The sequence below is a fragment of the Microseira sp. BLCC-F43 genome (assembly GCF_041929235.1).
Taxonomy (GTDB): Bacteria; Cyanobacteriota; Cyanobacteriia; order Cyanobacteriales; family Aerosakkonemataceae; genus Microseira.
Genome location: NZ_JBHFNP010000041.1, coordinates 57445 through 115115, shown reverse-complemented (window position 1 = coordinate 115115; position 57671 = coordinate 57445). Strand labels below are relative to the sequence as shown.

The following is a 57671-nucleotide window of genomic DNA, read 5'->3' as shown; positions in this document are numbered from 1 at the left end:
GTGCTATTTTAGATACAGAATGAAATTCCGTGGTCGCGCTGGGGTAGCCGACGACAGGAAGGGCGAAGACAGTAAGTTTCGCCCTTATGTTTCGCCCCTACTCCAGTTTTTTCAACTCCATATAAGTTTTTGAGTACAGGGCGGAACACTCAAAAAAAGCCGTCTGGGCAGCCTCAAATCCAGTCCCAGAGAGGCTTTGACCTTGAGTACAAAAATTCCAGCACCCTAGACCAGAAATACCCGTACCCTAGCTAAGAAATACTCGTACCCCTACCCCAAAAAAATTTTTTCAGGTTGATATGACAAGGGTTTGAGGGCTTGAGTACAAAACTAATTAATCCAATAAATCTGAATCTGCGCTCAACAGAATTGTTCGCCAAGGAACTGCTGTTATAACTTTCCCATAACGTCACGCACTGAAATCCAGCAGACAACAATTGCTGAAACGAGTGCATGGACGAAGGTTGAAACGCATCTTTTCGGTTTTTCGGTAACGGCTAGTTTTTTAACCACGGAATTTCAATGTCACCAACCACTGAACTACTTACAACAAAGGAAGCAGTAGCGGGAACTCAAGCACCTGCGGCTGCCAAAAAATCAGGTGGCTGCGGCTGTAGTTCCACTTCCTCAACGGAACCATCGCTGGATGAAAAACTCAAACAGCGGATTGAAAAGCACCCCTGCTACAGCGAGGAAGCGCATCACCACTACGCCCGGATGCACGTTGCAGTTGCTCCCGCTTGCAACATCCAGTGCAACTACTGCAACCGCAAATACGACTGTGCTAACGAAAGTCGCCCCGGCGTCGTCAGCGAACTGCTAACCCCAGAAGAAGCCGCGCACAAAGTCCTAGTGGTGGCGAGTAAAATTCCCCAAATGACAGTTTTGGGAATTGCTGGTCCTGGCGACCCGCTAGCCAACCCGGAAAAAACCTTCCGCACGTTTGAACTAATTGCAGACAAAGCCCCGGATATCAAGCTGTGCTTGTCAACCAACGGTTTGATGCTGACGGAACACGTTGACAAGATTAAACAACTCAACGTCGATCACGTCACCATCACTATTAATATGGTTGACCCGGAAGTCGGCACGAAGATTTATCCCTGGGTTCACTACAAGCGCAAGCGCTACAGAGGCATCGAAGGGGTCAAGATCCTCCACGAGAAGCAAATGGAAGGCTTGCAAGCCCTCAGAGAAGCCGATATCCTGTGCAAAGTCAACTCGGTGATGATTCCCGGCATCAACGACGAACACCTGGTTGAAGTCGATAAGGTGATTCGCGACAATGGTGCATTCCTGCACAACATCATGCCGCTAATCTCTGCACCAGAACACGGCACCTACTTTGGTTTAAACGGACAGCGCGGTCCCACACCCAAAGAACTGAAGGCACTGCAAGATAATTGCTCCGGCAACATGAAGATGATGCGCCACTGCCGTCAGTGCCGCGCCGATGCAGTAGGTTTGTTGGGCGAAGATCGTTCTCAAGAATTCACCAAAGAGAGCTTCTTGGAAATGACGCCGGAATACGACATCGAGAAGCGTCAAGAAGTCCACGCTCAAATCGCCAAGGTACGCGAAGAGCAAAAGGCAGCTAAAGATGCCAGAATTGCTGCGAAGAAAGCTGCCAATACGCCCAAGATCCTCGTGGCGGTGGCAACTAAAGGTGGTGGAATGGTTAACCAGCACTTTGGTCATGCCCGCGAATTCCAAATCTTTGAAGTTGACGGGACCCAAGCCAAGTTTGTTGGACACCGGAAAGTAGACCAATACTGCCAAGGTGGTTTTGGCGAGGAAGAATCCCTCGACGGCATGTTGAAGATGCTGGAAGATTGCAAAGCCGTTTTGGTTTCTAAGATCGGTCACTGTCCGCAAGAAAGCTTGCAAAAAGCCGGAATTGAACCAGTAGAAGCCTACGATTTAATCGACAAGGTGGCGCTGGAGTTCTATCAAAAATGGATAAGTGCTAATGGCTAATGGCTAATGGCTAATGGCTAATCGCTAATAAAGGAGGAGGCGATGACTTACACGATTACTAGCAGTTGTATTGGGTGCGATCGCTGTTTATCTCAATGCCCCACGGGCGCAATTTCCAAAGATGGAGATACCCTCTGGATTAATCCTAAACTCTGCAACGGCTGCGCTGGTTTTTACCGAGTACCTCAATGTCAGGCTGTTTGCCCCACAAACAAGGGTATTGCTCGTTTAAGTCCCGTCTCTTCCATTTCTAGCGGTGATTACTGGGACTCTTGGTTCAACACCTACAACCAATTAGTAGAAAAATTGAATAGTAAAAAACCACCCACTTATTGGGAGAAGTGGTTTAATAGTTACTCCCAAGAACTCCAGAAAGTAATCAAGCGCTAATGGGTAGTGGGTAATGGGCAGTAAATCATTACCAATTACCAGTTACCAATTACCAATTACCAATTGCCAACCTAACCATGTCAGTCATTTATCTAGATAACAACGCTACAACAAGGATAGATGAGGCGGTTGTAGAGGCGATGATGCCCTACCTGACTCAGTATTACGGCAATCCCTCCAGTATGCACACCTTTGGCGGACAAGTTAAAAAAGCCGTCCAAACTGCAAGAGAACAAGTTGCCATCTTATTGAACGCGGATCCGGCAGAAATTGTCTTTACCAGTTGCGGAACCGAAGGAAATAATGCAGCAATTCGCGCCGCAATCGCTTCCCAAGCAAATAAGAAGCAAATCGTGACGACGCAAGTCGAACATCCTGCGGTTCTCAATGTCTGCAAAACTTTAGAAAAGCAGGGTTATTCGGTCACATATCTTTCTGTTGATCGGCAGGGACGCCTGGATCTAGATGAAGTTGATGCTGCCATTACAGGTGGTACGGCGCTAGTTTCGATCATGTACGCCAATAACGAAACTGGGACGATTTTCCCAGTCGAACAAATTGGCGCAATCGCTAAAGAAAAAGGCGCGATCTTCCACGTCGATGCTGTACAAGCAGTGGGTAAAGTACCCCTGAACATGAAGAACAGCACCATCGATATGCTCACCCTTTCCGGTCACAAACTGCACGCGCCCAAGGGAATTGGTGCATTATACGTGCGGAAAGGCGTGCGCTTCCGTCCCTTCCTGATTGGCGGACACCAGGAAAGAGGACGCCGAGGCGGAACGGAGAACGTACCGGGTCTAGTAGCTTTGGGTAAGGCGTGCGAGTTGGCGCTACAGCATATCGGCGACGTGAAGAAAGAGAAAGCGTTGCGCGATCGCTTAGAAAAAGGGTTACTCGCCGCCATTCCCGACACCGAAATCAACGGATATCCCAAAGAAAGACTCCCCAATACAACAAATATCGGCTTCAAATATATCGAAGGCGAAGCCATTTTACTTTCCCTCAATCAACACGGGATTTGCGCCTCCTCTGGTTCTGCATGTACCTCCGGTTCGTTAGAACCATCCCACGTATTGCGAGCAATGGGATTGCCATATTCCGTCTTGCACGGTTCAATACGTTTCTCCCTTTCTCGATATACCACCGACGCAGAAGTTGACCAAGTACTAGCAATCATGCCAGAAGTTGTAGAAAGATTGCGTGCCATGTCGCCCTTCAATTCCGACGCCGCATCCTGGCTACAAGAACACGAAAAGAACTTGGCCTCAGCTAATCGCTAATTTCAGATTGCAGATTGCAGATTGCAGATTTTAGATTTGAAATCCCTCAAATCTAAAATCTGAAATCTCAAATCTGAAATCCCTTAAATCTGCAATCTGAAATCTCAAATCTCAAATTTTCTTAACACTTTACCCCTTCACAAAAACAGCCATGTGGGACTATACTGAGAAAGTAATGGAACACTTCTACAATCCCAAAAATCAGGGAGCGTTAGAAGCCACCGAAGAGACAGGAAAAAAAGTAGTCACCGGAGAAGTAGGAAGCATAGCTTGCGGAGACGCCCTGAAACTTCACCTCAAGATTGATGAAACTAGCCAAAAAATTGTTGATGCCCGCTTTCAAACCTTTGGTTGCGCTAGTGCGATCGCATCATCATCTGCCCTCACCGACATGATTATCGGTATGTCAGTAGATGAAGCAGTAAAAGTTACCAACCGAGACATTGCAGAATTCCTGGGAGGACTTCCCGAAGAAAAAATGCACTGTTCGGTAATGGGAGCCGAAGCACTAGAAGCAGCGATTTACAGCTACAAAGGCATTGAATTAGAAACCCATGAAGAAGATGAAAGCACCTTAATTTGTAAGTGCTTTGGTGTCACAGAAAACCGGATTCGGAAGGTGGTTAAACAAAACAAACTCACCACAGCCGAACAGGTAACAAACTACATCAAAGCCGGGGGCGGATGCAGCACTTGTTACGCAGATATCGACGATATAATCGCTTCTGTTTGGTCAGAGATTGAAAATGAACCAGAAACGAGTTATGATGACTATAACGTAGGAGTCGCAACCGATATAGCAGTAGCAAAAGAAGAAGGAAGCGAACCTCCAGTCAGACATCTGACCCCGATGCAAAAAATCAACTTGATCCAACAAGTTATAGAGGCAGAAATCAGACCGTTCTTAAAGGCAGATGGGGGAGATATAGAACTGTACGACGTAGAAGGCGACAAGGTAAAAGTTATCCTGCGAGGCGCTTGCGGAACTTGTCCCAGCAGTTTAGTCACCCTCAAAGTTGCAGTCGAAGCCAAATTACAAGAGCGCGTCCTGCCGACGATCGCAGTCGAAGCAATCTAAACGAAGAGTCATGACCCAAGACTCATGACCAATCAGCTATCACGAATAACCAAACACCGAACATGAACAAGAAGTATAGAGGAGAGCGATCGCCTCCAGCGATCCTCCCTTTCCCCCACCCCATCTCATAACCATTCCCGCGAGATGGGCCTTAACCAACCTAAAGACAGCGGTTGGCAGTTAGTTGAAAAATGCCACTTCCCCAACTAACCACCAACCACGAGACAACGACACAAACCAACCTATTAAGCAGAGAGACACAAAATTATGCGTCAAATAGCATTCTACGGCAAAGGCGGTATCGGTAAGTCTACCACTTCCCAAAATACGATCGCTGCTTTATCCCAAGCCGGGAACCGCATCATGATCGTAGGTTGCGACCCCAAAGCTGACTCTACCCGCTTAATGCTCCACAGTAAAGCACAAACCACAATTCTGCACTTAGCAGCCGAGCGCGGTTCCGTAGAAGACCTAGAAATCGACGAAGTATTGCTCACAGGCTTCAACGGTGTCAAGTGCGTTGAATCTGGCGGTCCAGAACCAGGGGTAGGTTGCGCCGGACGGGGTGTAATCACCGCCATTAACTTCCTGGAAGAAAATGGCGCTTACGAAGACCTGGATTTCGTCTCCTACGACGTATTAGGTGACGTTGTGTGCGGTGGTTTCGCCATGCCAATTCGGGAAGGCAAAGCCCAAGAAATCTACATCGTTACCTCCGGCGAAATGATGGCGATGTACGCAGCTAACAACATCGCTCGCGGGATTCTCAAGTACGCTCACTCCGGCGGTGTACGTCTCGGCGGTCTGATTTGTAACGAACGTCAAGTCGCCCACGAAGTCGAACTGATCGAAGAATTGGCTCGTCGTCTGAACACCCAGATGATCCACTTCGTACCTCGCGACAACCAAGTACAACAAGCAGAACTGCGCCGGATGACGGTAATTGAATACTCGCCCAAGCACAAACAAGCTGAAGAATACCGCCAGTTGGCTGACAAGATTCAAAACAACGACGACCTGCGGATTCCGACCCCCATCACGATGGACGAACTAGAAGCCCTGCTGATGGAATTCGGCATCCTGAAAGAAGAAGACGAAAGCGTCATCGGTGTAACCGAAGATGGAGTCAAAGTCACAGCCTAATCGCGACTAGGGTATGGGGTGACGGGGCAATGGGGGATTGATACCCCACCCCCAACCCCTCTCCCTCTCACCTCTCTTCAATGTGCGCTACAAAAATAATGCCGGAGAAGACACAAAATGAGCGACGTAGTTCAAGAAAATAGAGACCTAATTAAAGAAGTTCTGGCAGTATATCCCGAAAAAACTGCCAAGAAACGCGAAAAACACCTCAACGTATACGAAGAAGGCAAAGCCGATTGCGGCGTTAAATCCAACATCAAATCCAACCCAGGTGTTATGACCACCCGTGGTTGCGCCTACGCCGGATCGAAGGGTGTGGTTTGGGGTCCGATCAAAGACATGATTCACATCAGTCACGGCCCCGTTGGATGCGGTTATTATTCCTGGTCAGGTCGCCGCAACTACTACATCGGCACCACGGGTATTGATACCTTTGGTACGATGCATTTCACCTCCGACTTCCAAGAAAAAGACGTAGTATTCGGCGGTGACAAAAAGCTCGCCAAACTGATAACTGAACTCGAAGAATTATTCCCCCTCAACAATGGGATTACCATTCAATCTGAATGTCCGATTGGTCTAATCGGGGATGACATTGAAGCAGTCGCCCGTAAAGCCACTAAAGAAACTGGAAAAATGGTTGTTCCAGTACGTTGCGAAGGCTTCCGGGGTGTATCTCAATCCCTCGGTCACCACATCGCTAACGACACAGTTCGTGACTGGGTATTCGACAAAACCGACCTGGACAAACTTGAATTCGAGTCTACTCCTTACGACGTAGCAATCATCGGTGACTACAACATCGGTGGTGACGCTTGGTCTTCCCGCATCCTGTTAGAAGAAATGGGACTGCGCGTAGTAGCCCAGTGGTCAGGGGATGGCACTCTCAACGAGATGAAAGTCACTCCCAAAGTGAAATTAAACCTGATTCACTGCTACCGTTCGATGAACTATATTTCTCGTCACATGGAAGAGAAATATGGTATCCCCTGGTTAGAATATAACTTCTTTGGCCCCACCAAGATTGCCGAATCGCTGCGGATGATCGCTGAGCGATTTGACGACAAGATTAAAGAAGGTGCAGAGCGAGTTATTGCCCAATACCAAGCTCAAACCGACGCCATTCTAGAAAAATATCTCCCCCGCTTGCAAGACAAGACCGTCATGATCATGGTGGGTGGATTGCGTCCTCGCCACGTCGTTCCCGCCTTCTACGATTTGGGAATGAAGGTCATCGGTACGGGTTATGAATTCGGTCACAACGACGACTACAAACGCACGACTCACTACGTCGATCACGGCACATTAATCTATGATGACGTAACAGGATTCGAGTTTGAAGAATTCGTCAAGAAACTCAAACCCGATCTCGTAGCTTCTGGCATCAAAGAGAAGTATGTCTTCCAAAAGATGGGTCTGCCCTTCCGTCAGATGCACTCTTGGGATTATTCCGGTCCTTATCACGGTTATGACGGCTTTGCTATCTTCGCGCGGGATATGGACATGGCATTAAATAACCCCACTTGGGATCTAGTCAAGACTCCTTGGAAAAAATAGGCAATCGGTAATAGTTAATGGGTAATCGGTAATAGATAGCACTTGCCAAAAACGAATGACCAATTACCCATTAGCAATTAGCAATTAGCAATTAGCAAATCGCAGACCACGGAATTTTTGGAGAGACTACAATGGCTCAGAATAATATTGACCAGATCAAAGACCACGCCGAACTATTTCACCAACCAGAATATCAAGAACTCTTTGCCAAGAAAAAGGCCGAGTTCGAGGCAATGGCTCCTGATGAGAAAGTAAAAGAAGTTGCAGATTGGACGAAGACTTGGGAATACCGGGAAAAGAACTTTGCTCGCGAAGCTTTAACCGTTAACCCCGCAAAAGCTTGCCAACCTTTAGGTGCTATTTTGGCAGCCGTAGGGTTTGAAAAAACAATGCCCTTCGTTCACGGTTCTCAAGGTTGCGTTGCATATTTCCGCACCCACTTTACCCGCCACTTCAAAGAGCCATTCTCTGCGGTATCTTCTTCCATGACAGAAGACGCAGCAGTATTCGGCGGTTTGAAGAACATGATCGAGGGTTTGGCTAATACCAAAGCCATGTACAATCCCAAGATGATTGCCGTCTGCACCACCTGTATGGCAGAGGTTATTGGGGATGACTTGAACGGGTTTATTGGTAACGCCAAAAATGCTGGTTCTATTCCTCAAGATTACCCAGTTCCTTATGCACATACTCCTAGTTTCGTGGGTTCCCACGTTCTGGGTTATGACAACATGATGAAGGGTATTCTTTCCTGCCTCACAGCTAACCAAAAGAAAGAAACCACCAACGGCAAACTGAACTTTATCCCCGGTTTTGAAACCTACATCGGTAACCTGCGGGAAGTCAAGCGGATTCTCGGTTTGTTTGGCATCGACTACACCATTCTGGGCGATCATACCGATTATTTGGATGCTCCCAACACTGGGGAATATGAAATGTATCCCGGTGGAACCAAACTGGAAGATGCAGCAGATTCCGTGAATGCTGAAACCACCATCTGCTTGCAAAAATACTCGACCATTAAGACGCGGGAATGGATTGCACAAAATTGGCAGCGTCCTACGGAAGTTCTGCGTCCTTATGGAATTAAGGGTACCGATGAATTCTTGCAAAAACTGTCAGAATTAACCGGCAAACCAATTCCGGAAGAATTAACCGCAGAACGGGGACGCGCTGTTGATGCGATGACCGATTCTCATGCTTGGTTGCATGGTAAGAAGTTCGCCATCTATGGCGATCCAGATTTAATCTGGGGTGTGGTTAATTTCTTACTAGAAATGGGTGCAGAACCCATCCACATCGTTTGCAACAATGGTGACGAAGATTTCAAAGCAGAACTCGATGCAGTGTTGCAAGCAACTCCCTACGGTCAAGGCGCGACTGTTTGGATTAAGAAAGACTTGTGGCACCTGCGGAGTCTGTTGTTCACCGAACCAGTAGACTTCTTTGTGGGCAATTCTTACGGTAAGTATCTCTGGCGCGATACTCACACCCCAATCGTTCACATCGGTTATCCCATCTTCGACCGTCACCACTTACACCGCTATTCAACTCTCGGTTATGACGGCGTAATCAACATGTTGAATTGGGTCGTAAACCGCATCCTGGATGAACTAGATCGCAACACGATCGTTCCAGCGAAGACCGATATTTCTTACGACTTGATTCGTTAAGTTTGACCCTCTGGAAGGGAATAAGGAAAAGCAGGATTAGTGTAGTTTCTCCTAGTGTTTGATTCGAGGTAACCCTCAAATGAGTATCCTACTTTTCCTTTTTCCTTTTTCTTTTTTTCGGAACTGACGCAGCGACATTAAATATGGTGGATGGTGCGTTACGCTATCGCTAACACACCCTACTGATAGAAGCTTTACGTAAGTTCTGTTCTTTTTACTTGGAGCGAAGCGAGATGGCAACTCTTACCCCAATTCACGAACACGACCATCACCACCACGAGTTAGTAAGAAACCCAAGACGCCCTGGCTTCGACATCCTCTCTCCCCTGCGTCAATTGGTAGATAGCATCGAAGTTCAAGATAGAAAGATTGCCCATCTGTTTTGCCAACTGATTCCTTGCTGCTGTCCTTTTGAACGCGATGTCAATTTGTTCGGGCGGGTTTTATTCCACATTCCAGCTTTGTGTAAATTAAATCCTCTCTACAACGAGTTTGTATTCTTGCGCTTCCGCGCCCTCTCGTTCCTAGCAGATGTGTGCGGTGAAGATGTAACGAAATATATTTGTTGATTGCTAATTGCTAATAGCTAATTGCTAATTGCTAAGTTGTAAAAATCAACACAATTTTCCAGGGCAATTGGTGATTAGCTATTATGACAAGCCAAAAATAGAGAAGAAAAAGCAAATAGCCATTAGCCATTAGCCATTAGCCATTAGCCATTAAGTCATGAAAATTACTCAATCTAAAATAACCGAACTCCTGAGCGAAAAAGGCTGCGAACACAATCATCAGAAAGAAGGGAAAAAGAAGACAGCTTGTACTAAGCAAGCACAACCGGGAGCCGCTCAAGGTGGATGTGCGTTTGATGGTGCTTCGATTGCTTTAGTTCCGATTACTGATGTTGCACATTTGGTTCACGGACCGATTGCTTGTGCGGGTAATTCTTGGGGTTCTAGAGGTAGTCAATCTTCGGGACCGCAACTTTATAAAATGGGTTTTACGACCGACGTCAGTGAAAATGATGTGATTTTTGGGGGAGAGAAGAAGCTGTACAAGGCGATTAAAGAGGTGAGCGATCGCTACAACCCTGCCGCCGTCTTTGTATACTCGACTTGCGTTACAGCGTTGATTGGGGACGATCTGGATGCCGTTTGTTCTGCTGCTACAAAGAAATTCGGCATTCCCGTCGTTCCGATCAATTCCCCCGGTTTTGTGGGTACGAAAAATTTAGGTAACCGCATCGGTGGCGAAGCATTACTCGATTACGTCATCGGCACGAAAGAGCCAGAATATACCACACCTTACGACATTAATTTAATCGGCGAATACAACATCGCCGGGGAAATGTGGGACGTTTTACCCCTATTTGAAAAGTTAGGAATTCGCGTCCTAGCTAAAATTACCGGCGACGCGCGTTACAACGAAGTTTGCACCGCCCATCGCGCCAAACTCAATGTGATGATCTGCTCGAAAGCGCTGATCAACATGGGGACAAAAATGCAAGAAAGATACGGCATTCCCTACATTGAGGAATCTTTCTACGGCGTCGAAGATATGAATCGGTGCCTGAGAAATATTGCCGACAAATTGGGATGTGAGGACTTAAAAGAAAAAGTCGAAAAACTAATTGCCGAGGAAACAGCAAAATTAGACCTGGCTCTCGAACCTTATCGCCAACGACTAAAAGGTAAGCGAGTCGTTCTTTACACCGGAGGGGTAAAAAGCTGGTCGGTGATCTCCGCCGCCAAAGATTTAGGAATGCAAGTAATGGCGACCAGCACCAAGAAGAGTACTGAAGAAGATAAAGCCAAAATTAAAGAACTCTTGGGCAAAGAAGGCATCATGCTAGAAAAAGGCAACGCCGCCGAACTGCTAGAGGTAATTGCTAAAACCAAAGCAGAGATGTTAATCGCTGGCGGACGCAACCAATATACAGCATTGAAAGCCAAAATCCCATTTTTGGATATTAACCAAGAACGCCATCATCCCTACGCCGGATATGTAGGAATGATCGAAATGGCAAGGGAATTAGACGAAGCGTTACACAGTCCGATTTGGGAACAAGTACGCAAACCAGCACCGTGGGAATAGGGAATGGGTAATGGGTAATGGGTAATTGGTAATGGGAACCAAATACCAACTACCAACTGACAGGAGGCGGGTTTATAGAGGTTGTATGCGATCGCATATATTGCAGGTATTACCCGCCCCTACACAACTACCAAATACCAACTACCAATTACCAATTAGCAATTACCAATTAGCAATTAGCAATTAGCAAATCTTATGGCTACTGTAATTACCCCTACAAAATCCGTTGCTGTTAATCCCCTGAAGCAATCTCAACCCCTGGGTGCAGCGTTAGCTTTCTTAGGTTTAAAAGGAACGATGCCGTTGTTTCACGGTTCCCAAGGTTGCACGGCGTTTGCCAAAGTTATGTTGGTGCGGCACTTTCGGGAAGCGATTCCTTTAAGTACGACGGCGATGACCGAAACAACGACAATTTTAGGCGGAGAAGATAACGTACAAACGGCGCTGTTAACGTTATTAGTGAAAGCGAAACCGGAAATTATTGGACTTTGTACGACTGGGTTAACGGAAACGCGCGGGGATGATATGCAAGGCATCCTCAAAACGATTAAACAGCGCTATCCAGAATTGCAAGATTTGCCGATTGTATTTGTTTCCACTCCGGATTTTAAAGGTGCTTTGCAAGATGGATATGCTGCTGCTGTCCAAAGCATTGTCCAGACAATTCCAGAACCAGGAGATTTGATCGAAGATCAAGTGACAATTTTGCCTTCTTCGGCATTTTCGCCAGGGGATGTAGAGGAAATTAAGGAGATTGTCGAGGCGTTTGGACTCAAACCAATTGTCGTCCCCGATCTTTCCCTTTCCCTTGATGGTCACTTGAACGAAGGGGATTACAGCGCCACGACGACTGGGGGGACGAGTTTAGAGGATTTGCGGCGCGTTGGTGCTTCGGCGTTTACCCTGGCGCTGGGAGAGAGTATGCGGGGTGCGGCGGATGTTCTGATGCAGCGCTTCGGAACGGAATATCAGGTGTTTCCCAGAGTGACGGGATTGAGTGCGGTGGATGAGTTGATGGTGCGACTTTCTTTGGTAAGCGATCGCCCGGTGCCAGAAAAATACCGCCGCCAGCGTACCCAACTCCAAGACGCGATGTTAGACACCCATTTCTACTTTGGTCGCAAACGAGTTGCGATCGCATTAGAACCAGATTTGTTATATGCAACCAGCTGCTTTTTACAAGAAATGGGAGCAGAAATTCAAGCGGCTGTGACTACCACAAAATCGCCCATTTTGCAAGAAGTCCCGACAGAATTTGTCAAGATTGGCGACTTAGAAGATTTAGAACAATTGGCGGTTGGTGCGGATTTACTGATTACCAATTCCCAGGGCACGCGGGTGAGTAAAAAATTGGGAATACCTCTCTATCGGCGAGGATTGCCCATCTACGATCGCCTGGGTAACGGTCACTTCTCCTCAGTTGGGTATAAAGGAACAACCGCCTTGTTGTTTAATATTGGAAATATTTTGTTGGAGGAAGAAGAAGTCAAAAATAAACATTAAAAATTGCCGGTTTTTCAAATTTTCAGGTGAAACTTAAATGAAGTAGCACCAGGAGGATAAGAATGAAAATTGCATTTGCTACGCAAGACCTGGTTCACATCAATGCCCATTTTGGCTCGGCGAAACAAATGGCAGTTTACGAAGTGTCGCCGGAGGGATATCAATACCTAGAAACCATCGGGTTTGATGGCAAACTTGACGAAGATGGTAACGAAGATAAATTAGTCCCCAAAATCGAAGCTTTATCTGACTGTACAATTGTTTATGTAGCCGCAATTGGTGGCAGTGCAGCGGCGAGGCTAATTCGCAAGAAAGTGACTCCCGTCAAGTCAAAAACCGAAGACGACGAGATTACTGAAGTCCTGGAAAATCTGGTGACTACCCTGAAAGGAAATCCGCCACCTTGGCTTCGCAAAGCCTTGCAGCAACAGGAAAAAAGCTTTGAAGATTTTGAGGATGAATAGTCAGTTTGCTAATGGCTAATGGCTAATGGCTAATGGCTAATTTCATTTGCGATCGCTAACCCACTCTAGATACAGGAAAAAAAAGGAAAGACAATGACTACAGAAACTGCTCTGACCAATGAAGAGTTAGTTAAAGCCACGCCATACCTGCAAGAATTGGCACGTCAAATGCGCGCTCAAGACGGCTATGGTACTTTCCGCAGTTGGTCGGATGAATTGGTTCTCAAACCATTTATTGTCAGCAAAGAGCAGAAACGGAAAATTTCTGTTGATGGCGATGTCGATCCCGTGACTAAGTTAAGAATTGCGTCGTTTTATCGCGCAGTAGCAGCCAGAATCGAACAAGAAACAGGATTACTTTGTCAAGTCGTAATTGACTTGAGTCACGAAGGATTTGGCTGGGCATTAGTATTTTCCGGTCGCCTCTTAGTCACCGCCAGAACCCTGCGCGATGCCCAAAGATTTGGCTTCGATTCTTTTGAAAAATTAGCAGCAGAAGGCGAAAAGCTGGTCACATCTGCCGTCGAACTAGCTACCCGCCATCGGGAAGTAGCAAAGATTTAGTCATTAGGTAATAGGTAATGGGTAATGGGTAATGGGAATTTCCCAATCACCAATTACCAATTACCAATCACCAATTACCAAGGAAGAAACTTATGGTTCAAACAACCGAACTAACCATTGAGGACTTAAAAGCAAAAATTAAACGCCTCAACAGCAAAGGCGGTCAACTCAAAATGGAGCTTCACGATTTAGCTGAGGGACTGCCAACAGATTTCGACAAAATTATGGAGGTAGCAGGCAGAACTTACGAACTATTTAGCGAGTTAGACGAGCTGAAAAAACAGTTAAAAGCACAGGAGCAAGCCAAATGACACAGACTTTAGCAGATCTGAGAAAAATATCTGATGCTGAAGACTATTTTCGCTTTTTTAACCTCGCTTTCGATCAGCAGGTTGTGAATGTCAACCGCTTGCACATATTGAAGAAATTTTCTCAGTATATGACTGAGATTGATGAAACTTTTTCAGATCTAACTGAAGCGGAAAAGTTAGTCAAGTACAGCGAAGCTCTCCAAAGTGCTTATAACTTGTTCTTGAGTTCAAACGCGGTAGAGCAAAAACTGTTCAAGGTGTTTAACGACAAACCCAAAAACGTCGTGATGCTCTCAGACATCAAAATTGATTAGTTCTCATTCCTTCACGGTGCGGCGAAGGCCATAAACCGGGTTTCGACCTAGATCTCTAGTTTCCTTGCTCAACGATTTTTCAGAGAAACCCGGTTTCTTTACACCTACAAAACTGACTAACGAGGAGGATTGAATTGGTAAACTTTACACCCACAGAAGTAGAACGTTACCATCGCCAAATGATGCTTCCAGGTTTTGGTGAAGAAGCACAGCGCAAACTCCGCCAAGCGACTGTTTTAGTCACGGGTGTAGGGGGATTAGGCGGTACGGCGGCGCTATATTTGGCGGTGGCGGGAGTTGGGCGGCTAATTCTAGTCAGGGGTGGCGATTTGCGCCTGGATGACATGAATCGGCAAATTTTGATGACGGATGATTGGGTGGGAAAACCCAGAGTTTTAAAGGCAAAGGAAACGCTTTCTGCAATTAATCCCGATGTGGAAATTGAGGCTATTCCTGAATATGTCACCGCATCAAATGTTGATTCTTTAGTGTTGCAGGCAGATATCGCCCTCGACTGCGCTCATAACTTTGAGGAGAGAGATTTATTGAATGCTGCTTGCGTGCGTTGGCGCAAACCAATGGTGGAAGCAGCGATGAACGGAATGGAGGCTTACCTAACAACTATTATTCCTGGTGAGACTCCCTGTTTATCTTGTTTATTCCCAGAAAAACCAGAGTGGGATCGACGCGCTTTTGGAGTGTTAGGAGCAGTTTCTGGAACGCTGGCAACTTTAACAGCTTTAGAGGCAATCAAGGTAATTACTGGTTTAGGAAAGCCTTTATTGTCGCAACTGTTAACAATGGATTTGGGAACGCTGGAATTTGCCAAACGGCGCCCTTATCACGACCCGCATTGTCCTGTTTGTGGAAATCAGTAATGGGTAATGGGTAATAGGTAATAGGTAATGGCAAGAAGAATCAATTACCAATTACCAATCACCAATTACCAATTAGCAATTCACCAATCACCAAATTTAGGAGGATTCATGACTGTTAAGTTAACTGATGTTGCAGCATTTCGTCTTCGCACATTCTTGCGCGGCAGTAGCAATCAAGATGGAACGCAAAAGGGTGTAAGACTGGCAGTAGCTGATGGGGGTTGCAGCGGTTACGAGTACAAAATGGAAATAACTAGCACTCCAAAAGCTGATGATTTGGTGGTTGAGAATGAAGATAAAGTGCTGTTTTTCATTGACCGCGAAAGCGCACCCTTAATCGAAGGCATGGTAATCGATTTTGTGGATGGTTTAGTCGAGTCAGGATTTAAGTTTACCAACCCGAATGCAACTGATACCTGTGGTTGTGGCAAGTCCTTTAAAGTAGGAGATTGCACGCCCGCAGGTGTGCCTTGCAGTTAGTTAAGGACAACTGACGGGGCGGTTTGATAACAATAGATGGTTGGTAAAACCCGCCCCTACACAAGTGACTGTTTTTGTAAAAGAACACGTAATTTTGTTGGAGGATACAACAATGACTACAACTTACAAAGTGCGCCTGCAAAATAAAAAGCGTAATCTCGATGTTGTAATTGATGTTCCTGAAGATACTTATATCTTTGATGCTGCTGAGGAGGCAGACATCGATTTACCATCTTCTTGCCGTTCTGGTTCTTGTTCCAGCTGCGTCGGTAAAGTTGTTGAAGGGGAAATCGATCAATCCGATCAAAATTTCCTGGATGAGGAGCAAATGGCTAAGGGATTTGCTCTGCTTTGCGTTACTTATCCTCGATCTGATGTGACGATTCGTACTCACCAAGAAGCTTATCTTGTCTAAAGCATTCACTGTGCCAATTTTTTGATTTAAATGGCTGGTCTTATATCCCTATAGGAGTCGTAGTTTGATAAACTGCTACAGCTTCTAGTAGGGATTTTTTTATTTTACTTATTAGATTGCTTGCCAAAATAAGGACTAAAGTCATTACTACAAACGCCATAATTATTAACTAAAATGTATGATAAATTTTAAATAGTGTACTATGATACAGGAAAACGTTTCATAATGATGATTAGCGAAGAACAGCTAGCAAAAGAATTCACGCAAGTCGTCGATCGCATTTACCCGCGAGTCGGAAGGCAGCTGCACCGATGTTATGTTAAGGTTGTCGAGTTTTACGTCAAACGACTTGGCAGACGCCTTCACTACATTGTTATTTATAGCCCTAGCTACCTATGCCCTGCTTTACAAGTACAGCGAGGGGTACTCAGAGAAGTAGCAGAAAATATGGGGCTAATGGATGTAGTTATTGTCAATGCTACGCATCTGTTACGCGACCCCATGTCGAAGATTAAGCAGGAAGATTCCCGCTTTTGGTTGGAGTTACACTGGATCGCAACCCAGGAAGATTAAGCGGGTTATTTAATTTAGATTGCGTCCTATCCGGTTGCATAAGAGGGGCGGGTTTATTTACCCATTGCGCTTCTGGCAAATATCTCTCGTACAACCCGCCCCTACAACACCATTAATTATGCACAACTTGGCGCTCCTGACAATATATAACTTGCTTGAGGGGCTATTACAGGTTTTTTTTATTTATATACAAAAATAAACATAAATAACTAATCGTCAAAACAGTTGCCAATTTCTAGCAAAACTGTATCTTAATAGACAGGTTAAGTTGAGATATTCTCTCATAATTAAACTAGGAGTTTACTCTTGGTCAGGAGTTGCAATAGTTGCCCAAAAGGAGCGTTCTAGATGTTAACTCAAGGTTTTACGGTCTGTCTTTCCTCGCTAGAGTTACTCAATCCTGGAGAGCAAGGGATTGTGACTCGCTTTAGCAATACGGACGAAACAACTATTAAGAAACTTATAGCAATGGGAATTAAACCCGGAATGGCGATAATTTTAGAGATGCGATCGCACAACTTTGTCGTCACCGATGGACATCGCCGCTGGGAACTCGACCAAGCAATGGCGCGTAGGATTTGCGTCCGTCTTACCCATACTAAATAACCAGAGTGTAGTTTCAGCTATCGCTAAAAAACTACACTGGAAACAAAGCGTTATTAATCGACTGCAACCATCACGTCAGATGACTTGATGACTGCGAAAACTTCTGCGCCTTCTGCAATTCCCATTTGATCCGCTGAAGCTTTAGTGATGATGCTAACGACTTCAACTCCAGGCGCAATTTCTATGGTGACTTCAGTATTGACCGAACCGGGCGTCACTTTCTTAACTGTACCTTTGAGGGCGTTACGAGCGCTAATTTTCATACCTACTCCTCATGCAAAATTTCTATCTGAGTAATCGTAGCAGGTTTTACTCTATTAGCCAAAACCTATAAAAATTTGTAGCTTTAATTACATTTCGACAGCAATCATCACATCAGAAGACTTAATCACCACGCAAACTTCCTTTTGGGGACTGACTGCGAACCGCTGCACTGAAGATTTTGTAATCACCGCTACAATTTCCACTCCTGGCGCAATCTCCACAATCACTTCTGCATTGATATCTCCCAGCACCACCTGTTTCACCTTACCCCAGAGCGTGTTTCGGGCGCTGATACCTAGAAGGTGATGGTTCGATATTCTAGTTTCTGGTTTTGTTTCACCTGCATCCGGAATTTGCTCGGATGCTTCCTCCCACTGCCGATCCAAATTGCGAATAAGTTCCCGCAGTACCTCGGTTTTTGAGCGTTGAGACTTTTGGCAATACTGCTCTAAAATCATTTGTTCCTCTGGGGAGGATTGAAATGTTATCCATCCTTGACTTTTTCTCGGCATAGCTATTTACCAACTAAGTTGGTATGGTACTCTAATTAGGTTGGTATCATCATACCAACCAGGGCGGGGTGAGTAGCCAACCCACTCACAAAGTTTAACTATTTTTTGTAACTAACATGACAAAAAAACGCCTTCTTGCTTTTTTAGGCTGGATAGTTACGGCTTTAATTTTAGCAATCGGCATCAAGTTAATAACTCCATCGCCTGTAGCGGCACAAACTAACCCGACTGTGCTGGTATCTGCTGCTGCTAGTTTAAAAGAATCCCTGGAAGAAATTGCACCCGTTTATCGACAAGCAAATTCAAATGTGACGATTCGATATAACTTCGGCGCGTCGGGTGCTTTGCAGCAACAAATTGAAAACGGCGCACCCGCAGATATTTTTATTTCTGCTGCTAATAAGCAAATGGATGCATTGCAGCAAAAGAATCTGTTACTACAAGGTACGCGGCGCAATTTGCTAACGAACCGCGTTGTTTTGATTGTGCCGAAAAATTCGACGGTAATCGCTAATTTTCGCGGCTTAACGGCGACTAACGTCAGGAGAATTGCGATTGGCGAACCGCGAACCGTACCCGCCGGACAATATGCTGAAGAAATCTTGAGGAATTTGGGGATATTAGAACAAGTCAGACCAAAATTTGTATTGGGTAATAGCGTCCGTAATGTTCTAGCTGCGGTGGAAAGCGGCAATGCAGATGCAGGTGTTGTATACGCTACAGATGCCAGATTATCAGATCGGGTAAGAGTGGTGGAAACAGCAGCTCAAAACTTACATTCTCCCGTTGTTTATCCGATGGCGGTGCTGAGTGCGAGTCGAAATGCGGCGGCGGCGAGAGAATACACGCAATTTTTGGCAAGCGATCGCCGCGCTAGCAGCATCTTTGAAAAATACGGATTTACTATGGCGCGTTAGAGGTGCAAATATTTATGAAAGGTCAGGATTGGCTAGTAACTGATGACGGAAAATGTCAACCCTGCGAATCGGTTAGACCCTGGGAATTAATCCGGGATAATTATCGATTTTACCGCTTTCTAACCGAGGTGGAAGATGTCTTAAACCAGTTGATAACTAACGAAGAAGATGTCTTAAATCAAGCAATCGATGAAACCATTTGCTTACCAGCAATTCGCAAATTAGTTCGTCAGCTAGTCCTGAATTCATACTGGGTGCAAACTCAATATCTAAAACCAGACCCCGAAACCGGAGTTTCGGTGATGATTTTATACGATGAAATCGGTTATCCTTTAACAGTACAAACGGTAACTTTGTCCCCAGGAAGCGTCTCTCCGATTCACAATCACGGTACTTGGGGAATCGTGGCGGTGATGAAAGGACAGGAAAAAAATACTTTTTGGCGGCGCACGAATCATCCAGATTTTCCCGCTAAAATTGACCGAGTGGGAGAAAAGATTTTAAACCAAGGAGATATTATTAGTTTCACTCCCGATGCGATTCACAGCATCGAAGCAGTTGGCGATGAACCGACGATTACTTTTAATATTTATGGCGAGGCAAGTATGTCAAAGCGATTTGAGTTCGATTTGGTTAAGGCAACGGCGAAGAATTATTAATAGGGATTTTTGACGCGGATGCACGAAAGTTTGTAGTAATGTATTAATGTAGGGTGCGTTAGCAAAGCGTAACGCACCAGCCAGCAACACTAAAGTCCTTACTACAAACGTAGGCGACAGATGTGAAAATTAGATAACCATGAGTAATTGAACCAAAGTTATGCAAATACCTCAAGATTTGTCCCCGTTGTGGATTTCTTTAAAAACCGCTTCTATAGCTACCTTGATGACTTTCTTTTTGGGGATAGCTGCCGCTTATTGGATGTGGGGATATCGAGGTAAAGCGAAATCTTTAATCGAAGGAATTTTTGTGGCTCCCCTGATTCTACCGCCCACGGTTGTAGGTTTTTTATTGCTGCTGCTGTTGGGAAAAAATGGCCCTTTTGGACAAATATTGATGCAATTAAATATCAATATTGTTTTTACTTGGTATGCGGCTGTCATTACCGCTACAGTTGTCGCTTTTCCTTTAATGTATCGCACTGCATTGGGAGCTTTTGATCAAATTGATGGCAATCTTTTGCGGGCGGCAAAAACTTTAGGTGCTGGTGATGGAACGATTTTTTGGCGGATTAGTTTGCCTTTAGCTTTACCGGGACTTGTAGCGGGAACGATTCTCGCTTTTTGTCGTGCTTTGGGTGAATTTGGCGCAACGTTAATGTTAGCGGGTAATATTCCCGGATCAACTCAGACTCTCCCAATGGCGATTTATTTCGCAGTAGAAAGTGGGGCGGTGAATGAAGCTTGGCTGTGGGTATTGACAATCGTAGGAATTACTCTTTCTGCGATTACTGCCGTTAATTTTTGGGTAGATAAGAAAGCAGGGAGGGAGGGAAGACGCGGGGACGCAAAGACGCGGGGACGCGGAGAAATAGAGGAAAAGAATAAATTACCAATTACCAATTACCAATTACCAATTACCAATTCTGGACTGTTTGTAGATATTGAAAAGCAACTGAATGATTTTAAGTTAAATGTGGCTTTTAGTAGTAGCGATCGCCCGCTAGGACTACTAGGCGCATCCGGATCGGGGAAAAGCACGATTCTGCGCTGCATCGCAGGGATTGAAACGCCGGATAAAGGGCGAATTGTGTTAAATGGACGGGTGTTGTTTGATTCCGCAGCAGGGATTAATTTACCGCCGCGCGATCGCCGCGTGGGTTTCTTGTTTCAGAATTATGCTTTGTTCCCCCATCTCACGGTGGCAGAAAATATCGCCTTTGGTTTACCCAAGGGGACTTCTAAGAATGGGATTAAACAGCAAGTAGAAGCGCAACTCGCGAAGGTACGATTGCAGGGGTATAGCGATCGCTACCCCCATCAACTCTCTGGCGGGGAACAGCAGCGGGTAGCTTTGGCGCGTACTACGCTGTGCGAACCAGAAGTTTTATTGTTAGATGAACCTTTTTCCGCACTCGATACTTATTTACGCAGTCAATTGGAAATGCAATTGATTTCTGTATTAGATAATTATCCCGGCGTGACGTTGTTTGTGACCCATAATTTAGAGGAAGCTTATCGGGTGTGCGAGAACTTGTTGGTGGTGGATAATGGGATTGCGATCGCATCCGATTCCAAACAAACCATTTTCGAGCATCCTCACACATTCCGCGTCGCACAATTGACCGGATGCAAAAACTTTTCTCGCGCTAAAGTTACCCCATCTGGTTCTGTAGAAGCAATTGATTGGGACTGCACATTGCAGGTTATTGAACCAATTCCAGAAGCGCTTTCTTACATTGGAATTCGCGCCCACCAATTGATTTTTACCAACGATACAAACCGGGAAAATACTTTTCCTTGCTGGTTGGTTCAAACCAGCGAAACCCAGCACCGCATGACTTTATATCTCAAGTTGAACTCTTTCCCGAAAAGTCCCCAAGATTACCACCTGCAAGTCGAAGTTTTTAAAGAAAAATGGGCGACTTTAAAAGAACGTCCGTTCCCTTGGTTGATTCAACTTCATCCGTTAAAATTGTTTTTGATGTCCGATTCCAGTCTAATTCCTTCTGTTCGTAGTAAGGACTTTAGTCCTGTAGTTCTGAATGAGGATTGAATACTCACATCTTGCACCTTTCTCAACAAGACCTAAGAAACCGGGTTTCTGAATGAAAAATCAAGGCTTTCAGCTTAAAGCTTTGGCAAGAAACAAAGGTGATGACCCTAGTGCAAGATCTAAGAATAGCAAAATTGTCAAATTATGACAGAAACCACCACTAATTCCCGTTCCTCTGCCTTAAAATTTGTCATCTTTCTAGGAATTGTCAGCCTTTGCGCCGATATGACCTACGAAGGGGCGCGCAGCATCACGGGGGCTTATTTAGGGGTTTTGGGAGCGAGCGGGGCTGTAGTGGGGCTGGTAGCAGGCTTAGGTGAGTTAATTGGGTATGGCTTGCGTATAGCAATCGGTTATCTGAGCGACAAAACTGGTAGATATTGGGCAATTACCACATTAGGTTATTTCATCAATACCGCCGTTGTACCGCTTTTAGCATTAGCTGGAAGGTGGGAAATTGCGGCAGGATTGATGATAGCAGAACGGACTGGAAAAGCGATTCGCACCCCTCCCCGCGATGTATTGCTTTCCCATGCAGCAATTAGAGTGGGGCAAGGTTTTGGTTTTGGACTGCACGAAGCCTTGGATCAAATTGGTGCAACAATGGGGCCATTGGCTGTAGCAGCAATGATATTTTTCCAACATGGATATCGGGGAGGATTTGCGATTTTGGCAATCCCGGCGATAGTTGGTTTAATAGTACTTGTAGTGCTGTCGCGAGTTTATCCCAATCCCCATGAATTTGAAACAATCAAGATTGAATTAAAAGGGGAAGGACTCCCTGCCATCTATTGGATTTATTTAGGTGCGGTAGCATTAATTGGAGCGGGTTATGCAGATTTTCCCTTGATTGCTTTTCACTTACAAAAAAGTGCAGTTATTCCTGAAAATCAGATTCCTTTACTGTATGCTTTGGCGATGGGAGTCGATGCGATCGCTGCCCTAATCTGCGGTAAACTGTTTGACACAAAAGGCATATCTGTGCTAGCGATCGCTGCCTTAATTTCTTCCTTATTTGCCCCTTTAGTCTTTTTAGGCACCTTCCCAATGGCGTTCCTGGGAATGACTTTATGGGGAATTGGTATGGGAGCGCAAGAATCGATTCTCAAAGCAGCAATAGCGGGAATGGTGCCGATAGATAGAAGAGGTTCTGCTTTTGGTATTTTTCACACAGGTTACGGCGTTGCTTGGTTTTTAGGCAGCGCTTTAATGGGAGTTTTTTACGATTTTGATATTAACTTTGTTATTGTCTTTTCGATAGCTATGCAACTTGCTGCAATTCCCGTACTGTTCTTAGTGAGCAAAAGAGCCGATGTGTAGCACGATCAATGAGAAATTAGTATTAGGTACTCTCCCAATCCTCAATTTGTAACCCTTCTACTCGATTAAACTCATCTGTATTATGAGTAACTAGGATTAAATTATTAGCGATCGCAATTGCTGCAATCGGAATATCATAAACACCGATAGGGGTTCCAGCAGCAGCTAGGCTGGCACGAATCCTAGATGCAATAGTTGCTGCTGCATCATCAAAAGCTAAAGAGACAAAACGATTTAAAAACTGTTGCTGTCTTTCTAAGTTACCAGTTGGATTATTACTTCTTAATGCCCCATAAAATAACTCAAATTTTACCACCGAACACACAGCAATATCTTGATAGTTGGTTGCCAGTATTCTTTCTCTAATTGATACAGAACGACCGTTTAAATATCTGACACAAACATTGGTGTCGAGTAGATAAATCATTTTCTTAATTCTGGCTATTCAAAAATTCCTTCCATTTTTTCGTCTAATAGTGCTGATATTCCTTCCTCATCTATAACAATTGGGTCATCAGCACAACTTCCATAAGTTCTTTCTACAAACTCGTTCCACTCTAATTCCTCCGGTATCGTCGTTACTGGTGTAACTTTTCTGAATGTTATTGTCACTTCTAACTCAGCATCGTTTAACCCTACAGGTACATCTAAATGTAATATCCCATCCTCTCCCACACGGTAACGTAATGTTACGCTTTGCATAGTTGATTTTTCCTTTAATTATCAAATGTTAATCCTATAATTATAACCACCAAATTAAGTTTCTTCAACGGCGATCGCGTAGTAGCGACCCAGGAAAATCGCTTTAGCTTGTAGAGATACCGCGATCGCTGTATCTTGGTAACAGTGTAAAATCCCCTCGTGTTCCCTACTTTATCTATGATTTCAAAGCATACATTGTTGTTCAAGTTAGGGTTAGCTATTTTATGCTTGGCTTCTGGATGCGATCGCCCAACCAAAATCGCCACTTACAAAGACCTTGAATATAGCAGCTATGGCACTAAACTAGATTTGTTTTTACCCCAGCAAAAGTCATCTCAACCATTACCAGTTCTGATTTATATCCACGGCGGTGGTTGGTGGGGAGGAGATAAGAATTTATGTCTAAAAAACATTCAAAAACGACAAGGAATCGATAAATTTATCAATCGAGGATATGCCTTAGCTTGTATTAATTATAGGTTGAGCGATCGCGCAATTTTTCCCGCTCAAATCCAAGACGTTAAAACCGCCGTTCGTTGGTTAAAACAAAATGCCAATAAATATAATTTAAACCCGGATAAAATTGGAGCTTGGGGCGAATCTGCCGGGGGTCATTTGAGTGCTTTATTAGCCACCTCAGCGGGAGTTAAAGAACTGGAAGTCAACCTCAAAAATCCCCAAATTTCTACCCGCATCCAAGCCGCTGTTAACCTATTTGGGCCAACAGATTTTACCAAAGTTCCACCGGCTTTTGAGGAACCTTATACACCTGCTGTTCAGAAATACAAAGATCGACCTTGGTATCATTATACAGTAGCGACAAATCGATTACTAGGTGGCCCGGTATCCAAAAACCTTAAATTAGCAACTTTGGCTAACCCTATTACTCATCTCGATCCGAAAGATCCCCCTTTTTTAATCGCTCATGGTGCCTTAGATGATACCGTCCCTTTGAGTCAAAGTGAGTTATTAGTTAAAGCTTTGCAAGCGAAAGGTATTGAGGTTACTTTTATTCAAGAGCCAAAAGGAACCCATTATTTTGGTGGAGATAAAGGCGAATATTTTGCACCCAAATATATCGATATGATGCTCAAATTTTTTGATACTCATTTGAAAGATAAGTAATAACGCAAGTTCCTAGTTATAAAAGCGATCCCCCCAAACCCCCCTTCCCAAGGGGGGCTTAAGAGAGCTAATATCATGTCCTCGCAATTACCCATAATTGCAATGCTGTAAAATCATATCATGAAGCAAAGGTTGTGTATGGTAGGGGCGGGTTTTACGAGAGATATTTGCTACCAGCGCTATGGTTAAATAAACCCTTCCTTAGCAAAGGCTACCGATGCCTAAGGACATGATATAACGCAAGTTCCTAGTTATAAACTTCGGCGTTGCTAATGGCTAATAGCTAATTGCTAATAAAGGATTTTTACTCACATTAGTCATTAGCTGCTATGCATGAGATAACTAGCAACTTGAGTTAATATAGGATTTTTACCAATCGAGCGATTAGCCATTAGCAATTAGCCCCAAGTTAATAGTTAACCTGCTGTTTCCCGCAGCCATTTTAAAATTGCTCTACCCACTGCTTGTCCGCCGCGCCTACTCCAATCTCTGGCGTTAGGTACGCGGACGCTGATAAAGTAGAGCAGCGCCAGGACAGAAACGCGGACGTTGGTATCTTCTGCGCCGCTTAAGATTTCCAAAGACTGACGCGGATCTCGACCTCCGGCAATGCGATCGCGTATACTCAATTCTTTCGCAATCTCTGCACTCATAATCGCCGATAACCGCAAGTCCGCCGGATCGGTTTTCGTGCGATGCACCAAGACTTCTGCCCCTTGGGCGCTGCTGGTGGCGCTGTTGTGGTGGATCGAACAGAACACATCATGACCCGCCGCCAGCTTACCTATGTTATAAAGACTGCCTGCCGCATCCGTAATTACACAGGGAACTCCCGCCGCATCAATCGTGGCCTTGGCAGCACGAGCCGCAATCAAGTTTAAATCGTACTCCGAGACGCCATTCACCCCGGGCACTCCCGGATCGCCTTGACCGTGACCGACTTCCAGCATCACCCCTTTAGCACGCCAAATGCGGTACTTCTCCAGGAGTTGGCGAGCTTCCGCAACTAGACGCAACACCTTGGCAATGTATTCTTCCTTGATTGCCTTGTCTTTTTCGCTACCGTCAAACGGCCCGCCGATGTATCCCGCATAAGCAATAAATCGGATAAAAGCTTCGGGGGTGCTGTTGTTTTGTCGCCAACCTTGGTAGGGGGGGCGTTCAATAAATACCCAATAACCTTTGACCGTATTTTCTAGATTGGCAAACTTGCAATAGATATCTACACCATCACTTGCCCTGTACTCAACAGGAGTCGCAACCTGCGCCATTTCCGGGCGGTATTTCATGCCGTAGGGGTTAGCGTGGAGTTTGTACAAATCCGATGTTCCCCGTCCCGATTCGAGAATTGCTTGAGCTAGCTGAATCACTTTCAGACGCTCAAACTCAATCTGGGTTTGGGCTAGGGTTTTCACAAACGCATCCCAACTAAACATGAAATTGCCTTGAAACAGGATAGATTTCAATCATAACCTGAACGGCAAGAAACCCGGTTTCTTTAAGAAACCGGGTTTCTGACTGGGTGCCAAACTAGAATATGGGGAGTAATTCTGGCTTTTATTTATCCATATATTGAGTATCAATTTAGGGATAAATAAAGTTTTTAAATGAATGTCTATAGATACTACGATCGCTCATCACATTTGATTTATCTGGCGTCATGGAAAAATCTAACTTTGTACTGTTCTTTGCCTGACTGTATTGATTAGTTGCACTAATTCCTTGTTGAGCATCACATACGCCTGTTCATTATAGTGCAGTTCATCTACCCTGTACTGAGACAACATTACGCCTTGACGATCGGCAAGAAGAGAAAAGGTATCAAACACGATGGTCTTATCATCGGCTAATGTAGCGATGTAGGCATTTACTTCTTTAACTGCCTTACCTATCTCATCTGACCAGAAAGGTTTGCGTTCCAGTGGCACCTCCCCTGCTGGGAAAATAGTAGTTAGGATCGCGACTGCACCCAGACTTCTGGATTCTGCTACAATTCGCTTAATATTAGCTTTGCAACTCGACACGATCTCCTCTCTGCGTTCCGGAAATAAGCCGATCGTTTTCAGATCGTTGATGCCAACCTGGATGACGACTACATTGGGTTTTAGGGGACGCACATGAGATGAAAATCTCTCCCTCGTCTGGACGGATGTCTGTGAGCCAATTCCACGATTGATGAATTCATACCCATTGAGAGTAGGTGATGTCCAACTGGCTGATCTAGAGTCACCGAAGAAAACTACACGAAATTGATTGGTATCAGTAACTCCCTGGGGATTTGCAGGATAATAGCCTAACCCCACAGGATCTAGCCGTGTCTCATTCAACTCAAAATAATATTTCTTGGCTTGATTGTAAAGACGAAAATTGAGGAAAATTGATCCTCCAAGCACGATCAATACAAGAGCGCCCAACGGAATATAAAATTTGCTTAATTTCATATCCTGCCAAATCACTTTTTCAAATCTGTATACAATCCGTCTCAAATTTGAGCGTAAATTACGACTGACTTCACTCACCCCGAGTCCCGAGTGGGTTTTCTGCCTCAATCAATCCTTGTCATGCGCGGTGTGCAAGGGGATTGTCAGTTTGGATTTTTCTTACTCCAGTTGACTTTTGTAAAACGAATCTCACTGTCGGAATACGCAATCAGAAGATTGATAATTATCTGCACGCCGCCAGTTCGTTCATCGTAGATTGTTTATTGGCACATCAGCTAAATAATAACTCACGGTTCGCTCATTTTCAAATCAGCGAACCGTGAGCTTCAAAGCTTCCTTCTGTTTTCTGAGTCTACCTGCTTAATCTTCGTCTTCATCTTCTGGCGGGCGCGTCAGAATATCAAACACAACCGATGCGCCAAACTCTTTTTTCACATCAATCTCTTTCACCCGCGCCGCTATTTCTTTGGCTGGTTCTAGCTGTCCCAATCGGGCTAAAATAAAGCCATAACCTGCATAAGCACTTAAATATAACCTAATTAACTGCTCGTTTTGCCGATTCATCAATATCGGCTTCAGTTCCTGCCAATCATCAGGTAATTTTTCTGTTTCTTTAACAATATCGATGACTTTTTTCGCAGCTTCCAGTGCTTGGGGAAACTTATTTTTATAGAAAAAGAAACGATACGCCGTCACCAAAACGTCTATATTTTCCGGACTTTTTGCCAACGCTTCATTGATGTATTTCTCTGCTATTGCGGTATTGTCCCAGTTATCTGCTGCCAACTTCAACAAATTTTTGACATCGGCGGGAACTTGATACCATGAATATCTTTCTTCAGCAACTAACATTTTGAGAAACCTGATAAGTTTGAATGGGTTATTGGTAATTGCTAATAGCTAATGGCTAATTGCCTTTTTACTATTAGCTATTAGCCATTAGCTCTCACCAATTAAAACTGGGTCATGATGTACAGCAAGGTAAACAGAATCACCCAGATGATATCTACAAAGTGCCAGTAGATTTCTGCCATCTCGATGCCTGTATGCTTGGTATTGGAATAATGTCCGGGACGACGAGAACGCCACAAAACACCCAAAATTAGCAACAGCCCCACGAATACGTGCAAACCGTGGAAACCAGTCATCATGTAGAAACAGTTAGAAAAGATGTTCGTGGTTAAACCATATCCCAGGGTCAAGTATTCGTAAGCTTGACCGCCCAAGAATATCGCACCCATGATGGCGGTGATGGCATACCACAGGCGCATTCCTTTGACATCATTCTTTTTAATTGCCGTATCGCCCATGTGAATGACGAAACTGCTGGAAACCAGAATGATGGTGTTAATTGTCGGCAAAAATAATTCGACTTCCGTGCCTTCGGGAGGCCAAACTTCCGCCCCGCCGCGCAAGATTAAATAGGTGGCGAATAGCGCCCCAAACATCAGAGATTCAGATATCAGGAACGTTAACAGTCCCAAAACCCGAAAATCTCCATGCCCTTCGTGGGCGTGTTCGGTCGATACCGCTGTTGCTGGCGGGACGGATGAGTTAACAATAACTTCGGGTGGGTTAACAGTTGAACCTTGCATAGTACTCCTTGGTAATTGTTAATTGGGAATTGGTAATTGGGAATTGGTAATTGGGAATTGGTAATTGGGAATTGGTAATTGCAGATCTAATCTAAATCTAAAATTACCCATTACCCATTACCCATTACCCATTACCCATTACCCATTACCCATTACCGAATTAATTCACAGACACAGTAGGTTCCGTCGCCGTAGCTGGTTTTTCTTCAGCACTGCGACCATTCATACCATAGTCGTAAGGGCCGTGAGTGACAACTGGTAACACTTCCCAGTTTTCGATTAACGGGGGCGAGTCGGTTGTCCATTCCAAAGACATACCTTTCCAGGGGTTACCTTCAGCTTTTGGTCCTGCTATCCAACTCCAAATGGCGTTGATGTAGAACGGAATCACCGACAGACCCAGGACGATCGCACCATAGGTGCAAATCTGGTTGATGGTGGTAAATTGCGGGTCGTACATGGCGACGCGACGGGGCATCCCTTGCAGACCTAATTGGTGCATCGGTAGAAAGGTCAGGTTAGTACCGATGAAGGTGAGGAGGAAGTGAATGCGACCCAGGGTTTCGTTCATCATCCTTCCGGTGATTTTGGGGAACCAGTGGTACACACCCGCGTAAATGCCGAACACCGAACCGCCAAACAGTACGTAGTGGAAGTGAGCTACCACAAAGTAAGTATCGTGGACGTGAACGTCAAAGGGAGCATTACCCAACATAACGCCACTCAAGCCGCCCATGACGAACATTGCCAGCAAACCGATAGCGAACAGCATGGCGCTGGTGTAGCGGATTTTACCGCCCCACAGAGTAGCCATCCAGCTAAAAATCTTCACCCCAGTAGGCACCGCGACGATCAGGGTAGAAATCGTGAAGAACATCCGCATCCAGGGAGGCGTGCCGCTGGTAAACATGTGGTGTACCCAGACGAACAACCCGACGAAGCAGATGGCTAAGCTGGAGTATGCGATCGCTTTATACCCAAAAATCGGCTTGCGCGCGTGTACCGGAATCACTTCTGACATAATCCCGAAAATCGGCAGAATCATCAGATACACCGCCGGATGGGAATAAAACCAGAACAAGTGCTGGTAAATAACGATGTTCCCGCCTGCATCGGGTTTAAAGAACGACGTGCCGAAGTTAATGTCAAACAACAGCAACAGCAATCCAATTGCCAGCACCGGCGTAGAACACAGTGCCAAAATCGAAGTTGCCATAATCGCCCAGCAGAACAAAGGTAGCTGATCCCACCTCATGCTGGGAAGTTTCATCTTCCAGATCGTAATCACAAAGTTGAGCGACCCCAAAATCGAGCTAGTCCCCACCAAAACGATGGACAGAATCCAAAACGTCTGACCAATCGGTGCGGTAATCTCGCTTAAGGGCGGATAGGAAGTCCAACCCGCTTGGGCGCCGCCACCAAAGAAGAAACTGGCGATTAACAATAACCCTGCCGGGGGGTTAAGCCAAAACGCGGCGGCGTTGAGTCGGGGGAATGCTAAATCCCTCGCGCCAATCATCAGCGGCACTAAAAAGTTGCCAAATCCCCCAATCGCAACGGGGACGATCCAATAGAAAATCATGATCGTCCCGTGATTGGTCATGAAGGCGTTGTACAAATTGGGGTCGAGAAAGTCGGGGTCGGGCGTATACAATTCCGTCCGCATCGCCTCCGCCATCGCGCCGCCAACTAAGTAGAAAATAAACGCCATCACCATGTACTGAATCCCAATCACCTTGTGGTCGATGTTGAAGGTGAAGTAGTCGTACCATTTCCACGCCTTGGGATGCCCACTGTGGGAACTACTTGGCGAAAGTTGTGACTTTTCTACTGGAGTTTGTGCTTGTGTCATAGCTTAACTGTTAACCGTTAACTGCTTGCGATTGCTATGGATGAATTTGAGCCAGAGTGTCGGAAGTCACCCCCATTTCTGCGACGTAGGGAGCCAAAAATTCCGCTGTGGATAACTCGGTTGGTTTCACCGCCACCGCATTTTGCATATCTTGCTGCTGAGCAATTTGGTTTTCTTTCAGCCAGGTGTCATACTCTTCCGGTGTATGAACGATTACCCGCGTTCTCATTGAGCCGTGGTAACCTCCGCACAATTCCGTGCAAACTACGTCAAATTCCCCCGTCTTAGTGGCGACAAAGTTCAGTTTGCTGGGAAGTCCCGGCATCACATCTTGCTTGAGGCGGAACTGCGGTACCCAAAACGAGTGAATCACGTCAGTAGCAGAAAGGTTGAGTTCCACCGTTTCACCCACGGGGACGTGCAGTTCCCCAGAGACAACGCCGCTGTCTGGATAGTTAAAAATCCAAGCAAACTGCATCCCGGTTACGTCTACAGACACATCTGCTGCTTTGCCTTGATTATCTGGCGCAGCACCAAAGCCGTATTTTTTCTCAACCCCAGCTGCTTGTGCCTCAGATGCCATTCCTTCGGTATCGGCAATTAGGGGTGCTGCTACTGCGCTGCCAGACATTTTAGCCATATGGGATGGGGCATGATGGACGTGCGCCATCATCTGATGCCCCGTATCGAAGCCCCCCATATCGCGGTACACTTCAACGCTGTAGACTCCCAATCCCATGACGAGAATCGCCGGAATTGCCGTCCAAAACACTTCTAGGGCAAAGTTTTCGCTCACCGGCACGCCGTCGGTTTCATCCCCCGCACGTTTCCGATATTTGATGACAAAATACAGGATGGTTCCTTCCACCACAATAAACAGCGCCGTGGCGATGCCCACCATCACGTTAAAAAACCCATCTACCAGCGGCGCTTGTGCCGATGCCTGTACCGGCATTAAGTTGTTATTTTGACCATACCAGAAGCTGACAAGCGTAATTAGAATGCCAGCCACCAGCGCCAAGATTGATGAAGGAATTTGGTTCATGTGTTTCTTCCTTTGTTTGGGCGGCTTTTTCATGAGCGATTGCTCACCGCCGCCGCCCGCTTAAATTGTGATTTTGGATACCAGTTAACTGCGAATCCCGACTATTTCTTAAGGTAGATGTGAAACGAGTTCTACCAAGTCATTCATAACTATTTCTTAATAGCCTAGAGCATTTACCTATTTCTGGCGATAGAGCCAACAGCCATCCGTAACAATTCTGATTTTTTACCGACTTAATGTATCAAATTTGACTTTTTATTTGAAAAACTTCACATTTATAGATGTCTAGGTTGGGTTGAGGTAATGAAACCCAACAATCTAAGAGGGGGGAAGGGGGAAAGGGGGAAGCGGTAAGGGAAAAGTGTTTGTTAATCCTTCCCCCTTTTCCCTTTTCCCCCTTTTCCCTTAGTTTTCCAGTGGGGAATGGGTATAGCAATCCTTGGGACAAATTCTGGCACAAGCTTGACAACCAATACAAAGTTCGGAATAAGCGATGGTCATCACCTTGCGTTCGATTTCCTCGTCTTCCTCATCCTCGACAAATTCTCCATCTTCGTTGAGCGCTTTTAGCAACAAGACATTGCGACCACACGCCTTAAAGCAGCGACCGCATCCGATACATTTATCTTGGTCAATTTCCTGGACAAATTTAGGAGTCCAAGTTTTACCCCCAAGGGTTACGCCAGTTACTAATGCCATGAAAACTGTTCTCCTTCCAAATAATGTTGAGATTGCGATCGCCTACGGCAGTAGTGCTTGCTTTCGACGTGTCCTATTACTTCGCTTATACCAAACGCTTCTGAATCGACTTTTTGGGCACAATCGCATTCAGATTTATTAAACTAATTAAGCTTGTACTCAATCCCCCTAAACCCAATAGCATCAGCCTTTCAAATTTTCTTTGGGGTTGGGGGGCTAGTATTTTTTAATATAGGTACGAGTATTTATGGGTAGGGGTGCGGGTATTTGAGTACTCAATTTTGCCTACCTTAACTAAAATTATTCTCAATTAAATGCACTCCAACTTGAGAGATTTTGGGTGCTTTTACAGTATACACCTTTTCTGTTACTTCTGATACCATTCGCCTCGTTACCAGGCGACCGCCTGGTAACGCAAATCTGGAGGATCTGCCTCCTGCGCCAAAGAGAGGCAGATCCTCCAAAACAGCGTTCCCAGGTGGAACCTGGGAACGAGCATAACGAGCAGACGAGCAGAGCATACGAGCATAGCATAACGCACCATCCCACCTGCGTAAGTCCTGCAATAACCTATGCTCCATGCTCGGAGTCCGACATATCCTTGTGAAAGGGGTTTTGGAAAAATTCTCCGGTTTGGGGTGGTAGCGTCGGGTCTAAAACAATTTCCGCCAAACTTTTGATTACACCCGTGAGGGGAATTGCCAGAATTACGCCTAATAATCCTCCAAGTCTCGCGCCTATTAGTAACGACACAAATATGACCACGGGGGATAATCCTGTGAGATTGCCCATGATGCGAGGGGCGACTAAATTATCTTTGATTTGTTGTAATGCGATCGCCACCGCTAAAACCTGCAATGCCACCCACCAATCGATAAACGCTACCACAATTACAACCGTAGCAATTCCTAACGTTGCGCCAATAAACGGAATCACTTCCATTATCCCGATAAATACAGCAAATAACAAGAAAAAAGGCACTCGTAACGCTAAAAATCCCAGAGTTAAAGTTGCTGCCATAAATAAACCTAACAACAGTTGTCCGGAAACAAACTGTTGCAGATTTCGTTGCAAGGATTCGGTTAAACCCGTTTGAATTCGCGGGGAAAAAATACTGGTAATTCCCTGCCATAAGCGCTCGCCATCGACGAGCATGTAAAACGAGATTACGAGAATCAAAATTAAGTCAAAAAACCAGTTAAACGTGCCTAAGACTAAGCCGAAACCTCTGGAGGCGATCGCTTGCGCCCTAGCCTGAATTTGTTCTAATACCTGAAACGCCAATCCCTTGACATCAAAGGGCAAATTATGGTCTGTACTCCAAGTTTGAAATTCTGATAATTGCTGCCGCGCCGACTCTAACAACGAAGGGAAATTATTCACCAATTGTCGCGCTTGATTAAATACAGGTGGCACGACGGTTAGGCCAATCAGGGTCACAACTATGGCGGCGAATAAATAAACGAGTAGCGCCGCCACAGTTCGAGGTAAAAACGCTTGCAGCGCCGCCACGGCGTAGTTAAGTAGAAAAGCAATCAGCGCTGCTGTGAGCAAAATACTAATCGTTTCGCCCACATAACTAAGCGCTACAAGCGTCAACCAACCCGCAATCAAAACTAGCAGCCAAGTGAGTAGAAATTGTTGGAGAGGTGTAAACAGCCGATTCATCTAACCTCTAGGTCAATAGATCTGAAAGCCATAGCCTGCTTGATAATATACCTAAACCTGTCAATCCCCCAATAGCAGCCAGCAGGGAAAATATCATGAGAGAAAAACAAAAGACGATCGCGATTGTGGATGATTCGCCGGAAGACAGAGAAACAATACGTCGCTACCTGCTGGAGGATGAGCAATCCACATACAGGATTTTTGAGGCAGAGGACGGGGAAACTGGGCTAGGTTTGTGCGAAGAGGTGCAGCCAGATGCCATTTTACTGGAATTTTTGCTGCCAGATATGGATGGGTTGGAGTTTTTGGCAGAATTGAAAACAAAGCTAGACCAAACGAACTTGCCTGCGATCGTGCTAACTCGTCAGGGGAATGAAACGAACGCAGTGCAGGCAATCAAAAGCGGCGCCAAGGACTATTTAGTTAAAGACAAAATAACGCCTGCAATTCTTCGGATTGCCATTGGCAATGTTATAGAACAAACTCAGTTGCAACAGCAGCTAGAAGCGAGGGAAGTCAGCTTTCAGGCTACATTTGAGCAAGCTGCTGTAGGGATGGCTCTTGTCGGAACCGATAGACAATTCTTGCAGGTTAACCAAAGGCTTTGCGACATTGTCGGGTATACCCGCGCCGAATTGCTAGGGCGAACCGGGCAAGAAATTACCCACCCCGATGATGTGGATGCGGATCTAAACGACTTCTCCCGCCTATTGGCGGGTGAAATCGAAACCTACTGGTTCGATTGGCGCTGTATTCGCAAAAATGGTACTTGCGTTTTGCTAGATGTGACAGTTTCCCTCACTCGCAAACCAAATTCGGAACCGAATTATTTGATCTTGGCGATCCAAGATATTAGCGATCGCGCTCTTGCACAACATGCACTGCAACAAGCGCGTGACGAGTTAGAAATACGAGTAGCACAACGAACTGCCGAACTCCAGCAAACCCAGGAAGAATTACAAACAATGCTGGAAGAACTGCAAGTTGCCGAAGAAGAACTGCGCCAGCAGAACGAAGAACTGCTGAGAAGTAAGCAAGCAATCGAGTTGGAACGCCAGCGTTACCAGGATTTGTTCGAGTTCGCCCCAGATGGGTATTTAGTCACAGATGTCAAGGGAAATATTCAAGAAGCAAACCGTGCAGCTGCCTTCTTGTTGGGCATACAGCAACAGCGTTTAATTGGCAAACCACTAAGCGTTTTTATTGTCCAGCAAGAACGCCAAAGCTTTCGGATTCGCTTGGCGCAGTTGCAGCAGGTGCAGGACTGGGAAATTCAACTCCAGTCACAGGATGGTGACCCTTTCCCCGCTATGCTTGCTGTCAGCAGTATCACGGATTTACAGGGCGAGCAAATCGGTCTGCGCTGGTTGATCCGCGACATCAGCATTGCCAAACAAATGCAGAAGCAATTGCAGGCGGCACGGGATCAATTAGAAATACGAGTAGAAGAACGAACTGCCGAATTGTCCCAAGCAAATACCCTGCTGCAACAGCAATACCAGCAGCAGCGACTGGTGACGCAAATGGCTTTGCGGATTCGTCAATCCCTCAACTTGGATGAAATTCTCCAGACGACGGTAGAGGAAGTGCGGCAATTTTTGGAGTGCGATCGCGTCGTTATTTTCCGCTTTGATCCAGACTGGAGTGGCAGGGTAATTGTGGAATCTGTTGCTTCTGAGTGGGGTGCCATCGTGTCAACGGAGATTTACGATCCTTGCTTTACGGAAAAATATATTGAACCCTATCGGCAAGGTGCGATTTCCATGCACTCCGATATTTACGCCGACGAACTGGAGACTTGTTACGTTGAATTTTTAGCTCAGTTTCAAGTCAGGGCAAATTTAGTCGTTCCCATCTTAATAGAAAACCGGGAAGTAGTAACCCAAGAGAATTCCCCCATCCAAACTACCCAATTGTGGGGACTATTAATTGCCCATCACTGTCGGGAACCTCGCCAGTGGCAGCCGTTGGAAATCGATTTACTCAAACAATTGGCAACTCAGGTAGGAATTGCAATTCAGCAATCTACCCTGTTGCAGCAGACACAAATCGAACTTGCCGAACGCAAACGGGCAGAACAGAAAATCCGCGAACAAGCAGCCCTACTTGATGTTGCCACAAATGCTATTTTTGTGCGAGATATGGCAGGCCAAATCTTATATTGGAACAAAGGTGCCGAGGATTTGTACGGCTGGCAAAGAGCGGAAGCGATGGGGAAAAATGCCAATCGGTTTTTACACAAGCAAATTTCACCCCAACTCGAACAGGCGCTGACAAAGATTATTGAGCAAGGTTCGTGGCAAGGTGAATTGCAGAAAGTAACTAAATCGGGAAAAGATGTCCTGGTGGAAAGTCGCTGGACTCTCATGGGCGACGAGGCAGGACAACCCACATCTATCCTCATCGTTGACACTGACATTACCGAAAAAAAGCAACTAGAGCAACAGTTTCTCCGCGCTCAACGCCTGGAAAGTCTCGGCACTTTAGCAGGCGGCATTGCCCACGACCTCAACAATATGCTGACGCCAATTCTGATATCGGCGCAAATGTTGAAAGACAGACTCAGCGACGCCCAATCTCAGAAACTGTTTGGATTGATAGAAACCAATGCCAAACGGGGCGCCGATCTGGTCAAGCAAGTTTTATCCTTTGCACGGGGAGTTGAAGGCAAGCGGGTTCCCCTACAACTGGGACACCTGCTGTTAGAAATCGAGCAAATTATCAAAAGGACATTTTCCAAATCAATCGAATTCCACACAAATATACCAACGAGGGAACTTTGGACGGTTAGCGCCGATGCCACCCAACTGCATCAGGTGTTGATGAATCTCTGCGTTAATGCTGGTGATGCCATGCCCGATGGCGGTACTCTGGATCTGTCTGCGGAAAATATATTGATTGATGAAAACTATGCCCGCATGAATCTAAATGCCCAAGTTGGTCCCTATGTGGCGATCGCCATTACGGATACGGGAGTTGGCATTTCTGAAGCACAATTAGAGCGAATTTTTGAACCCTTTTTCACCACTAAAGAAGTAGGCAAAGGCACTGGATTAGGACTTTCCACCGTCCTGGGCATTGTGAAAAGCCACGGCGGTTTTGTCAATGTCACCAGCGAGGTGGGACAAGGTAGCCAATTTAAGGTGTTCTTGCCAGCGGTGGCGGCAATAGTAAAACAGCAAACAGAAGACTTGAACTTGCCGCGAGGACAAAGCGAATTGATTTTAGTCGTAGATGATGAAGCATCGATTCAGGAGATTACCACAGCCTCATTAGAAGCCCACAATTACCGGGTTATCACCGCTAGCAATGGATTGGAAGCGATCGCGCTTTTCGCCCAGCACCAAAATGAAATTAGCGTCGTGTTGATGGATATTATGATGCCCAATATGGATGGAATAACCGCCATCCGTACCCTGCAAAAAATCAACCCCCAGGTCAAGATTATCGCTACCAGCGGACTCGTCTCCAACGGTAAGCTAACCGCAGCAACTGGCGCTGGCGTTCAAGCATTTTTACACAAACCCTACACGGCAAAGGAATTATTGGCAGCTTTGGATTTAGTAATTAACCCAAGTTGCTAGTTATAAAAGCGATCCCCCCAACCCCCCTTCCCAAGGGGGGCTTAAGAGAAAGTAAGAGGGATTTCTTCCCTTAGTTAGGGGGTAAACGGATTCAAAGTCCCCCTTCTTAAGGGGGATTTAGGGGGATCTCCAAAGGCTAACTTTATAACTAGCAACTTAGGTTAATTAATGGTAATGGGTAATGGGTAATGGGTAATGGGTAATTGGTAGAGTCAGTTCTGTTTTATATATAGGGCGGGCAGAATGCCCACTCCACAATAATTTCAGATCTCTTGTGGGGTAGGCGTCTCGCCTGCCCTGCATTCAATTTGTTTATACTCACCTACTTACCAGAAAAAATAGGGTTAAAGCCTGTCAACTATCAACTGTCAACTGTCAACTGTTCAAAAAGACTTGCACCTGACGTTACGTCAGAGTTTAGGCTCGAAATATGCAGGAGGTTAACCGATGAAAAACGCGACCGAATCGTTGTTACAGGTGCATCAATTCGCCCTTCGCGCAGGCGTAACAGTCCGAACGCTGCATTATTATGACCGCTTGGGACTGCTTAAGCCAAGTACATACACCCCATCAGGACATCGTTTATATGGGGAAAGCGAACTCGCGCGTCTCCAACAAATCGTGACGTTGAAATTCATCGGTTTCCCCCTCAAACAGATAAAACAGCTTCTCGATGGCAAAAACTTCGATATTAAAACAACGCTGCATTTGCAACGCCAAATTATTGAGGAAAAGCGCCGTCATTTGGATTTGGCGATTTTAGCGTTCGCGTAGCGTGCCGTCAGGCGTATCGCCAAAGCCCAAAATCTCCTATCTTCCAGCGACGATTTCGATTGGGAAGCCTTCAAACAGATTATCGAGGTAATTGAAATGTATAGCGATACTGAATGGATGAAAAAATATTACACTCCCGAACAACAACAGCAACTCGCGACTCGCGCTACGCCGGAAGTTATAGAAAAAGGACAGCGCGACTGGGAAGATCTGATTAAAGATGTGGAAAATGCGATCGCCTCCCACACAGATCCAGCTAGCGAAACCGCACAAGCACTGGCAAAACGTTGGTCGCAATTAATTGATGCTTTCACTGGTGGCGATGCTGCTATCCGAGATAGCCTCAATCAATTGTACAAAGACCAAGACAATTGGCCTTCTACCTTTCAAAAGCCTTATAGCGCCGAAGTAGAAGCCTTTATTTGTTCTGCGATCGCCATTTCCCAAACAGCTTAGTTTCTCGTTTCTAGAATCGAATCTGAAAAATTTACGAGGTAAGGCGGCTTGGCGATCTGTTAATGTCTACAAACCGGCTTTAAACACCTGCTTAGCGGTCAGATTCAACTCCGAAAACGTAGGCGACTCAATCCGGTCATCCTCCCTAAACTGCTTAACCTGGTACTCCCCATCCACGAGTTCGTAGATGGACAGAGTAGGACGCTTGGGGTTGCCGATGTAGCGCCTACCCCCTAGTCCTAGATAATCTACGATCCAGTATTCGGGAATACCTAAAGCCTCGTAATCTACCGATTTATAGCCATAATCATCTTGCCAGTTGGTGCTAACAACCTCTATGGCTAGACGAACAGAACTACCCATTGTGATAATAGATTCTTTTTTCCAGCGGGGTTCGTTCTCGATAGCTTGTCGATCTAAGACGATAATGTCTGGTTGATACCCAGACAAATCGCGGTTTGGTTTAATCAGACATTCTTTGGGAATAAAGTAGGGCAAGCCTAGTCGTTCAATCTCAAAACCTAGCTTTAAAGTAAGGAAACCTGCTACCTCCGAATGGTCGCCAGTTGCTAAAGGCATTTCAACAATTACCCCTTTGTGTAGTTCGTAGCGGTGTTCTGAATTCTCTGGATACCAGGCGACGAATTCGTCAAACGTAACTGGTTTGGTTATGGCTTGAATCATGTATTCTCTCCTTTTTGTACTGTTGTGCGAAAAGCTTTGATTGGTTCACTCATCGGATTCTGACTTGGTGGCTTGGGACTACGATTTCTATACCTAACTCAAGTTCCTAGTTATGAGGTTAACCTTTGGAGATCCCCCTAAATCCCCCTTAATAAGGGGGACTTTGAATCCGTTTACCATCTAAAAAAGGGGGAAAACCTCTCCGATCTTCTCTTAAGCCCCCCTTGGGAAGGGGGGTTGGTTCTCTTAAGCCCCCCTTGGGAAGGGGGGTTGGGGGGATCGCTTTTATAACTAGCAACTTGCGTTACCTAAGAAAAGTTGCAGGGTGCATTATTATTAACGCACCCTACATCAAACTAACTAAGTTATTTTTGCCAGACCGATAATTTTGTTATAGCAAGCCAACAAAATGCAATGGCCCGTGACCTGTCAGTAACTCTATAACTAACGCAATCAGAAAAATCATTGCTACCCTTCCATTCCATACTTCCGCAGAAGGAGTCAAGCCCCATTCCCAATTTTCTTGGGGATACATCTTGACTTTTTTCTTCATTTGTGTTACTTGGGATAGCTCGACTTTGGGCGAGTTGAGCGCATCCACCACCAAATCTGCGAGGGCGTCTATAAAGACGGGATGGGTATTGAGGGCGGGGACGCGACGGAAGTTGTGGATGCCGGATTCTTCGGCGACTTCCCGGTACTCGATGTCGATTTCTTCTAGGGTTTCGATATGCTCTGAAACAAAGCTGATCGGCACGACGACCATATCCTTCACCCCGTCTTTGCCGAGTTCGACAATGGCTTCTTCAGTATAGGGTTTGAGCCATTCCACCGGGCCGACGCGACTTTGATATGCCAGGGTGTAGGGATTGGGACGGTTTAGCGTTTCCATAATCAAGGACGTACATGCCTCGATTTCTTTTTGGTAGGGGTCGCCCGCTTCTTCAACGTAGCTGACTGGGACGCCGTGGGCGCTAAAGAAAATGTGAACGTTGTCGGGATTTTCAAATTGGTCGAGTTCGGTGGCGATTAACTGCGCCATTGCTTGCAGGTAACCGGGTTGTTCGTACCAGGAACGAATAACGGTGTAATTAACCGGGCGCAGGTAGGGGTCTTCTTGCCAAATTTTTTCTAGAAGGCGGAAGCTGGAACCGCTAGTGCTGATGGAAAATTGCGGATACAGGGGCAGGATGACGAGGCGGTCGATGCGATCTCGTTTAATTTTGGCGATCGCTTCCTCAGTAAATGGATGCCAGTACCGCATCCCGATATAAATCCCTGCCTCTTGCCCTTTTTGCTCTAAACTCTCTTGCAGCGCCTGCGCCTGTTCTTCTGTAATCCGACGCAAGGGCGAACCACCGCCTATCGAACGGTAGTTTTCTTGGGATTTTTTCGCCCGCGATGTCGAAATCAGCCATGCTAGAGGTTTCTGCAACCACGGAAAGGGCAGCCGAATAATCTCTGGATCGGAAAACAGGTTAAACAGAAAGGGTCGGACATCATCGAGTTGATCCGGCCCGCCCAAGTTCAGCAGCAAAACCCCAGTACGCGCCATAACGGTGACAACTTCCCAACAAAAATTTCATTTTCGTTACTGATTTTAACAATATAACCTTAATAGTGGGTAAGGGTAACAGCAAATATGACAAAATTTTTGGAGGAATCAGGCCGTGGGAACGATTTTAAGAACCTGGAGTTACCAATATCAGTGGCTTTACGACGGAATTTCGGCGATCGCAGCCCTGAGTGTGGGCGGTGAAGCAAGATTTCGTATACTTTCTTTACAAGACTTAATAATTCGTGGGGATACAAAGGTGCTAGATCTTTGCTGCGGCAGCGGTCAAGCGACCTCTGTCCTAGTGCAGCGATCTCAAGATGTTACAGGATTAGATGCTTCTCCACTATCCCTGGAGCGGGCGCAAAAAAATGTTCCTCAAGCACAGTATGTGGAAGGATTGGCGGAAGAAATGCCGTTTGCGGATAATTTATTTGACTTGGTACACACCAGCGTTGCGATGCACGAGATGAGGCCAAAACAGTTGCGGCAGATTTTAGCAGAAGTGTACCGGGTTCTCAAACCGGGGGGCATCTTCACTTTGGTAGATTTTCATCGACCGACGAACCCAATATTTTGGCCTGGGGTAGCGATATTCTTGTTATTGTTTGAAACGGAAACAGCGTGGCAGTTGTTAGATACGGATTTAGTTGGGTTACTTAAGGAAATTGGGTTTGAGGTGAAAGAACCTAAGTTGTATGCGGGCGGGAGTTTGCAGGTAATTCAGGCTAGGAAAGTTTAGATTTGGGATTGAAGATTGCAGATTTTATATCATGTCCGTTGAATTGCCCGTAATAAAAAACCTTACAGAGTTGTTGCGTAGGGACACGGCATCTGACGATATCTCCGACAAACAGATAACGTTAATAATGCCGTGTCCCGGCTGCTAATTATGGATAATCGAGCGGACATGATATAAATCCAATTACCAATTACCAATTACCAATTAGCAACTTTGGTTTTAGATTAAATCTGCAATCTGAAATCTCAAATCTACCATCTTCATTCTTCCATCGTAGGATCAAAGCTGCCAGTCGATCTGGTAATATCATGTCCGGTTGATTACCCATAATCATCAGCCGGGACACGGCATTATTAAATTTATCTGTTTGTCCGAGATATCGTCAGATGCCGTGTCCCTACGCAACAACTGGGTGAGGTTTTTTTATTATGGGCAATTCAACAAACATGATATAATCTGATATTTCAGATTGCCGATTGCATATCTAATCTAAAATCTGCAATCTAAAATCTGCAATTCTTTAAATCAGTGCTTTTAACAATGGCTGAAATTTTAGTTGAATTTCTGCCAATTCTTTATCTGGATCGGAACCCGCTACAATCCCAGCACCTGCATATAATCTGGCACTACATCCATCTATCAATGCCGAACGAATTCCTACTATAAATTCGCTATTACCTCGATGATCTATCCAACCCAGCGGCGCGGCATAAAGACAGCGTTCAAAGTTCTCGTAGCGGCGAATTTGCTCGAGTGCAATATTTCTGGGTACGCCTGCGACGGCTGGGGTTGGATGCAATTCTGCTACTATTTCTAAGGGATGTACTTTACCAGGAACTTTGGCGCGGATCGGCGTCCATAAATGTTGTATATTTGAGAGTTGCAGCAGGCATGGCAGCGGCAGTCGCTGGGGGTTTAACCCCAAGTTGGATAAGCCATTAACAATGAAGTTACTAACAACTTGATGCTCGTGTCTTTCTTTTTCACTGCTCAGTAAACCATCGGCAAAATAAGCATCTTCAGCAGCATTTTTTCCCCTGGGTGCTGACCCGGCTAAAGCATCGGTTTCTAATTCTTTGTTTTGAATTTTTATTAATCGCTCTGGACTCGCGCCAATAAAATTCTTCCCCTGTCCGTTACTCGTGGAAAAAATATAGCAATCTGGATGGAATTGACGCAAATTATTTAATGAATCTATCTGGTGAACCGGGGTGTTTGAACTAACTTCTATAGTGCTTGCCAGCACAATTTTACTAATTTGATTGACTCGAATTGATTCTAAAGCCGAGCGAACTGAAGCTTTAAAATAATCTCGATCTGCGATTTGTTGAAAATTCCGTTCTTTTTTTACTTTCTGTATAATGGGTTGAGTAACTGAAGCTTTGATTAATTTATACTGTTGGGTGATTTCTGCGATTAACCTTTCTAGATTGACATCCATATCCATGACAATATTAGCAACGATCGCCGAGCATTCTTGGCGACAAGAAACTTGCCATCGCGGTAAAAAAACCGTCGCGGCGTCAAAAGGAGAATTTGCCGTTAGGCTATCTTCAAAAAAAGTAAAGCTACAGAAAAAGTGCGGCCCAGAAAAGGGTAAGTGCAAATCTCCCGTAGCAGTTGTATTATCCAGACACGAACTAATAAATGCTTGTGCTTGTAAAAAGCGATCGCTTCCTTTTAATCTTAATTTTATCGCCCCATCGATGGCGGCGATCGCTTCCCCTTGGTGAGGTCTTTCTATGTAAAAATGTAGTTTGTTTGGTTCGCCTATTTTCTCCAGGACTACCAGGGGATCTACTCGTTGACTTTTTACCGAAATACTAACTATTTTTGAGTGACTTTTTTCTCTTAACGTTTCTTTACAATGTAAGAGAAACTGATACAGTTCCTTGCGTTCCTGAAACAGATTAGCATGAATGGGTGTAACTGTCATGGAAGAGAATATAGCAAATTTTTAAAGGTTGGGAGCGAAGCGCTGTTGGATGTTAAGCGCGTGGTAAGTATAGAGTTAGCATATTTATGCAACTTAGATCCACGCGGGAGCGCAATTCTATGCTAGGATTTTTGGCGATACCGCCGCGGCTACCTTTGATAGCACCCCATAGCAACTAAACCATCCTAGCTGGATTGGCAAGGCTGGTGTCAACCTTGGCTTTGCCGATGGCAGAGGAAAGGTTGCATCTGCGAGAATTATCCAGATCGAGTGTATCTTTGCTCGCTGGCGATCGTAAAATAATTGAGATTCTACAAATCAAATTAATAAAGTCTGATGACTACCAAGGTAATTGCTCAAGACAACAGTAAGTTGTGGATGGCAGCAATTAAGCCACCCATGTACAGCGTTGCGATTATCCCCATTTGGGTGGGGACTGCCGTCGCGATCGCCGAGACAAAGATGCTTCATCCAGGGATATTTTCTATCTTTCTGTTCTCGGCAATTTTGATTATTGCATGGCTAAATCTCAGTAACGATGTATTTGATTCGGAAACGGGCATCGATCAAAATAAAGCCCATTCCATCGTTAATTTGACAGGAAACAAATCTTTAATTTTCAGGTTGGCGAATCTGTTTTTAGCAATCGGGATCTTGGGAATAGTAGCGATAGCCTACTTGCAACAAGACTTAACAGTAATCGGGTTGGTAATCTTGTGCTGTGCTTTAGGCTACAGCTACCAAGGGCCACCCTTTCGTTTAGGTTACCAGGGTTTGGGGGAAATTATCTGCTTAATTGCCTTTGGACCATTAGGCGTAGGGGCAGCTTACTACAGCCAAGCTCAAACCTGGTCAATGACGAGTTTAGCAGCTTCGGTTATCGTGGGAATCGCGACTAGCTTAATATTGTTTTGCTCCCATTTCCACCAAGTCGAGGATGACTTAGCGGCAGGGAAGCTTTCCCCCATCGTCCGACTCGGCACCGCCAGGGGTGCCCAAGTCTTGCGTTGGTTTGGTGGCAGCATTTATGTCCTAACTGCCTTATTTGTAGCGTTGGGAATGTTCCCAATGTGGACGCTGCTGGTATTCGTCAGCTTACCCTTTACGATCGGGCTATTGCGCCACGTCAACCAATATCACGATCGACCAGAAAAAGTCAGCAACTGCAAATTTATCGCGGTAGCGGTGCATTTCTGGAGTGGTTTAATGTTGGGGTTGGGGTTTGTACTTGCAGGCATCTAATGGGTTATCAGTTCCAGTTTCGTCCTTATCGGCGGAAGTTTGCCCGCAGTCTGACCACAAATCACGGCACCTGGGATACCCGCGAAGGTATTATCCTTCGCCTGACTGACGATACGGGGAAAATTGGCTGGGGTGAAATTGCCCCCATTCCCTGGTTTGGATCAGAAACTTTAGAACAAGCTTTGGAGTTTTGCCGCCAATTACCAGGGGAAATTACAGCAGAAACAATTTTTTCCCTCCCAGATACTTTACCCGCCTGTCAGTTTGGCTTTGAATCTGCTTTGGCAGCTATTTTCGATAGGGGCGGGCAAGATGCCCACCCCACAATAGGCAGATCGGGCGGGCAAGATGCCCACCCCACAAGACAAAGCATATGGCTTGTGGGGCAGGCTTCTTGTCGGGCGCCTTGTGGGGTAGGCGTCTCGCCTGCCCCAGAAAAAGATGCCGATTTTCCATCTAAAATCCCCAATCTAAACTCTAAAATCGCCTACAGCGGTTTATTACCAGCTGGGGAAGCGGCGTTACAGCAATGGGAAATTCTCTGGAATCAAGGATACCGCACGTTTAAATGGAAAATTGGTGTTTCTCCAATTCAAGAGGAATTGAAGATTTTTCACCAACTTGTTGGGGCATTACCAAAATCGGCCAAACTGCGATTAGATGCCAATGGAGGGTTAAATTGGCAGCAAGCAAATGAATGGTTACAAGAGTGCGATCGCATTCCTGGAATCGAATTTTTAGAACAACCTTTGCCGGATAATCAAGTCAGCGCCATGCTGGATTTAAGTACTCGGTATTGTAGTGCGATCGCTTTAGATGAATCCGTAGCAACTATCGACCAAATGCAAGCTTGTTATCGATTGGGGTGGCGGGGTATTTTTGTCATTAAACCTGGCATCGCTGGTTCCCCTTCTCGCTTGCGTCAGTTTTGCCAAAAATACAATATCGATGCGGTATTCTCTTCTGTATTTGAAACTGCAATAGGCAGACAAGCAGCATTGCAACTTGCCGCGCTTCTTTCTCACCCCCATCGGGCGATTGGTTTTGGCGTCAACCACTTCTTTGCCGAAGATGAAGCAACTTGGATTTGGCAATTATGGAACAACTCTTAATTGATTTAAAACAGCGTGGGAATGAAGATTGGTTGATCGGTTATGACAGCCGGGAATTTACCCAACAAGCTGTTGAATTATATTTGCACTTAAAAGAGAAATGCCATCGCGACACGCCGCCCAAAATTATTTTAGCTGAACGCAACCAGAGCAAATTTCTAGCCGGATTCCTCGCCGCCACTGCTGCCAATTGTCCAGTATTTCTCTGTAACCCCGATTGGGTAGAATCCGAATGGCAACAAGTCTTTGAATTAGTCCAACCAGACCTAATTTTAGGACAAGAAGCACAAGCACAGAGCAAATTATTTGGGCGTTCATTACCAATTACCAATTACCCATTACCCATTACCAATCCCCCAATTATGATTCCCACAGGAGGATCGTCGGGCCAGATTCGATTTGCCATTCATACCTGGGAAACTTTAATCGCATCTGTCAGCGGGTTTAAGCAGTATTTTGATGTAAAACAAGTCAATTCTTTTTGCGTTTTGCCGCTTTATCACGTCAGCGGTTTAATGCAATTTATGCGCTCCTTCACCACAGGCGGGCGTTTAGTTATTTTACCATTTAAAGCGCTAGAATTCGGCAATACAACCGATATCAACCCAGCCGAATATTTTATTTCCCTCGTTCCAACCCAACTCCAACGCCTGCTGCAATACAAATATAATTGGTTAGCTCAATTTGAAACAGTATTATTAGGAGGCGCACCCGCTTGGGCGGAACTTCTGGAAACCGCAAGAAACTACCGCATTCGGTTAGCACCTACCTACGGCATGACAGAAACCGCCTCGCAAATTGTGACGCTAAAACCCGATGATTTTCTCAAGGGTAATAATAGCTGCGGACAAGTTTTACCCCATGTAACGGTAACAATTTGCAGCGCTAAAGGCGAAATATTAGCTCCAAGAAATACAGGAAATATTGCGATTAAATCTCAGTCTTTATTTTTAGGATATTATCCAGAAGAAAACCAAATCAAAACAACTTTTCAACCAGATGACTTAGGATATTTTGACGAAAAAGGTTATTTACATATTATCGGACGCAACAGTAATAAAATTATTACCGGCGGTGAAAATGTATTTCCATCTGAAGTAGAAGCAGCGATTCAATCGACTAACTTGGTTATAGATGTTTGCGTAATTGGATTACCAGATCGCCATTGGGGTCAAGTGGTAACAGCGATTTACATTCCCAAAAATCCCAAAGTTTCAAGTGATATTTTAAAAACAGCGCTTGAGCATAAATTGTGTAAATTCAAGCGACCTAAATATTGGTTTCCGGTTGAAAGTTTACCGCGCAATGCACAAGGAAAGGTGAACCGGGAAAAACTAAAAAAACTGTCAATGGGGCTAATAGCTAACGCAAGTTGCTAATTATCTCAATCGCTAATGACTCGTAGAGATCGCAATTAGCAATTAGCAATTAGCAATTAGCAACTTGTGTTAGCTAATAAGTCACCTTTGAATTCCACGGGTTAAAAGTTCGTCGAGTCCAATTTCTGGAGGATCAACGATATCTCGCTCGGTTCGACTCCAAGTTGTCTGACGCTGAATCAGAAAAGCTAGATAAAGTGGAATTTTCCAAAGAATGTAAAAAGGTACAGCTAAAAGCGTTAGTGCTGGTAATTCGTCGTACCCGAACTTAGCCCAACTCCCCACAATGGAAACGAAAATCAGAAGACCTTCTATTGCTAAGAAATTAGTTGGAATCCATGATGCTCCTAATACCCCTGCTAATAATGCTACCCCGATAGCAGCCGTCCAGATTACGACTAACAGGGAAAGTGGAGGTATGCACAAGTCTAGTGCGATCGCTAACAAATCAAAACGTCTCTGGCGCACAGATTCTTTTAGCAACAAAGGAACTTGTGTGAGTATCATTTCTAAATGACCGTGTTCCCATCGCGTCCTTTGACTTTTGGCAGCTTCCTGTTTCATCAGACGCCCGGTTATTTCAGCCTCCTGGGCAAATGCTGGGGGATATCCAGCGATACTTAAATCCACAGATAACTGCATATCATCAGCAGTTTTACCACCAGCTAAACAGACTTTGGAAATCGCCGACCAGGGAAAAGCCATACCCGATCCTGTTAACAATACCGGGCATCCCAGTCGCTGTAAACCCCGAAAACGGACTAAATTCTTCACCTTGATTGCTAACATCGAGATCGAATCTTTCAATCCCGGATTGTCTTTTTGTTTCATCAGATAGGTTGCTTGGACAGGTCGTTTTAAAGCCATTGCTTGTCGGACAATCCGATCGATTGTGCCAGTATGAACGATACAGTCGGCATCGATTACTACAACTACATCGGGTGGATCTAATTTGATGAAGCGCAGACCATAATCTAGGGCGTACCCTTTTCCCCGCAAATCGGGATTAATTCGTTCGATTACCTTCGCACCAGATGCACGGGCGATCGCAGCTGTTTCATCAGTGCAATTATCCGCTATCACTACCACCCGGTCTAGCTCTGTTAGCTGTGGCATTATTGTCAAGAGGGTTTCACGAATGTCTGCTGCTTCATTGTGGGCTGGAATCAATACAGCAACACGAGGACGATCCCCGCCAACATCCCATTTTTCACCTCCATCGGGCAACAATGCTGCACCGCATTCGATCAAAAGAACCGCAATCGGAACTCCGATTCCAAGAGCGATTACCAATAGGGCAATATTCACAAGTAGATGCATGGTTTATCCCTCTGCAAATCTATGTTTTGCTTTGACATTTTGCCTGCCTAAATTGACAATTTAAGCCGACGCTCAAAATTTTTCCCTTATCCTATACCCAATTCACCTGCCAAGACATTCGCAATGACTACTTGATTATTATTAAAAATGAATTTTTATAAACCTAGCTATAGATAGATTATTTATATCCGTCTAAAGATAGATTTTTATAGGTTTCCGATGCGATATTAAACAGAGTTTTTGGTATTGATAAAACCTTGTATTTTTTAATACATAAATTCAATTTCAGCTCGGGGATGAAAAGTAGTTTATATTACATTACTTGGCGTTTCGCTCCCCCTAAATACCCGTTTTTAAGCTGGCGCTGGGGGAGCGAATACTTTTCAAACATCCTCTCAATCCTCTGTTTCTCCCCACTGGTGCAACCATTGCATCATTTCTGCCGGTATTTGTTTTCTAGTTCTGCCTATAGGATCGATACAAACGTGTCTGGAAATCGCTTTGGCAACTAACTGATCTGACTCTGCCATAACAATTTGATAAGCAGTTGCAAATTTCTCCCGCGTTAATACTTTTGAAGTTAAGTAAATTGTTATATGATCGCCGCAAAACATAGGGCGAAAAAAATCTACACTAGCGTGAACAATCGGAATAGCAACTTCTTGATTGCTGAAAAACAATTTAAGATTAATCCCCGATGCAGCGAGGGATTCTTCATAAGCTTCGTGACACATGGCTAGCACGTTAGCGAAGTAAACCACACCAGCTGCATCGGTATCTTGAAAGCGGATAGTTCGAGTATAAGTGAATGGCATTTGATGGTATTATGGATAAAAGGTGGGGAATGCCCACCCTATGCGATCGCTCTCACCAGAAAACTTCTAACCTTTGTTTTTTATCAGCATCACATCGATAATTTTGATGGCTGTTTCTTCTGGTATTTCTAAAAGGTGATGCAGGTCGTTCAAAAGATTTTCTTCCTCATCGGTAACTTCACCATCAGATAAAATGATATCAGTTGCTACGGCAAAAGCTGTTTCTTTTAAATCGTCTGGAAGTGTAGCGATCGCAGCATTAAATAGCACATCAACACCATCCCGTTGCAGAATACTCAACAGTCGATCGATCATTTTTCGCATCACGTCGTCCGGATAGCTCCTGAACAGCTGCATTCGAGATAAACTGGTGCTAATAACTCGCGCTTCCGAATCGGTCATGTAACCGTCTGCGGCTACGGCAACTAATGCGATCGCTGCAAATGCTTCGGCAGGTCCCAAGGTTGTTTGGGTTGACCTGCGACCGCCGCTGATTTTATCAAACAAGCCCATTGTCGTTTCCTTTTTTTGTAACAATCTTCTCAATATTACACTTAGATGTACGGCGAAAGTTTGTGTAGCGGCTGCCATTTTTGCTGCCCCTACACAAACTTTCGCCTAGTGGCTGTAATTCAATCATTTGGCATCTACTATATTTGGCTCCATATTTGCAGGCACTTGCTCTCGATCTGTTCTAGCAGTTTGATTCGGTGAGTTGCTGAGATTTTCTGTAACAAAAGGATTGAAATCCGGTGGCATCGGCGCTATATCGCGGATGATTAAGATCGGATCGCAATCTTTGGGTTGTTGCTCAATCCGACGAATTTCTATTTCAAACTGCTGCCGTCCTTGCTCAAAAAAATCTGGATGATGCTTTTGTAATGAACCAAAGGAACTGTTTGGAATTTGAGCTATTGCAGGAGCAGCTATTCCGACTGAAAGCAGTAGCGCGATCAGGGATAAAATTCTGGTTTTCATGTTGCTAACCTCCTTATGCTTACTCTAACCAGCTCAGGGGAGGCAATTTTATAGCGGATTTCAAGAAGCTTTAGCTACAGCCAACAGCCTTCGTTTGTGTAGGGTATTAATGCTGATGCTGCACAAACTTTCCCCGTATGAGGTACGGCTGCAAGCATCTGTATAAGGGCAAATCTAATGAATTCTCTTAGCGCTCTAAATGGCCTTGCTGAATATTATGATTGAGATCGAGTCTTGATTGATTTAGACTCTATATTATACTTCGTCTTTGCACTGTCCAATTCCGGATATTTAGCCTATTATTTTTTATTTTAGCAATTCCTACAAATTACCGCTCGGTAAGTGCCAACTCAGCTTTAAGAAAATCAACAAATTGTCGTGCTGTTCTGCCAGAACGACCGTTATGGCGGGTTGCCCACTGCAAGGCACGGGCGTCTAAATCTTCTTGCCTGAGATTAATTCCCGCTTGAGCGGCTAAATTGCGGACAATGGTTAAATAGGCATTTTGATCTGCCGGTTCAAAGGTGAGGGTTAAACCGAAGCGATCGCTAAAGGAAAGTTTCTCCTGCATTGTATCCCAGGCGTGGATTTCTTCGCGATCGCTAGGGCGGGGTCGATCGTCAAAAAACTCGCGAATCAAATGCCGCCTGTTAGAAGTTGCATACACCACCACATTTGGCGGACGCGCGGTGACGCTGCCTTCTAAAACCACTTTTAAAGCTTTAAACCCATCGTCATCTTCTTCAAAACTAAGGTCATCGACAAAAATCATAAATTTCTGGGGAACGCCGCGCAACGAGTCCACAATTTGCGGTAAATCTTTCAAGTCTGATTTGGCAACTTCGATTAACCGGAGATTGCCAGATCTATACTTATTCAACAACCCTTTCACCAAGGAAGATTTCCCCGACCCGCGACTCCCATAAAGCAATACGTGCAAAGCGGGATATCCTGCGAGTAAAAATTCGGTATTTTTCAACAGCGCATCTCGCTGGGACTCGTAAGCGAATAACTCGGTTAACTGTACCGGATCCGGGTGCCCGATGCCTACCAACTGTCCCGACACCCAGCGCAACGCGCGATACTTGGCAAATAAACCCGTGCCGCACTGTCGGTAATAAGCTGCTAAATCTTCCAACCCATCTGCCCAATTTTCCAATTGTTGCAGCGAGTTGATAACCTTTGTTGCCTCCTGGGATGGGGTGGTTGTCTCATCTTGTTCCTGATACCAGGCGACGGGTGCTAAAGGCAATCCGGATGCTTCCTGTACCCAATGACTCAGTTGAGTGCCGCTGCATTCGTAGAGACTTTGCAACGCTTGCAGATCCTGCTGTGCTGCGGCGACTAAAGCGGGTGGTAAATTCTCTAATTCCGTTTGCTGGACTTGTTGGGTAAAAGGATTATCATTGAGAAGAATTTGCATTATCAGATAATCTTGCCAGCTTTGACGCACCGCCGAAGCAGCTCTAAACCAACGACCGTAAGCTTGAAGATAACTCAATCCCTGGGGATCGCGATGCCGTAGTGCTTGCAATAAATCCAGAAAGCTGCCACCGACTTCCCCGAAGAGAACCGACTGGTACAGCAACAGGGACGCCGCTTGGCGCTGGAGGAAGTGAATAGAAGCGATCGCACTAGCATCAAACGAAGACATGATTGGCATTTTAGAGCAAAACTAACCCAAATCTTCCCGATTTCAATTTTTAATTTTTATTTTATCAACCAAAAATTATACTTCGTATAAAGCTGGAGCGGAAATATTAAAAAATTAAAAAGATTGAGAGAATATTTATTACGCCAAATTAAAGTTATGTAAAGATGCTCGTAGTGAACAGAAATAAAATCAATAAAAATAGTATTAAATAGATTATTGTGAACAGAAAAGATAGGAATGCTTTAGTAATTTTAGAAAAATTCTCAATAATCGTCTAGGTGAAAAACCTAGACCAACCCTAACAACGATGTCAGGGTTTTACAAGGAAGGCATGGAGCTGCAGGGCAAAAACTAAAATTTTAGCCGTGCAGAAGCTTACCTTTTAAGGTAAGCAAATCGGAGGGAGACAGGAAACAAGCTTGCAAAATACCAATTAGCAAGGAAAGAAGTTTGGAGTATGGCTTACAAAATACCTGGCTGCTGTTTAGGTTGTGATAGCTGCCGTACCCATTGTCCTACGGGTGCAATCAAAGTGGAAGGCGGCGAAGAATATTGGATAGACCCTAGTCTTTGTAACAACTGCGAGGGTTATTATCCAGAACCGCAATGTTTGGCGTTTTGTCCAATTGAATGTCCGGTGCCATCGGAGCCAAAAAAGGGTCGATATAAAGCCGATGCCAGACCAATAACAAGTCCCAACTTATTTGCCAATGGGAAAAATAATCCCTTTGCGTCGGCGATGGTGATATGGGAACTTTGTAACCTTTTGGCACAGCGACAATCGCTACCTTGGAAGGTGGATGAAGTGGGGGCGCCATATTATGAGCGGGAAGTTAATGGAGGTCGAGGAGCGATTGCATACCGAATTACCGATAGCATCGCCAACGATACGCCCCCCCTCAGCGGCGAAAAAGCCGTGTTAGAGATAGAATCGCTGGATATCAGGGCAGCTTGTATGCACCTGATCTATGCTGCCCACGCTACCGCGCTGGAAAAGCCGTGGGAACAGGAATTTTTGATTAGCGATCGTCAAATCGAGGAATATCTGGGTTTGGAGAAACGCAAGGACTTAAGCAAATCCTTCAAACTATCTCTAATCCGAGAACTAGCCGAACAACCTTGCCTAATTACAGGTGCAATTGATTGGCCCCAACAAGGTAAAATCAACGGATTCTCAACCTCACCAAATCACCTGTGGCACCTAGTAGAAATTCAATACCACTTCCAAGCCGATGAACTGGGGTGCAAACATCTAATCGGCTTAACTTTCAAAGTTCGGGCTGGTATTTGGGCGCAGTATTTCTTGAACAAACAAGCGTGTAAAGAGCAAACCGCTTTTTATCAGTATGGCGTCTTGCCCAAATCGCTTTTAACCAACGTCATGAGCATCTGGCAGCAACATGAAGGAGCCGCCCGCATGATGTTGTGGTTGCTATTTAAAACCAAAATGGGCAAAGAGCAGCGCATCACCGTGCCAACTTTAATGCGAATAGCCTATGGCGAAGAAAAAGTCGCCTTAGCCTCGCAAAAACGGGAAGAACGCAAGCGGTTATTGCGGGCGTTTGAAAGCGATTTAGAATGTCTCCATAACCACGGCTTAAAACCCGTATTCGATCCGGTTACTTACCCCCCAGAAATACAACCACTCTGGGCAAAATTAGGCGACATTCCAGAGGATGGCGACGACGCCTTAGACTTCTGGATTAACGATGCCAATAACGACACGCGCATCACCGATGCGGGACCTCGCGGCAAGTGGAATTTGTTAATGAATGCCCGTATTTCCTGGTTTGAAATTCCGCCAGACTGGGAATACGCAGGAGAGGGCGAGAAAAAGAAACGAACCGCTACCTGCAAAAAAACCAAGTCAAAAGAACGCTCAGTTCTTTTAGCCGAACAAATTATGGCAGCCCGAAAAAACCAGGGCATCAGTCAGCGAGAATTAGCCAAACTCACAGGCAAAAGCCAAAGTTGGGTTCGGGACTTAGAAAAAGGGCGCTTATCTGCCAAATTTGAAGATCAAATGTTGCTGCGAAAAGTTCTAGGTTTGGCTTGATTAATAGCTAATGGCTAATTGCTAATTGCTAATTGCTAATTGTCTAAGGTGAGTCTTTTGACTATTAGCCATTAGCCATTAGCCATTACCCATTAGCTTTTTCTCAAATCCCATGAAATGCTGCTGAGGTAAAAATTCTTGGGTTTCTTTCCAAACTAAACCTACTGCTGACATTTCTTTTTTTACTTGCCTTTGAGTCATTTTATGCAGCGCTTTAATCGGAATAAAAGGATTTTCACCCCGATATTCGACTAAAATAACTCGTCCGCCTGGTTTCAGCGCCTTGACTACCTCTGACATCATCTCAAACGGATATTCAAATTCGTGGTAAGCATCCACCATGAATGCCAGGTCAATCGTATCCGGTGGGAGATTGGGAGAAGTAAAGCTGCCTAAAATTGATTCAACATTGGTAAGATTTTTCTGTTGTTTTAACGAGTCCAGAATATCGAGCATTTCCGGTTGAATATCGACGGCGAGTACCTTTCCTTGGGGGACTTTTGGCGCAATGCGAAAGCTAAAATAACCCGTTCCTGCACCGATATCTGCTACTATATCCGTCGGCTGTAAATTCAGCGCTTCGACGACAAGTCTGGGGCGTTCTTCAAACCCTCGCGTCGGTCTTTCTAACCACCCCGCTACCTGGTGTCCCATGACTTTAGCAATTTCTCGATTCATGTAGAACTTGCCAATGCCATCAGTACTATGCTTAACTCGCTGTTGATAAATAACATTAGTATCGCCGATCCGACTCGTAGCAAGTGCAAAAGCAGGATTGAGGACTAAAGTCCTCACTACTAACAGCAGAATGATAAAGCTGAGGATAATTGAGCGCATTCGTTCGTAGTAAGGACTTCAGTCCTGATTGTTTCTAACAAAGGCGAGTACAGCAGCGGCAGAACCCGAACCACCTTTAAGACGCAAGACACCAATTACCAAAGTAGTGCCTTTTGGTGGCAGTTGATCTAAATTAGTCAAATTTTCCAATACAATGCGGGGTTTTTCTAGTACCTGGCGGTTTGTGGCAAACGTTGCATTCAAACCCGCATCTACGCCGTGTGTATCGATTCCAACACCGGCTATTTGACGCGCTCGCAGCAAAAATTGCGTCGCCTCGCTGCTAAACCCTGGAAAATGAAGGTTTCCATCAGCATCTTGGTTTAAAAAAGCTTGACTGTCAGACCACTTTTCTTGCCAGCCTGTATATAATAGCACCACGCTCCCCGCCGGAATTTGACCGTGTTGTTGTTCCCAGGATAGGATATCAGCGATCGCTAACTCATAATCGGAATCAACCATAGTTTTTGCGCGGATATCGATGACTACCGCCGGAACAATTAACGACTCAGCAGAATAGGCATCAATTCCAATACCCCAAGCGTGAAAACTATTGGGTGCATTCATATGAGTTGCACTATGTTCTCCAAGGGAAAACCGCCGCAGATAATAGCCATCTTTTTCTATTTCTGCGATAGTTTCAAATTCGACTTTTGGGTCACCAGGCCATTGAGGAATATCGGGGTCAATGATATGACTTAAATCGATAACTTTTGAGTAAGTAATGCTTTTTTCACCAGGCGGAGGCAGAGCCTCCCTAATCTCGTACCCAGGCTGAGCCTGGGTACGAGTCAACTCGCTCTCAGGCTGAGCCTGGGTACGAGTCAACTCGCTCAACTCGCTCTCAGGTTGAGCTTGGGTACGAGTCAACTCGCTCCCAGGCTGAGCCTGGGAGCGATAGTAGGGAGGCTCTGCCTCTGGATTCTTCTGAGTTAATTGTTTTAATGTCGCCTCCATTACTGCGGTTGTTTGACCCGTGACAGTAAAAACCAAAGCTTCTCGATAAACTCGTTGTGCCGGGTGGTTAATATAATTAGCTGCACCGCTAGAAACGGTCACTGCTGCATGGGCGCAACGAGCCGCTAAATCAATTGCTTGGGCGCGAAGTTGGAGTTTTTCATCTAAAGTAAAGCTGGGATTTTTTTCGGCTGCTTTAATAGCAGTTCGACAGCGAGAAAGTTCCTGGGTGAGAGAGTCAAAAGCTTTACGAATAAACGGCAGGGATTTATCTTGTAAAGTGTTTTCTAGAATATCAAGTCCGGATCTCGCGCATCCCATTGCTAAAAAAGTCGAGCGCAAGACGTTTTTTTTATCATTTTCATGTATCCAACCCGGAGGTTTGATAGAAACGATGCGATCGTCAGTTAAAAACCAATTTTTCAGCGTAGCAGTTACCGTATTCGTTGATGTCATCGCCGCCAGTTCCATCGGCTGACTAAAGGCAATATTACCGCCTGTTTCTTGATAAGTTTCCACCAGCGGTACGATACCAAAAACAGCCCGCCCATCGGGTAAACTAGCGGCAACAATAAACTCTTGAAATAAACCCCATCCCGTCACCCAAGGCACAAATCCGTTGAGCAAATAACCGCCATCTACGGGAACGGCTAAAATAACTGGGTCGCCTTCCCGTCGCAGTTGAGAAAAACCAATGCCTAGCAAAACCTCACCGTTACTCATGCGGGGAAGATATGCTTGCATCAGCGAGGAGTTTCGACCTTCAAAGATCGTACCGGCAGCACTTTGGTGTTGCGTTTGCAAGAAAGCTAAAGCACCCGAATATCGGGCAACTAATTCTTGGAAAGATTGAAAGGTTTCTTCATTCGCTCCGGCACCACCCCACTCGGTCGGAATTCTCAGTGTCAGGACACCCAATTCACCTAGACCTTGGAGCGCTTGAAATAAAGTGTCTGAATCCCTATCTATTTTATTGGCTATCGGGGCTACAGATCTTTGTAGGTAAGATTCGATCGGGTCGAGTAAGTTGGATAGAACTTTCATTAGAATCACCGGGAAACTGCATCCCCTTAGGGAAAATTTCTATTGACAAAAAGGCGATTTTCTTGATTGCATCAAATCCAGGTTTGGGGATGTAGATGCAACGAGAACAACGGCAGCCTTTTTCATTCATTATCCAGCCGGTTGCTTCTACTAATTCACCATCCTGTCTTTCTGACTTCGTTGCTGTTGAGACAGTTTCTGCCTCTCTGGCTCGATTTGGATCGAGAGTAACTAAATCTACCATTAAAACTTCCCCGCCCAGCGGGTCGTCGGGAGCGCTTTATTGTATAATCTAAAACAGCATCGTGGGTAGGCAAAATTTTTGATGCGGTTTTTTGATCAACACCCTTTCCACCACAATTTTGCCAGAAACCCGGTTTTTTCAAAAAAC

Annotated in this window: 55 protein-coding genes; 32 read left to right on the top strand and 23 right to left on the bottom strand. The window is 45.2% G+C overall.

Going from position 1 to position 57671, the window contains the following annotated elements; genetic code table 11:
* Positions 1-522: 522 nt before the first annotated feature.
* The 19 genes from nifB to ACE1CM_RS07750 all read left to right on the top strand — a co-directional run bounded on the left by nifB (position 523) and on the right by ACE1CM_RS07750 (position 17300).
* A complete protein-coding gene (gene nifB, locus ACE1CM_RS07840; protein ID WP_374876844.1) occupies positions 523-1977 on the top strand; it encodes a nitrogenase cofactor biosynthesis protein NifB in 1455 nt (484 codons plus the stop codon).
* A 42-nt stretch (positions 1978-2019) separates the two neighbouring features.
* Positions 2020-2367, top strand: coding sequence for a 4Fe-4S binding protein (locus ACE1CM_RS07835; protein ID WP_374876843.1), 348 nt, complete (start codon positions 2020-2022; stop codon positions 2365-2367).
* Between the two features lie 77 nt (positions 2368-2444).
* Positions 2445-3650, top strand: a complete 1206-nt coding sequence (gene nifS / locus ACE1CM_RS07830; RefSeq protein ID WP_374876842.1) for a cysteine desulfurase NifS — start codon at positions 2445-2447, stop codon at positions 3648-3650.
* 151 nt (positions 3651-3801) lie between these two features.
* Positions 3802-4728 carry a Fe-S cluster assembly protein NifU gene (gene nifU / locus ACE1CM_RS07825; protein WP_374876841.1) on the top strand — a complete coding sequence of 309 codons (927 nt, stop codon included), beginning with the start codon at positions 3802-3804 and terminating at the stop codon, positions 4726-4728.
* A gap of 267 nt (positions 4729-4995) precedes the next feature.
* Positions 4996-5871, top strand: a complete 876-nt coding sequence (gene nifH, locus ACE1CM_RS07820; protein ID WP_374876840.1) for a nitrogenase iron protein — start codon at positions 4996-4998, stop codon at positions 5869-5871.
* A gap of 117 nt (positions 5872-5988) precedes the next feature.
* A complete protein-coding gene (nifD, locus tag ACE1CM_RS07815; RefSeq protein WP_374876839.1) occupies positions 5989-7428 on the top strand; it encodes a nitrogenase molybdenum-iron protein alpha chain in 1440 nt (479 codons plus the stop codon).
* Between the two features lie 131 nt (positions 7429-7559).
* The gene (gene nifK, locus ACE1CM_RS07810; RefSeq protein ID WP_374876838.1) at positions 7560-9101 is read left to right on the top strand and encodes a nitrogenase molybdenum-iron protein subunit beta; all 1542 of its coding nucleotides are present in this window, start codon (positions 7560-7562) and stop codon (positions 9099-9101) included.
* 233 nt (positions 9102-9334) lie between these two features.
* The gene (locus tag ACE1CM_RS07805) at positions 9335-9670 is read left to right on the top strand and encodes a Mo-dependent nitrogenase C-terminal domain-containing protein (RefSeq protein WP_374876837.1); all 336 of its coding nucleotides are present in this window, start codon (positions 9335-9337) and stop codon (positions 9668-9670) included.
* A 157-nt stretch (positions 9671-9827) separates the two neighbouring features.
* Positions 9828-11192, top strand: a complete 1365-nt coding sequence (gene nifE / locus ACE1CM_RS07800) for a nitrogenase iron-molybdenum cofactor biosynthesis protein NifE (RefSeq protein WP_374876836.1) — start codon at positions 9828-9830, stop codon at positions 11190-11192.
* Positions 11193-11387: 195 nt separating this feature from the next.
* Positions 11388-12695, top strand: coding sequence for a nitrogenase iron-molybdenum cofactor biosynthesis protein NifN (gene nifN / locus ACE1CM_RS07795; protein ID WP_374876835.1), 1308 nt, complete (start codon positions 11388-11390; stop codon positions 12693-12695).
* A gap of 62 nt (positions 12696-12757) precedes the next feature.
* A complete protein-coding gene (gene nifX, locus ACE1CM_RS07790; RefSeq protein WP_374876834.1) occupies positions 12758-13159 on the top strand; it encodes a nitrogen fixation protein NifX in 402 nt (133 codons plus the stop codon).
* Positions 13160-13252: 93 nt separating this feature from the next.
* The gene (locus ACE1CM_RS07785) at positions 13253-13723 is read left to right on the top strand and encodes a NifX-associated nitrogen fixation protein (RefSeq protein ID WP_374876833.1); all 471 of its coding nucleotides are present in this window, start codon (positions 13253-13255) and stop codon (positions 13721-13723) included.
* A gap of 92 nt (positions 13724-13815) precedes the next feature.
* A complete protein-coding gene (locus ACE1CM_RS07780) occupies positions 13816-14034 on the top strand; it encodes a CCE_0567 family metalloprotein (RefSeq protein ID WP_226577154.1) in 219 nt (72 codons plus the stop codon).
* Positions 14031-14348: a nitrogenase-stabilizing/protective protein NifW gene (gene nifW, locus ACE1CM_RS07775; protein WP_374876832.1), complete on the top strand. Its 318-nt coding sequence runs from the start codon at positions 14031-14033 to the stop codon at positions 14346-14348. Before ACE1CM_RS07780 ends, nifW begins: the two co-directional genes overlap by 4 nt.
* Positions 14349-14482: 134 nt before the next feature.
* On the top strand, positions 14483-15226 hold the full coding sequence (locus ACE1CM_RS07770; RefSeq protein ID WP_374876831.1) for a ThiF family adenylyltransferase: 744 nt from the start codon (positions 14483-14485) through the stop codon (positions 15224-15226).
* 27 nt (positions 15227-15253) lie between these two features.
* The gene (locus ACE1CM_RS07765) at positions 15254-15706 is read left to right on the top strand and encodes a HesB/IscA family protein (protein ID WP_374876830.1); all 453 of its coding nucleotides are present in this window, start codon (positions 15254-15256) and stop codon (positions 15704-15706) included.
* Between the two features lie 112 nt (positions 15707-15818).
* Positions 15819-16121, top strand: coding sequence for a 2Fe-2S iron-sulfur cluster-binding protein (locus tag ACE1CM_RS07760; protein ID WP_226577147.1), 303 nt, complete (start codon positions 15819-15821; stop codon positions 16119-16121).
* 225 nt (positions 16122-16346) lie between these two features.
* Positions 16347-16694 carry a hypothetical protein gene (locus ACE1CM_RS07755; protein ID WP_374876829.1) on the top strand — a complete coding sequence of 116 codons (348 nt, stop codon included), beginning with the start codon at positions 16347-16349 and terminating at the stop codon, positions 16692-16694.
* 348 nt (positions 16695-17042) lie between these two features.
* Positions 17043-17300 (top strand): FeoA family protein, encoded by a 258-nt coding sequence (locus ACE1CM_RS07750; protein ID WP_374876828.1) that lies wholly within the window; start codon positions 17043-17045, stop codon positions 17298-17300.
* 53 nt (positions 17301-17353) lie between these two features.
* Here the strand turns inward: ACE1CM_RS07750 and ACE1CM_RS07745 are convergent, their stop codons facing one another.
* A complete protein-coding gene (locus ACE1CM_RS07745; RefSeq protein ID WP_226577141.1) occupies positions 17354-17563 on the bottom strand; it encodes a molybdopterin-binding protein in 210 nt (69 codons plus the stop codon).
* An 87-nt stretch (positions 17564-17650) separates the two neighbouring features.
* Entirely contained in the window at positions 17651-18076 is a 426-nt protein-coding gene (locus tag ACE1CM_RS07740; protein WP_374876827.1) for a molybdopterin-binding protein, read from the bottom strand.
* Positions 18077-18192: 116 nt separating this feature from the next.
* Between ACE1CM_RS07740 and modA the strand changes: the two genes are divergently transcribed.
* From modA to ACE1CM_RS07720, 4 genes are all read left to right on the top strand, one after another.
* A complete protein-coding gene (gene modA, locus ACE1CM_RS07735) occupies positions 18193-18993 on the top strand; it encodes a molybdate ABC transporter substrate-binding protein (RefSeq protein ID WP_374876826.1) in 801 nt (266 codons plus the stop codon).
* Positions 18994-19007: 14 nt separating this feature from the next.
* Positions 19008-19652 (top strand): cupin domain-containing protein, encoded by a 645-nt coding sequence (locus ACE1CM_RS07730; RefSeq protein ID WP_374876825.1) that lies wholly within the window; start codon positions 19008-19010, stop codon positions 19650-19652.
* Positions 19653-19812: 160 nt separating this feature from the next.
* The gene (modB, locus tag ACE1CM_RS07725) at positions 19813-21708 is read left to right on the top strand and encodes a molybdate ABC transporter permease subunit (RefSeq protein ID WP_374876824.1); all 1896 of its coding nucleotides are present in this window, start codon (positions 19813-19815) and stop codon (positions 21706-21708) included.
* A gap of 144 nt (positions 21709-21852) precedes the next feature.
* The gene (locus ACE1CM_RS07720; protein WP_374876823.1) at positions 21853-23028 is read left to right on the top strand and encodes an MFS transporter; all 1176 of its coding nucleotides are present in this window, start codon (positions 21853-21855) and stop codon (positions 23026-23028) included.
* A gap of 22 nt (positions 23029-23050) precedes the next feature.
* Here the strand turns inward: ACE1CM_RS07720 and ACE1CM_RS07715 are convergent, their stop codons facing one another.
* Positions 23051-23455, bottom strand: coding sequence for a PIN domain-containing protein (locus tag ACE1CM_RS07715; RefSeq protein ID WP_374876822.1), 405 nt, complete (start codon positions 23453-23455; stop codon positions 23051-23053).
* 14 nt (positions 23456-23469) lie between these two features.
* Positions 23470-23730, bottom strand: a complete 261-nt coding sequence (locus ACE1CM_RS07710; RefSeq protein ID WP_374876821.1) for a hypothetical protein — start codon at positions 23728-23730, stop codon at positions 23470-23472.
* 177 nt (positions 23731-23907) lie between these two features.
* On the opposite strand from ACE1CM_RS07710, the gene ACE1CM_RS07705 reads away from it, so the two are divergent.
* A complete protein-coding gene (locus ACE1CM_RS07705; RefSeq protein WP_374876820.1) occupies positions 23908-24855 on the top strand; it encodes an alpha/beta hydrolase fold domain-containing protein in 948 nt (315 codons plus the stop codon).
* Positions 24856-25271: 416 nt separating this feature from the next.
* Here the strand turns inward: ACE1CM_RS07705 and ACE1CM_RS07700 are convergent, their stop codons facing one another.
* The 8 genes from ACE1CM_RS07700 to ACE1CM_RS07665 form a co-directional block, all read right to left on the bottom strand.
* Positions 25272-26321: an N-acetylmuramoyl-L-alanine amidase gene (locus ACE1CM_RS07700; RefSeq protein WP_374876819.1), complete on the bottom strand. Its 1050-nt coding sequence runs from the start codon at positions 26319-26321 to the stop codon at positions 25272-25274.
* Positions 26322-26525: 204 nt separating this feature from the next.
* Positions 26526-27296, bottom strand: a complete 771-nt coding sequence (locus ACE1CM_RS07695) for an SGNH/GDSL hydrolase family protein (RefSeq protein ID WP_374876818.1) — start codon at positions 27294-27296, stop codon at positions 26526-26528.
* A gap of 360 nt (positions 27297-27656) precedes the next feature.
* Complete coding sequence (locus ACE1CM_RS07690) at positions 27657-28148, bottom strand: tetratricopeptide repeat protein (protein WP_374876817.1); 492 nt, start codon at positions 28146-28148, stop codon at positions 27657-27659.
* A gap of 101 nt (positions 28149-28249) precedes the next feature.
* The gene (locus ACE1CM_RS07685; protein ID WP_374876816.1) at positions 28250-28891 is read right to left on the bottom strand and encodes a heme-copper oxidase subunit III; all 642 of its coding nucleotides are present in this window, start codon (positions 28889-28891) and stop codon (positions 28250-28252) included.
* Positions 28892-29051: 160 nt separating this feature from the next.
* On the bottom strand, positions 29052-30743 hold the full coding sequence (gene ctaD / locus ACE1CM_RS07680; protein ID WP_374876815.1) for a cytochrome c oxidase subunit I: 1692 nt from the start codon (positions 30741-30743) through the stop codon (positions 29052-29054).
* A gap of 34 nt (positions 30744-30777) precedes the next feature.
* Complete coding sequence (locus tag ACE1CM_RS07675) at positions 30778-31788, bottom strand: cytochrome c oxidase subunit II (protein WP_374876814.1); 1011 nt, start codon at positions 31786-31788, stop codon at positions 30778-30780.
* 405 nt (positions 31789-32193) lie between these two features.
* Complete coding sequence (gene fdxB / locus ACE1CM_RS07670; protein WP_374876813.1) at positions 32194-32487, bottom strand: ferredoxin III, nif-specific; 294 nt, start codon at positions 32485-32487, stop codon at positions 32194-32196.
* A gap of 570 nt (positions 32488-33057) precedes the next feature.
* Positions 33058-34155, bottom strand: coding sequence for an AI-2E family transporter (locus ACE1CM_RS07665; RefSeq protein WP_374876812.1), 1098 nt, complete (start codon positions 34153-34155; stop codon positions 33058-33060).
* A gap of 95 nt (positions 34156-34250) precedes the next feature.
* Here ACE1CM_RS07665 and ACE1CM_RS07660 point away from each other — a divergent pair, with 95 nt between their 5' ends.
* The 3 genes from ACE1CM_RS07660 (at position 34251) to ACE1CM_RS07650 (ending at position 38969) form a co-directional block, all read left to right on the top strand.
* Complete coding sequence (locus ACE1CM_RS07660; protein WP_374876811.1) at positions 34251-37739, top strand: PAS domain S-box protein; 3489 nt, start codon at positions 34251-34253, stop codon at positions 37737-37739.
* Between the two features lie 447 nt (positions 37740-38186).
* The gene (locus ACE1CM_RS07655) at positions 38187-38513 is read left to right on the top strand and encodes a MerR family transcriptional regulator (protein WP_374876810.1); all 327 of its coding nucleotides are present in this window, start codon (positions 38187-38189) and stop codon (positions 38511-38513) included.
* 96 nt (positions 38514-38609) lie between these two features.
* Positions 38610-38969, top strand: coding sequence for a TipAS antibiotic-recognition domain-containing protein (locus ACE1CM_RS07650; protein ID WP_374876809.1), 360 nt, complete (start codon positions 38610-38612; stop codon positions 38967-38969).
* 66 nt (positions 38970-39035) lie between these two features.
* Here ACE1CM_RS07650 and ACE1CM_RS07645 read toward each other — a convergent pair whose 3' ends face one another.
* Both ACE1CM_RS07645 and hemH read right to left on the bottom strand, forming a co-directional pair.
* A complete protein-coding gene (locus ACE1CM_RS07645; protein ID WP_374876808.1) occupies positions 39036-39653 on the bottom strand; it encodes a Uma2 family endonuclease in 618 nt (205 codons plus the stop codon).
* A gap of 391 nt (positions 39654-40044) precedes the next feature.
* The gene (gene hemH / locus ACE1CM_RS07640; RefSeq protein WP_374876807.1) at positions 40045-41208 is read right to left on the bottom strand and encodes a ferrochelatase; all 1164 of its coding nucleotides are present in this window, start codon (positions 41206-41208) and stop codon (positions 40045-40047) included.
* 115 nt (positions 41209-41323) lie between these two features.
* Here hemH and ACE1CM_RS07635 point away from each other — a divergent pair, with 115 nt between their 5' ends.
* The gene (locus tag ACE1CM_RS07635) at positions 41324-41950 is read left to right on the top strand and encodes a class I SAM-dependent methyltransferase (RefSeq protein WP_374876806.1); all 627 of its coding nucleotides are present in this window, start codon (positions 41324-41326) and stop codon (positions 41948-41950) included.
* Between the two features lie 520 nt (positions 41951-42470).
* On the opposite strand, the gene ACE1CM_RS07630 is transcribed toward ACE1CM_RS07635, so the two are convergent.
* Positions 42471-43886, bottom strand: a complete 1416-nt coding sequence (locus tag ACE1CM_RS07630) for an isochorismate synthase MenF (RefSeq protein ID WP_374876805.1) — start codon at positions 43884-43886, stop codon at positions 42471-42473.
* Between the two features lie 336 nt (positions 43887-44222).
* On the opposite strand from ACE1CM_RS07630, the gene menA reads away from it, so the two are divergent.
* Genes menA through ACE1CM_RS07615 form a run of 3 tightly spaced genes read left to right on the top strand, consistent with a single transcriptional unit; the run spans position 44223 to position 47619 of the window.
* A complete protein-coding gene (menA, locus tag ACE1CM_RS07625; protein ID WP_374876804.1) occupies positions 44223-45128 on the top strand; it encodes a 2-carboxy-1,4-naphthoquinone phytyltransferase in 906 nt (301 codons plus the stop codon).
* Entirely contained in the window at positions 45128-46240 is a 1113-nt protein-coding gene (locus ACE1CM_RS07620; RefSeq protein ID WP_374876803.1) for an o-succinylbenzoate synthase, read from the top strand. The genes menA and ACE1CM_RS07620 overlap by 1 nt, the downstream gene beginning before the upstream one ends.
* Positions 46225-47619, top strand: coding sequence for a 2-succinylbenzoate--CoA ligase (locus tag ACE1CM_RS07615; protein WP_374876802.1), 1395 nt, complete (start codon positions 46225-46227; stop codon positions 47617-47619). Before ACE1CM_RS07620 ends, ACE1CM_RS07615 begins: the two co-directional genes overlap by 16 nt.
* Positions 47620-47700: 81 nt before the next feature.
* On the opposite strand, the gene ACE1CM_RS07610 is transcribed toward ACE1CM_RS07615, so the two are convergent.
* From ACE1CM_RS07610 to ACE1CM_RS07590, 5 genes are all read right to left on the bottom strand, one after another.
* Entirely contained in the window at positions 47701-48939 is a 1239-nt protein-coding gene (locus tag ACE1CM_RS07610; protein WP_374876801.1) for a glycosyltransferase family 2 protein, read from the bottom strand.
* 395 nt (positions 48940-49334) lie between these two features.
* Positions 49335-49754: an acyl-CoA thioesterase gene (locus ACE1CM_RS07605; RefSeq protein WP_374876800.1), complete on the bottom strand. Its 420-nt coding sequence runs from the start codon at positions 49752-49754 to the stop codon at positions 49335-49337.
* 66 nt (positions 49755-49820) lie between these two features.
* Complete coding sequence (locus ACE1CM_RS07600) at positions 49821-50267, bottom strand: tellurite resistance TerB family protein (RefSeq protein ID WP_226591530.1); 447 nt, start codon at positions 50265-50267, stop codon at positions 49821-49823.
* Positions 50268-50390: 123 nt separating this feature from the next.
* A complete protein-coding gene (locus tag ACE1CM_RS07595) occupies positions 50391-50732 on the bottom strand; it encodes a hypothetical protein (RefSeq protein ID WP_374876799.1) in 342 nt (113 codons plus the stop codon).
* A gap of 328 nt (positions 50733-51060) precedes the next feature.
* Positions 51061-52386 carry an ATP-binding protein gene (locus ACE1CM_RS07590; protein WP_374876798.1) on the bottom strand — a complete coding sequence of 442 codons (1326 nt, stop codon included), beginning with the start codon at positions 52384-52386 and terminating at the stop codon, positions 51061-51063.
* 457 nt (positions 52387-52843) lie between these two features.
* On the opposite strand from ACE1CM_RS07590, the gene ACE1CM_RS07585 reads away from it, so the two are divergent.
* Positions 52844-54442: a helix-turn-helix domain-containing protein gene (locus tag ACE1CM_RS07585; RefSeq protein ID WP_374876797.1), complete on the top strand. Its 1599-nt coding sequence runs from the start codon at positions 52844-52846 to the stop codon at positions 54440-54442.
* A 78-nt stretch (positions 54443-54520) separates the two neighbouring features.
* On the opposite strand, the gene ACE1CM_RS07580 is transcribed toward ACE1CM_RS07585, so the two are convergent.
* Genes ACE1CM_RS07580 through ACE1CM_RS07570 form a run of 3 tightly spaced genes read right to left on the bottom strand, consistent with a single transcriptional unit; the run spans position 54521 to position 57524 of the window.
* The gene (locus tag ACE1CM_RS07580; protein WP_374876796.1) at positions 54521-55279 is read right to left on the bottom strand and encodes a class I SAM-dependent methyltransferase; all 759 of its coding nucleotides are present in this window, start codon (positions 55277-55279) and stop codon (positions 54521-54523) included.
* 18 nt (positions 55280-55297) lie between these two features.
* Complete coding sequence (locus tag ACE1CM_RS07575; protein WP_374876795.1) at positions 55298-57280, bottom strand: cyclase family protein; 1983 nt, start codon at positions 57278-57280, stop codon at positions 55298-55300.
* Entirely contained in the window at positions 57207-57524 is a 318-nt protein-coding gene (locus ACE1CM_RS07570; RefSeq protein ID WP_374876794.1) for a hypothetical protein, read from the bottom strand. Before ACE1CM_RS07570 ends, ACE1CM_RS07575 begins: the two co-directional genes overlap by 74 nt.
* Positions 57525-57671 lie beyond the last annotated feature (147 nt).

Coding starts and splice junctions, on each gene's coding strand:
- nifB (WP_374876844.1), top strand. CDS start 523: ATGTCACCAACCACTGAACTACTTACAACAAAGGAAGCAGTAGCGGGA.
- ACE1CM_RS07835 (WP_374876843.1), top strand. CDS start 2,020: ATGACTTACACGATTACTAGCAGTTGTATTGGGTGCGATCGCTGTTTA.
- nifS (WP_374876842.1), top strand. CDS start 2,445: ATGTCAGTCATTTATCTAGATAACAACGCTACAACAAGGATAGATGAG.
- nifU (WP_374876841.1), top strand. CDS start 3,802: ATGTGGGACTATACTGAGAAAGTAATGGAACACTTCTACAATCCCAAA.
- nifH (WP_374876840.1), top strand. CDS start 4,996: ATGCGTCAAATAGCATTCTACGGCAAAGGCGGTATCGGTAAGTCTACC.
- nifD (WP_374876839.1), top strand. CDS start 5,989: ATGAGCGACGTAGTTCAAGAAAATAGAGACCTAATTAAAGAAGTTCTG.
- nifK (WP_374876838.1), top strand. CDS start 7,560: ATGGCTCAGAATAATATTGACCAGATCAAAGACCACGCCGAACTATTT.
- ACE1CM_RS07805 (WP_374876837.1), top strand. CDS start 9,335: ATGGCAACTCTTACCCCAATTCACGAACACGACCATCACCACCACGAG.
- nifE (WP_374876836.1), top strand. CDS start 9,828: ATGAAAATTACTCAATCTAAAATAACCGAACTCCTGAGCGAAAAAGGC.
- nifN (WP_374876835.1), top strand. CDS start 11,388: ATGGCTACTGTAATTACCCCTACAAAATCCGTTGCTGTTAATCCCCTG.
- nifX (WP_374876834.1), top strand. CDS start 12,758: ATGAAAATTGCATTTGCTACGCAAGACCTGGTTCACATCAATGCCCAT.
- ACE1CM_RS07785 (WP_374876833.1), top strand. CDS start 13,253: ATGACTACAGAAACTGCTCTGACCAATGAAGAGTTAGTTAAAGCCACG.
- ACE1CM_RS07780 (WP_226577154.1), top strand. CDS start 13,816: ATGGTTCAAACAACCGAACTAACCATTGAGGACTTAAAAGCAAAAATT.
- nifW (WP_374876832.1), top strand. CDS start 14,031: ATGACACAGACTTTAGCAGATCTGAGAAAAATATCTGATGCTGAAGAC.
- ACE1CM_RS07765 (WP_374876830.1), top strand. CDS start 15,254: ATGGCAAGAAGAATCAATTACCAATTACCAATCACCAATTACCAATTA.
- ACE1CM_RS07760 (WP_226577147.1), top strand. CDS start 15,819: ATGACTACAACTTACAAAGTGCGCCTGCAAAATAAAAAGCGTAATCTC.
- ACE1CM_RS07755 (WP_374876829.1), top strand. CDS start 16,347: ATGATGATTAGCGAAGAACAGCTAGCAAAAGAATTCACGCAAGTCGTC.
- ACE1CM_RS07750 (WP_374876828.1), top strand. CDS start 17,043: ATGTTAACTCAAGGTTTTACGGTCTGTCTTTCCTCGCTAGAGTTACTC.
- ACE1CM_RS07745 (WP_226577141.1), bottom strand. CDS start 17,563: ATGAAAATTAGCGCTCGTAACGCCCTCAAAGGTACAGTTAAGAAAGTG.
- ACE1CM_RS07740 (WP_374876827.1), bottom strand. CDS start 18,076: ATGCCGAGAAAAAGTCAAGGATGGATAACATTTCAATCCTCCCCAGAG.
- modA (WP_374876826.1), top strand. CDS start 18,193: ATGACAAAAAAACGCCTTCTTGCTTTTTTAGGCTGGATAGTTACGGCT.
- ACE1CM_RS07730 (WP_374876825.1), top strand. CDS start 19,008: ATGAAAGGTCAGGATTGGCTAGTAACTGATGACGGAAAATGTCAACCC.
- modB (WP_374876824.1), top strand. CDS start 19,813: ATGCAAATACCTCAAGATTTGTCCCCGTTGTGGATTTCTTTAAAAACC.
- ACE1CM_RS07720 (WP_374876823.1), top strand. CDS start 21,853: ATGACAGAAACCACCACTAATTCCCGTTCCTCTGCCTTAAAATTTGTC.
- ACE1CM_RS07715 (WP_374876822.1), bottom strand. CDS start 23,455: ATGATTTATCTACTCGACACCAATGTTTGTGTCAGATATTTAAACGGT.
- ACE1CM_RS07710 (WP_374876821.1), bottom strand. CDS start 23,730: ATGCAAAGCGTAACATTACGTTACCGTGTGGGAGAGGATGGGATATTA.
- ACE1CM_RS07705 (WP_374876820.1), top strand. CDS start 23,908: ATGATTTCAAAGCATACATTGTTGTTCAAGTTAGGGTTAGCTATTTTA.
- ACE1CM_RS07695 (WP_374876818.1), bottom strand. CDS start 27,296: ATGAAATTAAGCAAATTTTATATTCCGTTGGGCGCTCTTGTATTGATC.
- ACE1CM_RS07690 (WP_374876817.1), bottom strand. CDS start 28,148: ATGTTAGTTGCTGAAGAAAGATATTCATGGTATCAAGTTCCCGCCGAT.
- ACE1CM_RS07685 (WP_374876816.1), bottom strand. CDS start 28,891: ATGCAAGGTTCAACTGTTAACCCACCCGAAGTTATTGTTAACTCATCC.
- ctaD (WP_374876815.1), bottom strand. CDS start 30,743: ATGACACAAGCACAAACTCCAGTAGAAAAGTCACAACTTTCGCCAAGT.
- ACE1CM_RS07675 (WP_374876814.1), bottom strand. CDS start 31,788: ATGAACCAAATTCCTTCATCAATCTTGGCGCTGGTGGCTGGCATTCTA.
- fdxB (WP_374876813.1), bottom strand. CDS start 32,487: ATGGCATTAGTAACTGGCGTAACCCTTGGGGGTAAAACTTGGACTCCT.
- ACE1CM_RS07665 (WP_374876812.1), bottom strand. CDS start 34,155: ATGAATCGGCTGTTTACACCTCTCCAACAATTTCTACTCACTTGGCTG.
- ACE1CM_RS07660 (WP_374876811.1), top strand. CDS start 34,251: ATGAGAGAAAAACAAAAGACGATCGCGATTGTGGATGATTCGCCGGAA.
- ACE1CM_RS07655 (WP_374876810.1), top strand. CDS start 38,187: ATGAAAAACGCGACCGAATCGTTGTTACAGGTGCATCAATTCGCCCTT.
- ACE1CM_RS07650 (WP_374876809.1), top strand. CDS start 38,610: ATGTATAGCGATACTGAATGGATGAAAAAATATTACACTCCCGAACAA.
- ACE1CM_RS07645 (WP_374876808.1), bottom strand. CDS start 39,653: ATGATTCAAGCCATAACCAAACCAGTTACGTTTGACGAATTCGTCGCC.
- hemH (WP_374876807.1), bottom strand. CDS start 41,208: ATGGCGCGTACTGGGGTTTTGCTGCTGAACTTGGGCGGGCCGGATCAA.
- ACE1CM_RS07630 (WP_374876805.1), bottom strand. CDS start 43,886: ATGACAGTTACACCCATTCATGCTAATCTGTTTCAGGAACGCAAGGAA.
- menA (WP_374876804.1), top strand. CDS start 44,223: ATGACTACCAAGGTAATTGCTCAAGACAACAGTAAGTTGTGGATGGCA.
- ACE1CM_RS07620 (WP_374876803.1), top strand. CDS start 45,128: ATGGGTTATCAGTTCCAGTTTCGTCCTTATCGGCGGAAGTTTGCCCGC.
- ACE1CM_RS07615 (WP_374876802.1), top strand. CDS start 46,225: ATGGAACAACTCTTAATTGATTTAAAACAGCGTGGGAATGAAGATTGG.
- ACE1CM_RS07610 (WP_374876801.1), bottom strand. CDS start 48,939: ATGCATCTACTTGTGAATATTGCCCTATTGGTAATCGCTCTTGGAATC.
- ACE1CM_RS07605 (WP_374876800.1), bottom strand. CDS start 49,754: ATGCCATTCACTTATACTCGAACTATCCGCTTTCAAGATACCGATGCA.
- ACE1CM_RS07600 (WP_226591530.1), bottom strand. CDS start 50,267: ATGGGCTTGTTTGATAAAATCAGCGGCGGTCGCAGGTCAACCCAAACA.
- ACE1CM_RS07595 (WP_374876799.1), bottom strand. CDS start 50,732: ATGAAAACCAGAATTTTATCCCTGATCGCGCTACTGCTTTCAGTCGGA.
- ACE1CM_RS07590 (WP_374876798.1), bottom strand. CDS start 52,386: ATGTCTTCGTTTGATGCTAGTGCGATCGCTTCTATTCACTTCCTCCAG.
- ACE1CM_RS07585 (WP_374876797.1), top strand. CDS start 52,844: ATGGCTTACAAAATACCTGGCTGCTGTTTAGGTTGTGATAGCTGCCGT.
- ACE1CM_RS07580 (WP_374876796.1), bottom strand. CDS start 55,279: ATGCGCTCAATTATCCTCAGCTTTATCATTCTGCTGTTAGTAGTGAGG.
- ACE1CM_RS07575 (WP_374876795.1), bottom strand. CDS start 57,280: ATGAAAGTTCTATCCAACTTACTCGACCCGATCGAATCTTACCTACAA.
- ACE1CM_RS07570 (WP_374876794.1), bottom strand. CDS start 57,524: ATGGTAGATTTAGTTACTCTCGATCCAAATCGAGCCAGAGAGGCAGAA.